A 57,671-nucleotide genomic window follows, 5' to 3' on the forward strand; every position below is an offset into this window, starting at 1 on the left:
ATTATATATAAATCTTGGCCTATAATTTCAAAGTCAATGATAGGATTAAATCTCCCAATGCTATTAATTTTTTGTATTCTACTTCCTTTGAGATTATAAATTTCATTGTTGGTACCCAAATAAATTTGATTATTAAATATTTTAATATGACTAAAAATTATTTTTTGATTTATGAAATTAAAAAGCTTATCCTTATTATAAAACAATTTGCCATTATTTGTTATTCCCCATAATGTATCATTTTGATTGACAATTTTTTTAGCAAATACATTTTGATTATGATGTTGAATTTGTGAAATGGTATTTTCTTTATCTATGCTAAATAATCCTTTGTTTGATGCAATATAAAGTGTTTCTTTTGATGCAGAATAAACACAAGATTTTGCACGTAAATTAGTAATGATATTCTTCTTTAGTATTTCTTCATTTGCAATAGAATGTATATCCATTTTTCCTGCATAACCTGTTGCAGCAATCCCTAGAGTAGTATCATTAATTTTTGTAATTTCTTTTACAGAAGTGTAATTTCTATTAACTTTATTTTCTTTTATATTTTGTGCATAAAATCCATTACCAGTAAAAAAAATCCAATCTTTAAAAGTTTTAAAGTCGAGATATAAGATGTGATTATTTTCGCCCGTATCAAAAAATAATTCTGTTTTTAAATCGAGAGAATGTGCATATATTTTTCCACTATTTGTACCAGTATATATTTTTTTGTCTTTATTAGAAATACTTGAAAATTCGTCATTTTCTAAATAAAATTCGTGACTTGACAAGTCCTTTATTACATACATGCCATTAGTAGGTGATCCTATCCAAATAAAATTATTTGAATCATTAGTATAACTTGAAACATTTTTTCCTTCTAAAAAATGGGAATTTTGTAATGGTTTCATTTGATAATCAAATCGGTAAATTCCATTTTTTGTAAAACACCAAATTTCATTAGGAAGTAAATACACATTTTGTAAAGTTTCTGGTAAATCCAAAAAGGATTGGGTATGTATTCCTAAATTATCTAAAATTATAAATGGCGTTTTTGGCGTACTACGATCTGCAAATGCAATATAACGATCATTTGAAAATGTAATTAAGGATTTAAAATTTCTGTTGAGATTGCAAACCTTTTCTATTTTTTTTTGAGTAAGATGGTAACGGTAAACCACTTGGTTTCCATAATACAACCATTCGTCTATAAGGTGACAAAAAACAAAATTATTTCCTTTTATAAGGAGATTTTGCTTTAATGAAGTTAAATCAATTTGAACTATACCGTTATCAATTACTCTAAAAAGGAACTTAGAATTCAAACTGTACGATTTAAAACCAGAACTTTCCTTCGAATGTAATTGTTTTAAGCTGTCATTTTCAACATAAAAAAAATATCCATCAAAAGATTGATACCATATTCTCCCCAACTTATCTTCTTTAATGTAAGAACCAGACTTTGAAAGATTAGAAGAATTATCAAAGACTTGAAATGATTTACCATTAAAGCGTAATAAACCTATTTCTGAAGTACTCCAAATATATCCTTTTGAATCTTTATAAATGTCGTATATGTTTTCGGAAGGTAAGCCATATTGATGGTTTATATTTTCAAAAAAAACTCCTTGTGCATACATAGTGGCACCAAGCAATAAATTGATAAAATTGAAAATAAACCTTTTCATATATATGATTTATGCAAATGTAATTCATAAAGTTAATTTTAAAAGTGAATTTCACAAACTGAAATTCACCTTTCACCTTATTTACAACATGTTTTTTTCTGATAAACTAACAATTTTGCTCCATTAAGTAATATAAAGTAAATTAAATATGAACGTAAAAGCATTTTTAGCCTTTGTGCTATTAGGAAGTTGTTTGCAAACAAATGCTCAATTGGGTGATTTTGTAAAAAATAAAATAAGCAAAAAAAAGGATAAAACAGAGAATTCTTCTGATTCTAAAGAATCTAAATCCGATTCTAAAATTAAAAAAAGCAAAAGTCCTTTAACGGTTCAAGTTCAAGAAGCGTTAGAGAATTTTAATTACGACGGAACTTTAACGGTAAAAAATGAAGATTGGACCAAGAATGAAGAAGTAAAAGATGCTAAAAAGATTTCAGGATATTACTATATATATTCACCAGTTTTTAATACGGTTGAAAAAGTATTTGTTCGTTGGAACGATTACACATACAAAAGTGAATCAAGGACCTTTCCTGGTATGAATGTGGTAACTTCTATTTGGACAAAAGAAAGCGCGGATAAATCATATATGCGTTACGATTTGTATCCTTACGAAAATAACTTATTAAGTGCTCACGGATTATTGTATCAAATAACACCAGGAAAAATTTTAAGTCCAGAACAAGATATGTTTGTTTTGAATTATCCAAGAAATATGCGCGATGATAAAGGTTGGATTAAAGATAATTATGATTTAAACACGCAAGAACCTTATCCTGATAGTAGAGTATCGAATAGTTATGATATATCTAATGAAGTAAATGGGTTTTTAAAAGAGCCTAAAAAAACATTATTGATTTTAGTTAAAGATATAAAACAATTAGAAGGTTTAACAGGTAAAAAGTTGATAGAAACAATTGAGAAAAAATACATTCCAAAAGAATATTTTTCTATGGCTGCTGCTGCAAGAGCTGGTAATCAAGCGAAACCAAAAGGAACAACTTCTGGTGAATTTTTTACTTCTAAGGAATGGTATACTACTGCTAAATCTGGAATGACAAATGATTTATCAGCTGGAAAAACAATTAAATATGGTTATGCTCCAAATGCAGGTTGGTTTACAACCGTTCATGCCATTACAGGAGTGCCTTTGTATCAATCAGCTACCTATTGGTTTGTGGTAGAGCGTTCTCCAGAAGCTATGAAAAAGGATGTAAGAGGAAAGTATTATTTAATAGGAGCTAATTTAAGAAGAAAATATAATGGTTCAGGGTATGATAAGCCTTATTACAATGGATTTTCTTTTGCAGATCAAGATTTAACCGATGCAGAATTTGCAGAATTTAAAAAAATAGCTGTGAAATAAGTTTTAAGTGTTAATCGAAAAAGCCTGTAATTTTTTACAGGTTTTTTTGTTTCACAAACTCAAAAGAGGGTTTCACCTTATTCAAAATAAAATACAAATATGAATAGGAGAAATTTGTACTCAAAATAAGAATATTATGAAGAAAATTTTACTTTTTTTAGTGTTGACTAGCTTAAATGTAGTAGCACAAACGCCTATTTATCAATACTCATTCAACGGTACTTTAAATGAAGCAACAAACATTACTGGAGCCGAATTTTATTCGCAAAATTCAACAATAGGAGCAACTTATCTTACCGATCGTCATGGTACAGCAAATGGTGCGCTTGCAAAAGTAGGTAATACGCATAATTATAGAGCTACCTTGCCTGCATTACCAGTAGGAACTTCTCCCAGAACAGTTTCTGTATGGGTAAAATACAACCACATTATCTCTACTAATCATACTTTTGGATTGTTTTTTTATGGAACTGAGAATCCAGGAAGAGGATTTGGTTTGCAACAAAGAAAAAATTATATGATTTCTTATTCATACGGTTATGACTATTCATCAGCGACCAATGAAAGAAATTATATTAAATTGTCTACAGATCCACTAGACGGGTGGTATCATTATGTAATGACATTTGATGGAACTACTGTTAAAACGTATAGAAATGGTAAATTAGTAATTGATACCGTTACTTCAGGTTGGACGACACTGTCAAATCTTTTTTATTTAGGAAAGCATTGTGCAAGTATGAATCAATATGATACTTATTTGTTTGATGATTTGAAAATATATGATGTAGCTTTAACTGAAACACAAGTATTAAACAATTATATTCAGGAAAGTCCTTTAAATACTAATGATTTAGTGGCTTATTTTCCTTTTGAATCATCATTAAATTCACACGATAATGCACATAGTTTTACAAATATTCCTAGTATTCCTATTGGTGGAGATTATAATGGTGGTTATAGAGGGTCTGCACTTACATTAACTGGTGGTTTTGTAAACCAAACCTTAGATCAAGTAATTAATGATGATAATTTTACGGTTGCATTTTGGCAAAAAAGGGATGTTACCTTAACTAATTCTTATGAAACAAGTATCGAGTTGTTTAATTCTATGTATGTAAGACAGCGTTTTTATGGCGGTACACCAAAAGACAATTTTGGGTTGTTTTATAATTTTGGAAGCTCTAGCGGAGGTTCAGATTTAGAGGATTATGCTTTTTATGCTCAAGAAGACGGTTGGAATCATCATGCATTGGTTTTTAAAAATGTAGGAGGAACAAGAAGATTAACGTATTATATTAATGGCGATTATGCAGGAATACTTTATTTAGGTGCTGGTGATGTTTTGAATAAAATTTCGGATCAAATTTATTTAGGAACCGGTTTTGATAACCCTGCAAATGGTATGCCGATGTCTTCTAAAACAGCTGCAATAACTATGGACGAACTTTATTTTTTTAATAGAGCTTTAACGCAACAAGAAATTTTAGGATTGAAGTATCAAGCACCAGCTGCTTTATCTAGTGCAACATTTGAATCGGAAAATGTTATGTTGTATCCGAATCCAGTTGATAATCAATTTGATGTAAAATTAAATAATGAGCAACTTAAGAAATTAACGGTTACTGATTTAACAGGTAAAAAAGTGTTTGAATCAAATCGAGTTAACAATAATATTTCTCATTTGAATGCAGGAATGTATCTTGTAATTATAGAAACTGCATCTGGAAAAATTACGACAAGTAAGTTGTTGAAAAAATAAGAATAGTAATCTAAAATAGAAAGGCGATTAAATATAATTTAGTCGCCTTTTTTAATTTTAAACAATTATTTATTTTGTTTCTTAGACTCATCTAAAGAAGTAATGCTTTCTTCTTTTTGAATGTCTATAGGGTTAACTACATTTCCAATAAAACTAGCCGTGTGATAACCTTTTGAATCTGTATAAACTACTTCAATCGAAAAAACACCTAAAGCTGTTGGTTCTACAATTAATAAATTTTCATCATTTTTTCCAATTATTTTCAAACTTCCTAAATTCTTCTTGTTTTTAATTTGAGTTAGATTGGTATTCACACTCCATTCATAAGTATCTAATTTTTCAAAAGTATTTACTGAAAACGTTGTGGGTTGTCCTAAAATAACTGTAAAATAGCCATTAATACTTCCATTATTTGATTGAGAAAATCCTGCTAGACAGAATCCAATTACTAAGGACATAGAAAAGATTAGTTTTTTCATATTTTGAGGCTTTGTTTGTTCCATTAAGGTCTTGAACATTTATGCGACCTAATGCATTTTTAATAATTATTTTTATTGTTTTTTAACATTAAAATTGCATTTTGTTTTATAAATGTAATAATATATTTTTGATTTTTTAACATATTTTTTTATTTTAATAAGATTAAGTGTTGTTTTTTGACGACAAATGGTTGTTTATAACTCGCTTAGGCATTGTTTTTTCTGCGCTTCTTATGTGAATAAAAAAAAACGACCTCTAAAAAATCAGAGGTCGTTCAATACAAGAAAATTATTTATAGTTGTTTGTTAAGTTGATGCGTTTTTTATTTTAATTTCTTTTTTTCTTTTACTAAAGTTATTTGGTTTTGATTAGAAATCATTTCTGTAGGACTAACCACATTTCCCATAAATGTAGCCGTATGATACCCTTTTTCATCTATATAGGCTAAATGTATTGAAAATGAACCAACGGCTGTGGGCTCTATAGTTAGTGTTTTTTGTGTATCTGTTCCAATAATTTTTAAGCTACCTATGGTCTGATTTTCAGTGGAAGTTAAATGATTGTTTATATCCCAATCATAACAATTTTCACATTGTGCATTTGGCGTGGCTGTAAAAGTGGTAGGTTGTCCTAAGATAATTGTAAAATACCCAGTAATCGTTCCGTCATTACATTGAGAGTAACCATAAAAGCAAAATCCAATTGCTAAAAAGAATGATAAAGTAAAGTTTTTCATAGTTTGGGTTGTTTCTGTTCCATAGGTCTTGAACGTTAAATTGACCTCATATTGTAAAGTGTATGAACACTATTAATTAGAATATGTAATCATTTTTTAATTAATAAAGTAAAAATAAAAACTATGATTAAAAAAAGTTTACAAGATTTTTGCCGATTTTGTTAAACTTTGTTTTGGGTGTTATCTTTATACATGTAATGTTTTAAAAAGCTTTTTTTGTAGTTATTTCCTAGTTAAAATGGAATAAAAATAATTTGCTAATGACTTTAAATGTTTTAAATCGAATAAGAGGTAATTTATTATTCTTATATGTTTTCTTGATTGTATTATCTTTGTAATAATGTTTTAATTATGACTAAAGTTTATTTTGATAATGCGGCTACAACAGCATTAAGAGAAGAAGTAATACATGAAATGGTTTCTGTATTAAATGAAAATTTTGGCAATCCATCTTCAACTCATAGTTTTGGTAGGAGTGCAAAAAGTGTTCTAGAATCATCTAGAAAAATAATAGCTAAGCAAATGAATGCTACAGCTTCAGAAATTATTTTTACTTCTGGTGCAACAGAAGCTACCAACTGGATTTTAAGAAGTGCAGTAAAAGATTTAGGTATAAAACAAATTATTACTTCTAAAATAGAACATCATGCTACTTTATATACGATTTTAGCCTTAGAAAAAGAATATGGTATTAAAATTAATTATTTGCCAATTTTAGATGATGGAAGTATTGATCTATCTATATTAAATGAGTCGATTGAATATGGAAGTCAAACCCTTGTTTCTTTGGTGCATGTAAATAACGAAACAGGTGAGATTTTATCTATTGACGAGGTGGGTAAAATTTGTAAAGAAAAGAAAGCTTATTTTCATTGTGATGCTGTGCAATCTATAGGTAAGTTTGTATTAGATATGAATTTATTAAATATCGATTTTATGGTAGCTACTGCGCATAAATTTCATGGGCCGAAAGGAGTAGGGTTTGCTTACATCAAAAAAAATACCATTTTGCAACCTATGATATATGGAGGTGAGCAAGAAAAAGGTTTTAGAGCGGGTACTGAAGCAGTACATCAAATTGTAGCTATGGCAAAGGCACTTGAATTGGCTTATTTGAATTTAGAAAAGGAGCAAAACTATATTGAAAATTTAAAAAAATATTGTTCCGAAACCTTAAAAGAAACATTCCCAGGTATAAAAATTATTGGTAATCACACTTTTTATAATATAATAAATGTTGTATTACCATTTGATTCTTCGAAAACCTCAATGTTACTTTTTTTATTAGATATGAAAGGAATAGCAGTTTCTAGAGGAAGTGCTTGTCAAAGTGGTAGTAATAAGCCTTCTCATGTTTTAGCTGAATTTCTAAGTTCAGAAGATCAATTAAAACCTAACATACGAATTTCTTTTAGCCATTTTAATACTAAAGAGGAAATAGATTATCTAGTTAGTGTATTGAAAGAAATTTGATTAAAAAAGAAGCTGTCCAAAAAGTCTTATTTTTGTCATTCTGAATTTATTTAACTCCGTTGAATCCTCGATTTCGGAAACTAAAAATGGTAATAATCAGTGTTTTAAAGAAGCTGAAACAAGTTCAGCTTGACAAGATTGTATTTTTATGGACAGCCTCTTTTTTGAATTTTAATATAAGCTTGGATATTTATTAGGGTTAGCTTCGTTCATAATAGCATATATCTTTTCATAAATATCTTCCGCACTTGGTTTCGAAAAATAATCACCATCAGTACCATATGCAGGTCTGTGAGCTTGAGCAGAAAGTGTTTGAGGCTGGCTGTCTAAATGATAGAACCCTTTTTGAGTTTCAAGTATTTCTTGCAAAATGTAAGCGCTAGCTCCACCAGGTACATCTTCGTCAACTACTAATAATCTATTTGTTTTTGCTACACTTTTCACAATGTCATGATGAATGTCAAATGGAAGTAAAGATTGTATATCTATAATTTCGACATCAATACCTACTTCGAATAGTTCTTTAGCTGCTTGTTCTACTAGGCGTAATGTGGAACCATAAGAAACTACAGTAATATCTTTACCTTCTTTAATTGTTTCAGTTACACCTATAGGTGTTTTAAATTCTCCAATATTAGTTGGTTTTTTTTCTTTTAAACGGTAACCATTTAGACATTCAATTAATAATGCCGGTTCATCTGTTTCTAATAAAGTGTTGTAAAATCCAGCTGCTTTAGTCATGTTTCTAGGAACTAAAACATGCATTCCTCTAACAGCATTAATAATCATTCCCATTGGAGAACCAGCATGCCAAATACCTTCTAAACGATGACCACGAGTTCTAACGATTAATGGTGCTTTTTGTTTGCCGTGTGTTCTGTATTGAAGTGTAGCCAAATCATCACTCATGATTTGTAATGCATATAATAAATAGTCTAAATACTGAATCTCTGCAATAGGACGCAAACCTCTCATGGCTAAACCAATACCTTGGCCTAAAATGGTAGCTTCTCTAATTCCTGTATCAGAAACTCTTAATTCACCATATTTTTCCTGCATGCCTTCTAAACCTTGATTTACGTCACCAATATTACCCGAATCTTCTCCAAAGATTAATGTTTCAGGGTATTTAGAAAAAATATAATCAAAATTGTCTCTTAAAATTAAACGCGCATCTACTTCTTCACTTGTTTCATCATAAGTAGGCAACACTTCTTTAACATTATGAACATTATAGGAAGATTGCGAATATAAATGAGAGCTGAATTTGGGTTGAATAACTTTTAAATATTCTGAAATCCAGTTTCCAAGGATACTCTTTGTTTGTTCCGAATTAATTAGACGAAGTACTTTTCTAGCTGTTGTTAAAATATCTTTTCTAATGGGTTCTTTAATAGAAGCTAAATCATTAGCATGTTTTTCAATAAAAACTTTATTTACGCTTGTTTTAGCAATTTTTTGGATAATTTCAACTAATTCCTGTAACTCTTTTTTGATGGGGTCATTATAGGCTGCCCAAGCCGCCTTTTTGCCTTCTAGAACTTCTCTTTTACAAGCCGAATTGATATCATTTATTTCTTCTTCTGTAGCAATATTATTGCTAATCATCCAAAGTTTCATTTGTTCGATACAATCAAATTCTTTTTCCCAATCTAAACGTTCTTTATTTTTGTATCTTTCATGACTTCCAGAGGTAGAATGCCCTTGAGGTTGTGTTAATTCATCTACATGTATTAAAACAGGTACGTGCTCCTCTCTTGCAATTTTTGCAGCTTTTTCATAAATGTCTATTAATGCAGGATAATCCCAACCTTTTACACGCAAAATTTCGTATCCCTTATTTTCGTCATCTCTTTGAAATCCTTTCAGAATTTCAGAAATATTTTCTTTTGTAGTTTGATGTTTCGCATGAACCGAAATTCCGTATTCATCATCCCAAACACTCATTACCATGGGTACTTGTAATACTCCAGCGGCATTTATAGTTTCAAAAAATAAACCTTCAGAGGTTGATGCGTTTCCTATAGTTCCCCATGCTATTTCATTTCCATTTATAGAAAATTGATTATGATTTTCTAACTCTTTTACATTTCTAAAAATTTTAGATGCTTGAGCTAGTCCTAATAAACGAGGCATTTGACCAGCAGTTGGAGAAATATCGGCACTAGAATTTTTTTGTTGTGTAAGGTTTTTCCAATTTCCATTATCATCTACACTATGGGTAGCAAAATGCCCACCCATTTGTCGTCCTGCACTCATTGGGTCAAAACGGATATCGGTATGCCCATATAATCCAGCAAAAAACTGTTCAATAGTTAATTCATTAATAGCCATCATAAAAGTCTGATCACGATAATATCCTGATCTAAAGTCGCCATTCTTAAAAGATTTAGCCATAGCTAATTGTGGAACTTCTTTTCCATCTCCAAAGATACCAAACTTGGCTTTCCCAGTAAGAACTTCTCTTCTCCCTAATAAACTACATTCTCTACTTATAACAGCCGTTTTGTAGTCTCTAAGTACTTCAGTTTTAAAATCTTGAAATGATAAAGTTTCTTTTATGACAGAATTACTCATAATATTAATTTAGATGTTGCCACAAATATAGTTAAACACGACGTAAAAAGCAATAGTGTTAAATTTAAAATATTAATAATTATTATAAATACATGTAAATTAATATAAATACTATATTTATTTGTTGATATATTGTTGTTTTGTTGAAAAAAGTTTAAAAAAATAAGAAAATAGCATTAAAACCATTTTCTAGTAAACAAAGAAACTAATGTTCTTGGACTAATAGTGATAATAAATCTAATTTTTTGCTGATAATTTTTATCATTTAGTTCAAAACCATTCGAAGATTGAACAGGTAGAAACAACTCAAAATAATCAGGTACAAGATTTAAATGGATTCCAGAATCATAGCGAAATTTTGTAGGTTCAAAATGATTTTTCAATAATCCGGCATCACCATATACTTGTATCCAATTCCAAACATTTAGTGAAGCATTAAGGGTTGTCATCCAATTATTTGCATATCGCGTATCTAATTTTGACTTAAATCCTCCTTCTGAATATACGAATTGTTGACTAAAAAGGCCAGTAGATTCACTCCTTCCTAATAAATTCGTTTGAAACGTTAGATCTACGGGTTTATCTAAACCAAAACTGTATGAATTTGTATCATTTTTATTAGAATAAATAAATTTACCTGCAAATAAGCGCAAACTAATTTGTCGATTATTTTCAAATAATTTTCTATAATTTATAACTGAAGTAACATTTCCAAAAGAGTTTGAAATTTGTACTTGATTCGATAGGTTAAACACTTTAGTAATTTCTGATTGTGAATTTGTATAAGAAGCACTAAAGACAGCAAATCGAGAAGCTTCTGTATTTACTTTTAATCCTTGAGTTGCTTCTTTATCTATAAATAATTCTCTAATTGTTATGTTTTCGGATTTATTGGTTCTTAGATTTTTGTCTCTAAAAATAAATTGAACTGTTGGAGATATTCGGGTATATTTAGCATCTGGGGCATAATGAGATTGATTGCCACTAATTCCATACAAAATTCGATATAATTTACTATCATCTCTTACATAGTCATCTACAGCTACTGAAAAGTTACCTATAATTTTTCCTGTATTGGTAGAATAAAAAGGAGCTACACTAAAAGTAAAAGGTTTGTTGAGTATCGATTTATTATTAAAACGGATACCAAAAGCAACACCATCGTATAAATTAAATTCAAATTCAGGTACATAGAACAACTGATTATAATTTGGCTCTTCAAGATCTTTATAAAAATTAAATTTTAAAGGTCTGTGATTAAAAAAGAATCCTTTTAATGATTTCCAATTGTTTCTTAAATTATATTCAGGAACTTCATTAAAATAGTTTAAGACTAATTTTGTAGCATCATTTCTTTTAATAGTAAAAGTGCTATCCGTTTTGATATTTTCTATCCAATTTTTTTCTATTATTGAATCATTTTTTAATTTATATAAGGAAATAGGAACATCAGTATGCGTTTTATTTTTAATTGTTAAAGTAATGATTTCATCATCTTTAGAAATTTTAGTAATCTTAAAATCGATTAAATCTCTACTTTTTATTATAGAATTAAAAAACCAATTAATATCCTTTTTTGTATTATTTTTTAAGATTATTTCAAAGTCAAGCGCGCTGGTTTCAATAAGTTGATTTAAAGTGATAAATTCTTTAATTGAATTTTCAACAATGTGATTGCCTAAATACTCATTTAAGTAATTTATACTTAAGCCTGCTTTGTATTTGTTAGCTATTTGCTCATTAAATTTAATCAATTCATCTTTAGATTCATTTAGAGGTTGGTCTAGATTTTTTCTAGCCATAAGCATATACAAATAATTATACTGTTGATTAAAATCTAAATTTATAAAGTGATATGATTTTAAGAGTTTTATTTTGGCTAAATTACCTGTCATTTTTGTATCAGGGTGAAATTCTTCGATGTATTTCATCATGATAAAAACTTGAAAAGCATCTAAAACCCATTGATCTTTCCTTGGATTTATTAATAAATTATCTTTTAAAAATGCATTAGTATATGTTTTAAGAAACATGAGTTCAAACATAAACTCGTTTGAAAAAGGACTTAAAAATGAAGGCAATTGATTCAAACCATAAAAAGGTTGACGGCTGTAGTCTTCTTTAGAAACCAAGAGTTTTTTTGTAGCAGTGCTACCTGTCTTTTCTGTTACGAAATGAGTAATTTTATCAATCAATAATGCTTTTCTGACGTCATCAATTTTTGTTTCAATATTAGTAACTACTTCTGTTAAATCGTTTTTGTAATATGTAAACTCATTTATTGGATTGATGCTTATGGTAAAATCGGTTTTATTGTGTCCGTAAAAAGTATGACTATCTAATTCATTAGTAACACTCGCAGTTTTTTCGAGAATTAGATCTGAAACAATAAACACATTTTTAGTAGCTTCTAATGTAACTTTATAATCTGTAGGAGCATTTGAAATGTCGTCTAAATTTTCATTACTATAAATAATAAATTGTCTGTTTTCAAATCGAGCAGGAGATAGAAACCAATTTTTTAAATAGATATTTCCATCATTATCATACCCATATTTTGTAAACTTTTCATGAGGAATTTTTACTTTATAGAATAAGGAAAGTTTTACAGAAGTATTAGGCTTTAAAGGCTCGTTTAATTCCAAAAGGATTACATCAAGATTATTTTTAGCTCTTGTCCAATTTATATTTTTAAATTCTGAATCTTTTGCATTGATAATTTGGGTATAACCTCTCTCATTTTCTTTTGCTAAATGAAATGCTCTGGTATATTCATCAGAAAAACGTTTGCCTAAGGGAGAATTTTTATCTGAAAAGGCATTGTTCCAATCATTAAGAGCAATTGTATTAAGAATGGTGTTACTTGTATTGTTATAAATTAATTCATGTTGCACCAAAATGGTTTTGTCTTCATGATTCAATCTTGCTGTAATAACAGAATTATGCTGTGAAAAGCATAAATAGGGAAACAAAAAAAATAATAAATTCTTAATTTTCAAGTTTGTTTTTAATTAAAAGATTACAATTTTACTAAAAAGTTGCGTCATTTTGTAGGTTTTACCCTTAAAATCGCTTTATATTTTCATTAAAGTAGTTTAATGTTAATAAAATCAACGCTTTATCATAAAGGAAGTAAATCTTAATACCTACATTTGTAAAAAAAAAAGAAAATATGATGCCCCAAAAATTACATCTATTACTAGCTCTTTTTTGTATTTCATTTTGTTCTTCACAAATTGTTATCAATGAAATTGATGCAGATAATCCTGGTTCTGACCAATTAGAATTTGTTGAATTAAAATCAAGTTCACCAAACTTTTCTTTAGACGGTTATGTTTTAGTTTTTTTTAATGAAACCAATTCTTCGAGTTATTTTACTATTGATTTAGATGGTTACACTACCGATATTAACGGAATAGTTCATTTTGGGAATAGTGCTGTTAATCCTGCACCAATGGGTGTTTTCTATAATGGAGCGATTCAAAATGGTCCAGATGTAGTAGCTCTTTATCAAGCTGATGCTTCCGATTTTCCTTTTGATGCTGCTACATCGACAGGAACTTTGGCTACGACAACGAATCTGATAGATGGGTTAGCTTACACCAATTCAACGAGTCAACCGGTTAACTTAATGTCAATTCTTGGAATCACATTATGCACAAGAGAATCTACATCTACTTCAGTACAACGAAAAAACGATGGTACTTATGAAGCAAAACCTCCTACACCAGGTGTGAATAATGATGGTACTGGTGTGGTAATAAATTATGTTACTGTTTCCATTCCTCAAACTTCTTATATTGAAGGAGAAAGTTTTATAATTACTTTTTCGACAGACACACCCGTTCAAGACCAACAATTAGTCTTTAATTACACTTTAGTAAATGGTAATTTTATGGTTAATGATTATACGTCAGTTAATCAGACAGTTTCTATTCCTGTAGGAGAAACATCTGCACAACGTTCTGTAACAATATACGATGATATAACGGACGAAGGGGATGAGGAAATGTTAATTCAAGTACAGTCACTTCCTTTTGGTTACGCTTCAGCTAATAATAATGTTATTGTAAGGGTTTATGATAATGATTATGTAATACAAACTTATGGAACACCATTAAATCCAACTTATGGTTTTGTAACTCCTACCACTCCGGCAGGTTATTATGACAACTTAGAAGGGGTTTCAGGAGCAAATTTAAAACAAGCATTGCAAAATATAATAGCGAACTATAGTGTAGTACATGCTCATAATTACGGTGATATTGAATATATTTTAAAAGAAGCCGATAAAAATCCTTTAAACTCTAACCAAGTTTGGCAAATGTATGTTGAAAGTCCGAGAGCTATTCTGGATTATCAAACGGGATCAAGTAATATTGGTGTTTGGAATAGAGAACATATTTTTCCACAGTCAAGAGGAGGATTTTCAGATGGGACTTCCTCTTCAGCAGATGGAATAAATGTTTGGTTACCTACTAATGCCAATGATATTTTAGCAGGACATGGTGATGCACATCATATAAGAGCAGAAGACGGTGCGGAAAATTCAACCAGAAGTAATAGAGATTATGGAGTAGATTATAATGGTCCATCAGGAAACCAAGGAAGTTGGCATGGAGATGTGGCTAGAGCTTTATTTTATATGGCAGTTCGTTATAACGGATTAAACTTAGTGAATGGTAATCCAGCTGATAATATTGTAGGACAAATGGGCGATTTAGCTACTTTATTAACTTGGAATTCACAAGATCCACCTGATGATTTTGAAATGCATCGAAACAATTACATCTACACTTGGCAATTGAATAGAAATCCGTTTATCGACTATCCTCAGTTGGCCAATTATATATTTGGTGCTAATTTTGGACAACCATGGTCTTTTACCTTGTCTAATGAAAATTTTGAAACGAATCAAGTTAAAGTGTATCCTAATCCAACAACTAATTATTTGATTTTTTCGGGTGTAAAAGGTCAAGCAATTGCTGAAATAATCAATTTATCAGGTCAAGTGGTTGTTAAACATCAATTCGACAAAGAATCACGTTTGGAAATTGATTTGCCATCTGGTATATACTTAGTTACAGTATCGGATCAAGATTCTAAAGTACACAAGAAAATTGTGGTAAGATAAAACTACTCTTCTTTTAAAAATACAAAGAGGCAGCCCAAAAAGTCAACAAAGGTGTTATTCTGAATTTATTTTAGAATTTTAAAATATTGATTATTTTTTAATTTAGAATCTGAAACAAGTTCATATTGACAAAAATCATTACTTTTTGTACAGCTTCTTTGTTACAAAACTTTATCTGTGTCGTCTAGCTTTTTATAATAACAATAAAACCAGATAATTATGAAAAATTTGTTTTGCACGTTAGTCTTGTTATGTAGTGTTAATTTATTTTTTGGTCAGTCCTTTAAAAAATTTGAAAACAATAAAGAGGTGTCTTCTTTTGTAATCAACAAAGATTTATTTTCGGACTTAGAAATAAACACCAATGGAAAAGATCAAGAAGATAAGAAAATTATCGATTTTTTGAAAAAAATTGAATTTGTAAAAGTCTTTTCAACTTCAAACGATGAGCTTAGAGGTGATATGAAAGCAGTTGCTAAAAAATATAAAAAGAATAAGAGTTTGGAACAATTAATGAAATATTCAGCTAATGGTAAAGAAGCTAGTTTTTTAATGAAAACCAACAAAAAAGATGAATTAGAAGAATTAATGATTTTTGTGGAAGGCTCGGGTAAAAATGATAGTGTTCTAATTCTCTTTTCATTAAGTTAAATAGAGTAGTAAAGAGTTAGTTTTAAGAACCTGTTTCGAAAGTAGAAACAGGTTTTTTCTTTAAATAGGAAATGCTTACTATTTAAATTTAGTAATCCTTTATACAATGCCCGTTTTGTTCTTAAAAAATGTGTACTTTAGTATGCTTATAAACAATAAGCATGATACGCATAAAAAAAATAGCTATTTTTTTAATTGGTGGTATTCTGTTCCTTGGAATACTCAATTTCGGTCTTAATCTATGGATTGAACTTAAATTGCCTAAACTAATCGCTGATAAAAATAATTCTGCTTACAACATAGCGTATAAAGATATAGATATTTCACTTTGGAATACAACATTAAAAGTATTTGATGTTTCGGTCGCTCCTAAAACAGAAATTGAAAATACCAATAAAAAAATTGGAATATATGCTAAAGTACCCCAAATAAAAGTAGCTCATTTTAGCATCTTGAGTATTTTGTTTGGAGATAAAATTAAAGCAGATCAACTCGTTATTGTAGCACCAGAAATTATACTGCATAAAAACAACGATGAGGTGCTGTCCCATGCTAAAAGTATTCAGTCTAAAATAATCGAACCTTTTGAAAAAATTATTGTGGTGAATGCTATTTATTTAAGAGAAGGGAACGTACAAATTGTAAAAGCCGAAAACGACCAACTTTTAGCTTCTTTAAAACAGCTTAATTTAAAAGTTGAAGGTTTAGTATTAAACGAAAAGACTTTGCAAAATAAAATTCCTTTTACTTATAAAAATTACAGTATTAATTGTACCCATCTTTTGTATCAGGTTAACGAATTTTACACTTTGAAGGTTTCAAAATTCAATACAACAAATACCGCTTTGCAAATGGATGATCTTGAGCTAAAACCAACCTATTCAAGAAAAGTTTTTGTCCAAAAAATACCGAAAGAAAGAGATTTGTATAACCTTAGGATGAAGCAAATTTCCTTGAAAGAAATGCATTGGGGTTTCCATGAAGATGTTTTCTTTTGTAAAATTCCAGAAATAGTGTTTGACCAATTGGAAGCCACTATTTATAGAGGCAAAATGCCAGAAGACGATTTAAGTAAGAAGAAACTATATAACAAATTATTGCGTAATCTTCCTTTTGATTTACAAGTTGATATGTTAAAAATAGCACAATCTAAAATAGTATATGAAGAAGAAAAAACCTTTGAAGAAGGTCCAGGAAAATTAATTTTTGATGCTTTTAACCTAAAAGCAACCTCTATACAAAGTGGTGTTCATAAAACAAAAGTACCTGATACAAAAATAAGTGTTCAGTCCCGATTTATGGAAGAGTCTATTTTAGATGTAGATTGGTCTTTTAATGTGTTAGATAGTACAGATGGTTTTAAGATTAAAGGAAAAATAAATCATTTTAATGCCGAAAAATTAGTCTATTTTACAAAACCCTATCTCAATGTTGTTGTGAAAGGCGATTTAGAGAAAGTGTATTTTAATTTCAGTGGAAATAATGAGATGAGCCAAGGAGATTTTGCATTAAAATATGATGACTTAAAAGTTGAAATCTATCAAAATAATAAACGCTACAAAAAGAACGGTCTTTTAACAGCAATAGGAAATTTATTCGTAAAAGATGATTCTGGAGAAGAGTTAAAAGCAGTATCAGTTAAAGTAGAACGCGTTCCTGAAAAATCCTTCTACAATTTGTTATGGATAAGTGTTGCCGATGGTTTAAAGCAAGTTTTATTATAATACAATAGAATGAGAATAAGAAAGCCTGCTTTAATTAATTAAAACAGGCTTTCTTAATTTAGAATGAAGTATTAATTTTTTTCTTCATTGTTTAATTTGTCATCCCAATCGGGTTGTTCACCAATAAATTTTTGAGTATCCACATCATAGTTTTCATCATTCGTTAATACATCATCATGATTTCTATATTGATGTTTTCTAGTATCACTACGATGATCGGCTCCATTTTTGTTTACGCGTTGCGAATTTTGATTTTGTGCTTTCATGTTCTATGTTTTTTAGTTTACTCAAAATTACTTTTTGTAGAGAGAAAAGGAGTTATAAAATTTGTATCAATAGTTATAAAATTATGAGTAAATTCAATTGGAAAATCATTGAAAATGGTATGTAACAGATAGCTATGTTTATCTTAAAATTTGATTAAGACTTTACGTATAGAACCAAAATACTTGAATTAAGTACTGATTTTTTTTAAATTTAAACTACAGTTTAAATCTTTGCAAATGAGAAAATTTTTATTTCTATTCGTGTTTTTGTGTTCCCAATGGGGAAATACACAAGTACAAAGTACTTTTGCTGAGTCTACAGGTGATGCTTTATTATATGCACTTCCAATTTCTACTATAGCAACCACTATATTTATTAAAGATTACAAAGGGGTGAAGCAATTTTCAAAAGGTTTCTTAGTAAATGCAGTTACAACCGAAGCTTTAAAATTAATCATTAAAAAAGAACGACCCAATCAAGCGAATTTTAAATCATTCCCTTCCGGACATACTTCTATAACCTTTCAAAGTGCTGCTTTTATTCAAAAAAGATACGGTTGGGAATACGGTATTCCAGTCTATGCCTTAGCCGCTTTTACAGGTTATTCGAGAATAGAATCTAAAAATCATTATTTTATCGATGTAGTAGCAGGAGCTGCTATTGGCATTTCGAGTTCGTACTTATTTACTACCAAATATGAAAGAAACATTGATGTAAGTCTAGCAATTGACAGTTATGGATCTTCAATCATTTTTGTCTATCAGTTTTAAAGAATAAAAGTTGTACAATAAAAAACCCTGTAAAATAAGTGTTTTACAGGGTTTTTTGTGGAGTCGGAGAGAATCGAACTCTCGTCCAAACAAGCAATCGAAGAGCTTTCTACACGTTTAGTTTCTGTTTGAATTTTCGACAAAAAGCAAGACCAGAAACAGCCACTCTTTGCTTAGCTTTGTTAGTTGTCAGAAAGGATTTAAAGCTTTACCTTTCCTAGGTTTACTTTTACGGTTCACCTGAATCAAACTCCATAAACCAAGGATGTTGAGGTGAATCTAGCTTTCCAACCTTGTTGGAACTAGGCAAATCGTACTAAACTTCGGATTAAGCAGCTAAAGCGTAATTATTTTCGCCGTTTAATGTTTGTATAGCAGATATTTACGAGCCTACCATACTTGGCTCGACGTGCTTACTAATCAATTCCACTCGCTGTCAAAACCAGTCGACCCCAAATGAAATAAGAATTTAGAAACTAGAATTTAGAAATGAAATCCTTTTCCTATTCTAAATTAATAGTGCTTCTAAAAGTGTGACAAAATTACATTATTTTTTCCATTAAAAAAAAATTGTTTTTAGAAATCTATAAAGTTATATTTGTAACATTATTGATAAAACTTAACTTAAAACTAACAAATGAAATTCGGAATAATAAAGGAACGTAAAAACCCTCCAGATAGACGTGTGGTTTTTTCACCAAATGAATTACTTAATTTTAAAAATGAATTTCCACAAGCTACTATAAAAGTTGAATCTTCAGATATAAGAATTTTTTCAGATCAAGAATACATAGAGAAAGGTTTTGAAGTGACTAACAATATGGAAGACTGTGATATTTTATTAGGAGTAAAAGAAGTTCCAATCAATGATTTAATTCCCGAAAAAAAATACTTCTTTTTCTCACATACAATTAAAAAACAACCCTACAATAGAAAATTGCTAAAAGCAGTTTTAGATAAAAACATAGTTTTATATGATCATGAAACTATAGTAGATAATAATAATGGGCGATTAATAGGTTTTGGTAAGTATGCAGGAATAGTGGGTGCTTATAATGGGATAAGAGCTTTTGGTATTAAATATGACTTATTTAATCTAGCCAAGGCTGAAACATTGCCAGATCAAAAAGCATTAATAGAAAGATTAAAAAGACACCCATTACCTTATATAAAGATTGTTTTGACCGGAAGTGGTAAAGTGGCACACGGAGCAAAAGAGATGTTAGATGCCATGAAAATTAAACAAGTTTCGGTAGAAAATTACCTGACAAAAAAATACACTGAACCTGTTTACACGATGATAGATGTTCTGGATTATAATAAGAGAAAAGATGGACAAGTATTAGATAAGCATGATTTTTATAATAATCCTGAGGAATATGTTTCCGATTTTGAAAGATTTGCGGAAGTTTCAGACCTGTTTATAGCAGGACATTTCCATGGAAATAATGCACCTATCATACTTTCTAAAGAAATGTTGCAATCGCCTAAATGTAGTTTAAAAGTTGTGGCAGATATTTCTTGCGATATCGATGGTCCAGTTGCTTGCACATTAAGAGCAAGTACCATAGCAGACCCTGTATATGGTTATTTGCCTAAAGAGCATAAAGAAGTCTCTTTAAATCATCCATCTGCGATATGGGTAATGGCAGTAGATAATTTACCTTGTGAATTACCTAAAGACGCTAGTGAAGGTTTTGGTAAAATGTTTTTAAATAGTGTTATTCCTGCTTTTTATAATGGTGATGCTGATGGTGTTTTAGAAAGAGCAAAAATTACTGAAAAGGGTAAATTAACTCCACGTTTTTCTTATTTACAAGATTATGTGGATGAAAAAGAGTAATTTTAAATATATTTTAATTTCAAAAAATCCTAAATCACATTAGGATTTTTTCATTTATAAGAACTTATGTTATATTTGATTAGAAAAAAATAGTTAATGAAAACACTAAGTCTTTATATCATTCTCATCTTTTTTTGCACTTTAAAAATAAGTAGCCAAGGAATTTTACCTTTTGTAAACAATTTCTCCAAACAAGATTACAATGGTGATAATCAGATTTGGAGTCTTACGCAAGGGGAAGACAACGCTATGTATTTTGCAAATAATAGTTTTTTAATTCGCTTTGATGGAGTAAAATGGGAAAAGTATACTTTACCAAATAAATCAATTATACGTTCGGTCTTTTCTTTTGAAAAAAGAATATATACAGGTTCTTATAACGAATTTGGATATTGGGAAAGAATAGAAGGAAAAATGCATTATATTTCTCTTTCTGAACCCAATAATTTTTTTGATAATAATTCGAAAAGCGAAGAAATTTGGAAAATTTTTGAATTAAATTCTAAAATTTATTTTCAAAGTTTTAACGAACTTTTTATTTACGATCAAAAAACGATTCAAAAAAAAGAATTTCCTTTTCAGATATCGTATTGTTTTGTCGTAGATAATCAAATTTTTGCTGCTACGGTAAGAAAAGGGATTTATAATTTCGATGGAGTTAATTTTGAAAAAGAAGAAACGTATAATGTTATTGATAATAATATTATTTACGGGATTGAAAAGGATGAAAATCAATATTATTTTTTCACTCAGAAAAGTGGCGTTTTTGTAAAAAAAAATGAAAAAGCATTAATGCCTTGGAAGCATGCTTTAAATGAAAAATTAAAAACTCAAATAATCATTTCTGCTAAAATTTTTGAAAATAAAATGCTTATAGGAACAGCTTTCAATGGCCTATATGTTGTTGATTTAAAAACAGACGAATATTATAATGTAAACAGAAATAATTCATTGAGAAATAATTCGGTGTTAAATATTTATGTAGATAAAGAAAAGAATTTTTGGTTGGGTCTTGATAATGGTATATCGCATGTTGTACAAAATTCGCCATATAAAATTTTTCTAGATAATAGTGGGCATCTAGGAACGGTATATAGTATAGCTAAATACAATGATGGATATTTATTAGGGTCTAACCATGGTGTTTTTAAAGCCTTAAAAAATCAGTTAGAATTAATACCTAATTCGCAAGGACAAGTTTGGAATATTTCTGCAATAAACAATAAATTTATAATTGGGCATAATGAAGGTACTTTTAAATTTTCTGCTAATAATCAGTATGAGAAGGTGAGTAATTTAGTTGGAGGATGGAATTTAAAAGAAAATAAATTTAGTGATGGATATATTCAATCAAACTATATTGGATTATATAAATTCTATGATTCCGATTTTAAAGTTTCAAAAAAATTGAACGAAAAAATGAAGCCAGTTAGCGATTTCGTTCAATTATCTGCATCTAAAATTTTATTTACTGATGGGTATAGAGGGTTATATAAATTAGAGTTAAATTCTGATGATACATTTAAAAAAATAACAAATCTTACCGAAAAAAATAATATTAAAAATGATTACGGAATTATGCTTTTCGAATATAAAGGAACCGAATTATTTTACATTAATAATCAATGGTTTTTTTTAGATCAAGTAGAGGAGAAATTAAAATTACATGAAGCATTCAACCAGCAATTTAAAGATATTCAGGAAATTATTCCCATCAATGAAAACGCTTTTATGATTAATAGAGAAGGGACATTATACATTATCAATCAATACAAAGATATGTTTAATTGGACACCTATTCCAACACAATATTATAAGGGTAAATTGATAAATAATAAAACTAAAGTTTTTGCAATAGATGGGAAATATTTAGTAAATATGGATGATGGATTTTTACAAATTGATTCCTTAAATTATAATTTTCAAAATCAAAAGATAAAAATTGAAGCATACGATTCTAACAATAAGTTAGTGCATAAAGAGGAAGCAATTCCTTTTAAAGAACAATTGTCGTTTTATGTTATTTCCGAATATTTTGGAAGTAAAAAGGCTATATTATACTATAGCTTAGATGATGAGAAAATAATAGAAATGACAACCGGATTAATTGAATTTAAAAATTTATCAAGTGGGTTACATAAGGTGAAAATTTTTACTATTGAAAAAGGCAATTATATTGAAATTGAAGGCTTTAATTTTAGTGTTTTGAATCCTTGGTATTTATCCGTTTGGATGAAAGTATTATATGTATTACTTTTTGGATTTATTCTGTTTTTATATTATAAATGGAATAAAATAAAATATGTTCAAAAACTTAAATTAAAAGAAGAAGAACTTAGACACAAAAACGAGATTAGTAAATTAGAAATACAAGCTGAAAATAAATTGAAAATTCAGGAATATGAAAAACATATTCTGGAAAATCAAGTTAAAAGTAAAGCTAATGAATTAGCTAGCAAATCATTATCTATTGTTAAACAATCAGAATTAATTGAAAGTATTCAAAAAATATTAGATTCAGAAACCTCTTCGGCAAATTTAAAATCGAAAATTAATAAGGCAATTAAAATCAATAGTATTAACAAAAACGAATGGAAATCATTTGAAAATAATTTATTGAAAAGTAATGAAGATTTTGTGAAGAAATTATCACATCAATATCATAATCTTACTTCTAAAGATATTAAACTATGCATTTACTTAAAAATGAATTTATCTTCCAAAGAAATAGCGCCTTTAATGAATATTGGTTATAGAGGAGTAGAATTGCATAGATATCGTCTTAGAAAAAAAATGAATTTAGATCCTTCAGAAAATCTAAATGTGTTTATGAATAATATATTATAATTATCTGTTTTTTATTAAAATCATATTTTTTTATTCAAAAATATATTATATTCTAATACATCATTTATACATCTTAATTACTTCTTTTTGATGTGTTTTTTGATATTAATTTTAAATTTATTTATTTAATAATCAGTATTTTAATTTTTTTTTCCACTTTTTTGATGTAGTAGTGTAGTGCTTAATTTTTTGCTAATTATAACGTTGTAGCTGTAAATTTGATAAATCAACCTTAACAAAAATTTAATAATTAAAAATGAGAAAAATTTATCTATTGTTAATTACAATGATTTGTTCTACTATTTCTTTCTCACAAGAGATCAGTGGTACAATCGTAGATGAGTTTGGAAACTCTTTACCAGGAGTAAATGTCCAAACTTTAAAATCCAAGAAGTTTGCAACTTCAAATTTTGATGGTAGCTTTTCTATTGAAGGTATAATAGGAGAAGAGATTAAATTTACTATGGTAGGCATGGAAGAATTAATTTTAATAGCTTCTAAAGGTATGAAAGTTACTATGTTACAGAGTGTAACTGAACTTGAAACAGTGGTTATGATTGGTTATGGAACAGCAAAGAAACGTGATCTTACAGGTTCAATTGTAAGTATTAAAGGTGAAGAAATTGCAGATAAACCCAATAATAATATTTTAAATTCTTTACAAGGTAAAGTAGCTGGATTAAGTGTAGTAAATTCTGGGCAACCGGGTGTTGAACCTGATGTACGTATAAGAGGAACTATAAGTCTTTATCAGTCAAAACCCTTATATGTTATTGATGGTATTTTTTCTGAAACTATGGATTTTGTGAATTCGAATGATGTAAAATCAATTGAAGTTTTAAAAGATCCATCTTCTTTATCCGTATTTGGTGCTCGAGGTGCAAATGGAGTTATTTTAGTTACAACTAAGAGAGCTAAAAGTGGAGAAACACAAATTTCCTACAACTCTACAATTGGAATAAAAAATATTACAGGCAAGCCCAATATGACTAATGGGGAAGAATTTAAATATTTATATGATATGCAACGTGCAAATCAAGGTGCTTCTCCATACCCATATTATAATTTATATAATGCTAATACCGATTGGGTAGATGAAATTTCTAATGATAATGCATTGTTTACAAATCATAATTTATCTTTTTCAAATGCCACTGATAATAATAATTTTTATGCTGGTTTTGGTTATTCAAATGAAGAGGGATTAATTAAAAATGAATTATATAAAAAGTTTACTGTTAATTTGAACGATGAATTAAAGGTATCCAAATATTTAAAGATGGGTATCAACGCAAACTTTTTAGACGCTCGTTTGCCTAGGTTAGGAGGGTTTACTACAGCTTTAAATACAACCCCATTAGCTACTCCTTATAATTATGAATTAGGAGTTTATAATCAATTGCCTACAGATATGGGAGCAGCTCAATTAGGAAATGCGCTATTAGAAGTAGAGGGTAAAAGTGGTACACAATTAAATAGAGATACAAAAATCGTAGGAAATATTTACGGTGAATTAACTTTTCTTAAAAACTTTAAATTTAGAGGTGCTTATATGGCAAGCCTTGATTTTTATAAAGGTAGAGGTTATTTACCTGTATTTAATGTTTATGCAGCTGAAACAGATAATTTGACACCTTATTCAGGTAATGTATTAACTAAAGTGAATCAATTCAATAACTATAAGCAAAATTTACAACAAGATTATACATTAACGTATCAAAATACATTTGGTAAGCATGATGTTACTTTACTTGTTGGAAATACAAGATACGAAGAATATTTTTCAGCAATGAATGGTACAGTATCTCAATATGCACCAAGCTATAATAGTGATGGTGTAGATACAAATCAAATTCCAAATGACCCAAGATGGTGGTATTTAAATGTTTTCCCTTATGGAGATCCAGAAACTCGTTTTTCTAATTCTGATCAATGGGATAGAGCAACTCTATCTTATTTAGGACGTGTTTTGTATAATTATGATGGTAAATATATGCTGAATGCTTCTTTTAGAAACGATGAATCTTCTGAAGTTAGAACATCACAAAACTTTTGGGCTGTTGGGGCTGCTTGGGAAGTTTCAAAAGAAAAATTCTTCGAAAATAAATATGTTAATTATCTAAAATTAAAAGGTTCAATGGGAGAGCAAGGTAATCAATATACTTCATTGCATTATCCTACTTATCCATTATATGTTCCTGGGCAAAGTGCTGTTTTTGGAGAAGAATTGGTTCCGGCTTATATACTTGCTTTTAGAACTAATCGTGATTTAAAATGGGAAACGGTATTATCTAAAGAAATAGGTGTAGAAGTGGGTGCATTTGACAATAAATTATCTTTTGAAGCAAACTATTATGATAAAACAACAAAAGGATTATTAGCCTTTATTAGCGGAACGGATAATTTTTATGGGAATGTAGGTGAGGTTAATAATCACGGATTTGAATTGGTAGCTACCTGGAAAAATACAGTTAAAGAAGGATTTGATTATACAGTATCTGCCAATTTAACAACCATCAAAAATAAAGTAGTTAGCCTATACCAAGATGGGTTCGAATATTTTTCTGACCCTACGAGAACTTATGCAGGACAACCCATTAGTTATTTTTATGGATATGAAGTTGAAGGTGTTTATCAAACCTATGCAGATATTCTAAATTCTCCTATAAGTACACTAGGTGATTATACAGTGGGTGATTTAAAATACAAAGATGTAAATGGTGATGGACAAATTACTCCAGATGATAGAACAAATATTGGTAATCCAACACCCGATTTTACCTACGGTTTTTCTGCAAGTATAAATTATAATAGATGGAATTTAGGACTAGACTTCCAAGGTGTATATGGAAATGAAATTTTTAGATCTTGGGGAAATGGTTCTTCATTCGCGCAATTTAATTATAGAACGGATAGATTAGGTGCATGGACAGGAGAAGGAACATCTAATTGGGAACCAAGAGTAAATGATGGCTCTGGATATAATAGGCTTAATTCTTCTTATATGATTGAAGATGGTAGCTATTTACGATTAAGAAATATTCAATTGGGTTATAATTTTAACACAGCATTTTTGAATAAATTGAGTATAAAAAGTTTAAAAATGTTTATCAATGCACAGAATATGATTACATGGAAAAATAATTCCGGATTTACTCCAGAATTTGGCGGTAGTCCTACAAGATTTGGTGTAGATAGTGGTTCTTATCCTGTTCCAGTAATTACTACATTCGGTTTAAATGTTACATTTTAAAAAAAAACTTGTCATGAAAAAAATAAAGAGTATAAAATTATTATCAATCGCATCCTTATTATTTCTAGGAATTATTTCTTGTGATGACGATTTTTTAGATAAAAAACCATTAGGAGTAGCAGCAGAAGGCGATTTAGGAGCAGGAGGTTTTGAAGAATCTGCTTTTGGTTTATATGGAAAATTAAGAACTGAAGGAGGTATTACTGATTTTTCAAAAGTGTGGTTTCAAAGTATTCGTTCAGATGATGCAGCTAAAGGAAGTACCGTTACCGATGCCGCTTCATTAGGCAATATTTTTGATTCATTCAATTATGATGCAGCGGAAGGTTGGATTACCAAAGGAAATTGGCAAGGGCATTATCGTTTAATTTATGCTTGTAATGATTTAGTTGATGCTATTGAGAATTCAGGATTAACCGATGAAGGTACGATGATTAATAAGGCCGAAGCTTTGGCTATTAGAGCTTTTGCCTATTTTGATTTAAGAAGAGATTTTGGAGAAGTACCTATTATTTTAAATAAAGTGCAAACACCAGCAGATGAAATTGCACCTAAATCTACTGTAGCTCAGGTAGATGCTCAAATTGTAGCCGATTTAACTTTTGCTAAACAATATTTACCAACTACTTGGCCAAGTTACCCAGGTAGAGCTACAAAAGGTTTCGCTCAAACTTTATTAGGAAAATTGTATTTGTATCAAGAAAATTGGTCTGCAGCGGCTAATGAATTTTCTGAAGTGATGTCTTATGGATATAATTTACATAATGATTTTAGTACTTTATTTCTTCAAGAAGGAGATAATTCAATCGAGTCAATTTTTGAAGTTCAATTTTTACGTTTGGCTGGCGTAAATTATTCTAATAATTATTGGGAAACTCAAGGAGTTAGAGGATCAGGAACTTGGGATTTAGGTTGGGGTTTTAACGTACCTACACAAAGCTTAGTAGATGCATTTGAATCTGGAGATCCTAGAAAGGAAGCAACAATTTTATACTCAGGTCAAAATGATGGTTATGGTTTAACAGTACCAAGTAGCCCACCATTAGCACAGCCTTACTGGAATAAAAAAGCATATACATTACCTGCAGAAAGAACAGAATATTCTGAGAATAAAAATCATTGGGCAAATATTAAAGTTTTACGATATGCAGATGTGGTATTAATGTATGCAGAAGCATTAAATGAACAAGGACAATCTTCAACTGCAGTTGATTATATCAATTTGGTAAGAGCAAGAGCCAGAAATGGAAATAATAGTGTATTACCAGATGTTGTTGCTACTGATCAAATTGCTGTAAGAAACGCAATTAAACAAGAAAGAAGAGTAGAATTTGCTATGGAAGGCGAACGTTTCTATGATCTAGTACGCTGGGGAGATGCAATAACTGTTTTGGGACCATTAGGTTATCAATCTAGAAATGCATGGTATCCAATCCCTCAATTTGCTATCGATCAATCAGGGGGAGTTTTAGTTCAAAACCCAAACTATTAACAGATAAATTGTTTCAATTAAACTTTATAAGATGAAAAAAATATTTAAAAACTATACTGTATTTTCCTTGCTTTTAGGTAGCTTATTATTTGTAGGTTGTCAAAATATGGATGAACCAGCTTTAGGAGATTACCCAAAAGACGAAAATCCTGCTGGAGGCCCTTTAAAATTTTATGTTCCATTTGATTTTCAAAATGAGAGTAATTTGTTTAATGCGGTAGATATGATTAGAGCTAAATTTCCAACGGATAACGGATTTAATCAAATTGATGGCGTTTCAGGAAAAGCCTTTCATGGTGTAACGGATGCTAAAATTCAATATGCGAAACCAAACGATTGGGCATCTACAGTTAGTAGTTTTACAGTTGCTTTTTGGGAAAAACATGATGGTCAAACAAGAAATGGTTCAAATCCTGGAGCAGAACATATTTTTAGTATTCCTTCAACTAACGGGCATTGGTCTAATTCAACTATGTTCTTATTATTTGATTCTTATTCGGGTTCTGCAACAGCAGCAGCTATTAAATTTGTAATGATTGATGCCGATATGTCAGATACTTGGATGACTTGGGAAGGAGCTAATTCAATTGAAGGTTTATTAGATAATCAATGGCATCATTTTGCTTTTAGTTATGATGGCACTACATCAACTATGACTTTATATATTGATGGGCAAGTTTATGGAACTAAAACATGGGGAACTCATGGAGGTTTAACACTTGATAATTCTAAAATCTCGTCTTTCAGAATAGGAAATGGACCACAATCACAAAATTCAAATGGAGATAATTGGTTGTACTCTAATTGGAAAGGTGGTTTAGATCAATTTAGATTATATAATATTGCTTTAACAGCAACAGATGTACAAGAACTCTATACTAATAACCAATAAACTTTCACTATCAGGCTATGTTTTTAAATCATAGTCTGATGGTTTTTTTATCATGAAATTAATTCCACTTATATTTATTTTTACCCTATTTTCTTCAGCAAGTTGCACGGATAATTCGACATCGAATGTTGAAAATGAAACACCTACATTTACTGACGAACAGTTAATGGATCAAGTACAACAAGATGCTTTTAAGTATTTTTGGGATTGGGCTAATCCAAATTCTAAACTAGCACGTGAAAGGTATTTAGTTGACAATCCAAGCTTTGAAGCAAATGTAGTCACAACTGGAGGTTCAGGTTTTGGTTTAATGACAATTTTAGTAGGAATAGAAAGAGGTTTTGTTTCTCGACCAGAAGCTGTTTCTAGATTATCCATTGCGTTAAATTTTTTAGCATCTGCAGATAGATTTCACGGAGCTTGGCCACATTGGTTAAACGGATCTACTGGTCAAGTTATCCCTTTCGGTACTGTGGATAATGGAGGTGATTTAGTAGAAACTGCTTTTTTATGTGAAGGACTAATTACTGTTAGAGAGTATTTTAAGAATGGAAACGCTTCTGAACAAGCTTTAGCTCAAAAGGCAGATGATTTATGGAAAGGGGTAGAATGGAATTGGTACACTAAAGGTGAAAATGTACTTTATTGGCATTGGTCTCCTAATTATGAATGGCAACTAAATCATAAAATTCAAGGGTATGACGAATGTTTAATTACATACCTTATGGCAGCAGCTTCTCCTACACATGCAATAATACCTCAAGTATATCAACAAGGTTGGGCAAGAAATGGAGCTATAGTAAGTAGTGGATCAAAGTACGATATTCCATTAGTCTTTAATCATAATGGCGCTTCAGGAAATGTAGGCCCTATGTTTTGGGCACATTATTCTTACTTAGGATTAGATCCAAGAGGTCTAAGTGATCAATATGCAAATTATTGGGATTTAACCAAAAATCATGCTGATATAATGTACAATTATTGTGTGAATAACCCACAAGGTTGGCAAGGATATAGTGATAAATGTTGGGGCTTAACGGCTAGTTACACAAGAAACTCAGATGGGTCTACTGGATATTCTGCTCACCAACCCAATAACGATAAAGGGGTTATTTCTCCAACTGCAGCTTTGTCTTCGTTTCCTTATAAACCTGATGCTGCCATGCGATTTTTACGTTATTTATATCAAGAAAAGAAAAATCAATATGTTGGATTTGCAGGACCTTATGATGCATTTTCACCTCAATATAATTGGGTAACCCAAAGATATTTGGCGATAGACCAAGGAACGATTGCACCAATGATTGAAAATCATAGAACAGGTTTACTATGGAATTTATTCATGCAAGCTCCTGAAATACAAAATGGATTACAAAATTTAGGATTTTCATCATCTCAACACGGTTTTTAATGAAAAATATATTTTATTTGATATTGTTTGTTTTTTGTCAACAAAATGTTGGACAAACTAGTAATAAAAGTTTTAAAACGGATATTAAAACCTCTTATCAATATCTATACGCATTGCACAAACCAAAAGGAGAAGAAAAGAAACCATTGCTTATTTTTCTTCATGGTTCTGGAGAAAAGGGTACAGATATTGAATTAGTAAAGGTTCACGGGCCATTTAAATATTTAAAGAATCATGAATTAGATGCTTATGTTTTAGCTCCTCAATGTCCCAAAGAGACCTATTGGGAATCCGAATCTTTATATCAATTGATTCAAAAAATCATTAAAGAAAATAAGAATATAGACAAAAGTAGAATTTACTTAACAGGCTTAAGTATGGGTGCATGGGGCGCTTGGAATTTAGCTTTCGCTCACCCAGAAATGTTTGCTGCTTTAGTCCCTATTGCAGGTTTTGTAGATCGTGTACCCATGCTAGAAAATTGTAAAATTAAAGATATTCCTACACGCATTTTTCATGGTTTACTAGACGATGTGGTTGATGTTCGTTATTCAATTGAAATTTATAAAAAATTAAAAAATTGCAGTACAGATATAGCGTTAACCATTTTTGATGACGCAAACCATGATAGCTGGTCTAGAGTATATGATAATGATGTTATTTATGAATGGATATTGCAACAAAAAAAGCCCAATTAATACAATAAATTAATCTAAAATGAAATTAAGATACTTTATAACAATATTAGTTATAAATATATTTACAAGTTGTGCCCAAAAAAAGCAACTGATTACTGAAAATTTTAAGTCCAAAGAACAATTCATTAACGAATTGTTAGCAAAAATGACTCTTGAAGAGAAAGTAGGGCAATTAAACTTACCAAGCGCAGGAGATTTTACTACAGGACAAGCTACCAATTCTAACATTGGAAAAAAAATAGAGGAAGGATTAGTAGGCGGACTTTTTAATATAAAATCAGTGGCTAAAATAAAGGATGTTCAACGTGTTGCAGTCGAAAAAAGCCGTCTAAAAATCCCCTTACTTTTCGGTATGGATGTGATTCATGGCTACGAAACTACTTTTCCTATTCCTTTAGGTAGTTCTTGTACGTGGAATATGGAATTAACTCAAAAAATGGCTCAAATTGCAGCTAAAGAAGCAAGTGCAGATGGAATCTGTTGGACTTTTTCACCTATGGTTGATTTATCTAGAGATCCAAGATGGGGTAGAGTAGCTGAAGGTGGAGGTGAAGATCCTTATTTAGGTGGTGAAATAGCTAAAGCCATGGTAAAAGGGTATCAAGGAGATGATTTAAAAAATGCTCAAACTATTATGTCATGTGTAAAGCATTTTGCATTATATGGCGCTCCAGAAGCTGGAAGAGATTATAACACGGTAGATATGAGTCGTACCAGTATGTATAATTATTATTTCAAACCGTACCAAGCTGCAATTGAAGCAGGAGTAGGTTCAGTAATGGCTTCATTTAATGAGGTTGATGGTGTTCCCGCAACGGGTAATAAATGGTTGATGACCGAAGTTTTACGTAACCAATGGAGTTTCAATGGTTTTGTTGTTACCGATTATACAGGTGTTAATGAAATGATTGATCATGGTATGGGTGATTTAACAACAGTTTCTGCATTGGCGATAAATGCTGGTATAGACATGGATATGGTGGGAGAAGGGTTTTTAAAAACACTTAAAAAATCTGTAGAAGAGGGAAAAGTGAGTATGCATCAACTAGATGCAGCCGTAAAACGAATTCTAGAAGCCAAATATGAATTAGGATTGTTTGAAAATCCATATAAATATTGTGATGAAAATAGAGCGAAGACTGAAATTTTTACCAAAGAACATAGAGCATTTGCACAACAAGTTGCCACAGAATCTTTTGTGTTATTAAAAAATGAAAATCAAGTGTTGCCTTTACAAGCTAATCAAAAAGTGGCACTTGTAGGTCCTTTAGCCGATGCGAAAGAAAACATGCCAGGAACCTGGAGTGTGGCTACCAAATTTGAAAACGCAATTGCTTTAAAAACCAGCCTTTCTGAAAAATTAGGAACTAATTTAGTATATGCTAAAGGATGTAATTTAGATTATGATTTAGAATTTGAAAAAAGAGTGGGTGTCTTTGGAAAAGCAATTCAACGTGACGGTCGTTCTGATCAAGAATTGCATCAAGAAGCTATGGATGTGGCTAAAAAAGCAGATGTAATAGTATTTGCTATTGGGGAAGCTGCTGAAATGAGTGGAGAATGTAGTAGTCGTTCTGATATTACAATTCCACAAGCACAGAAAGATTTATTAAAAAAATTAAGCACTTTAAATAAACCCATTGTTCTTGTATTGTTTACGGGAAGACCTTTAGCCATTACTGAAGAATCAGATATAGCAAATGCGATTTTAAATGTATGGTTTCCAGGTACAGAAGCTGGTCCAGCTATAACAGAAGTATTATATGGAGATGTTAATCCTTCTGGAAAATTATCCATGACATTTCCTAGAAATTTAGGGCAAGTACCTATTTATTACAATCATAAGAATACAGGTAGGCCTTTAAGTCCTGAGAAAATAGAAAAAGGTGAGTTTGAAAAGTTTAAATCCAATTATTTAGATGTTGCCAATACCCCTTTATATCCTTTCGGTTTTGGGCTTAGTTATACCCGTTTTGAATATTCTCCTGTAACACTTTCTAGTAATAAAATAGCAAAAGGAAGCATCATCAAAGCTAGTGTAAAAGTTACGAATACTGGTAAATATGATGGGAAAGAAGTAGTGCAATTGTATATCAGAGATTTGGTTGGTTCTACAACTCGACCGGTAAAAGAACTAAAAGGCTTCCAAAAAATATTTCTTAAAAAAGGAGAAACAAAAGAGGTAACCTTTACAATTACAGAAGAGGACTTGAAGTTTTATGATTTCGATTTGAATTTTGTAGCTGAACCAGGACAATTCGAGGTTTTTATTGGGACCAATTCTGATACCAAAAATAAGATGTTGTTTGAGTTAGTTAATTAACTGCTTTTATTTTTATGGATACCCTCAAACGATTTTTGAGGGTATTTTTTTAATTTTATACTATGATAAATAAATTTTTTAATACATTACTTTTCTTTTTAATAGTTACAAATGTTTTTTCTCAACAGAAAACTTTTTGTAATCCTATAAACATAGATTACGGGTATACACCTATACCTAATTTATACGCTCAAGGAAAACATAGAGCTACAGCAGATCCCGTAATTGTAAATTTTAAAGGGAAATATTTTTTATTTTCAACCAATCAATGGGGGTATTGGTGGAGTACCGATATGCTACACTGGAATTTTGTTTCTCGAAAATTTTTAAAAGCAGATTCCAAAGTGTATGACGAATTATGCGCTCCAGCAGCTTTTGTAATGAAAGATGAAATGTATTTAATTGGTTCCACTCATAAACCTTATTTTTCTTTGTTTAAAACCAAAGATGGTACTACTGATGACTGGGAAGTAGCAGTAGAAGATTTTAAAGTAGGCGCTTGGGATCCAGGCTTTTTATATGATGAAGAGAAAGATAAATTGTATTTGTATTGGGGTTCGAGTAATGAATTTCCAATTTTAGGAACAGAAATCAATACAAAGACTTTGCAATCTGAAGGATTTGTAAAACCCATGATATCCTTACATCCTGAAGATCATGGTTGGGAACGTTTTGGAGAATATAACGACAATACTTTTTTACAACCTTTTATGGAAGGTGCTTGGATGACAAAATATAATGGGAAATATTATTTACAATATGGAGCTCCAGCTACCGAGTTTAGTGGTTATGCTGACGGTGTTTTTACCAGTAAAGATCCATTAGATGCTTTTGCTTATCAATCGCATAATCCTTTTTCGTATAAACCAGGTGGTTTTGCACGTGGTGCGGGTCATGGTGCTACGTATCAAGATAATTTTGGGAATTGGTGGCATATTTCAACTCTAATTTTAGGACAAAAAAATAACTTTGAAAGACGTATCGGAATATGGCCTTCAGGTTTTGATCAAGATGATGTGATGTACTGTAACACAGCTTATGGAGACTATCCTACATTCTTACCAGAATTTGCTCAAGGAAAAGACTTTACTAAAGGATTATTTAGTGGTTGGATGTTGCTAAACTATAATAAACCGGTCCAAGTTTCCTCAACTTTAGGTGGCTACCAACCGAATTTTGCAGTTGATGAAGACATGAAAACCTATTGGAGCGCTAAATCAGGAAATAAAGGAGAATGGTTTCAAACCGATTTAGGGGAAACAGCAACCATAAACGCTATTCAGATTAATTACGCAGATCAAGATGCCACTTTTACAGGTAAAAGTTTAGGTGTTTTTCATCAATACAAAATTTATGGTTCTTTAGATGGAAAGAAATGGAAAGTAATTGTTGATAAAAGTAATAATACAACCGATGTTCCTCATGATTATGTAGAATTGGTGCAACCTGCAACAGCACGCTACCTTAAATTAGAAAACATAAAAATGCCTACCGGAAAATTTGCGTTAAGTGGTTTTCGAATTTTTGGTAAAGGAAATGGAGTAGCTCCTAAAAAAGTAGAAAACTTTATGGTACTTCGAGCAGATAAAAATAAATTTGGAGAAAGAAGAAGTTCGTGGATTCGTTGGCAACAAAATGAAGGCGCTGATGGTTATGTTATTTATTTTGGTAAAAGTCCAGATAAATTATATGGAAGTATTATGGTTTATGGAAAAAACGATTATTTCTTTACAGGAATGGATCGAACCGACACCTATTATTTCCAAATTGAAGCCTTTAATGCAAATGGAATTAGTGAAAGAACAGAAATTATAAAAGTAGAATAAATGAAATTTTTTGTAGCGCTTTTTGTAACATTAGTAAGCCATTGTATTTTGGCACAAACTGAAATGAATGTAATGAGTTATAATATTCGTTTGGGTTCTGCTCAAGATGGAGAAAATAATTGGGAAAACAGAAAAGAGAAACTAGTAGCTTTATTAGACTATTATGAAGCAGATTTCATTGGTTTACAAGAAGTTCAAAAATTTCAATTGGATTACATAACCACTTATTTGACTAATTATAAAGTTATTGGTTTGCCAAGAGAAGAGGGAGAATGGGCTGAATATTCCTGTGTTTTATACAATGAAAAACGCTTTACAGTGGAAGAGCAACATACGCTTTGGTTATCCGAAACCCCAAATAAAATGTCTAAAGGTTGGGATGCAGCTTGCCATCGTATTGTAACTTATGGAAGGTTTAAAGATAAAAAAGACAAGAAAGAATATTGGATAGCCAATACGCATTTGGATCATCAAGGGTTGCAAGCAAGAGAAAAATCAGCTGAAATGATAGTTAGTCTTAGCAATGAGTTACATCAACAAAAAGCAATCCCTTTTATTTTAACGGGAGATTTTAATGCTCCTAAAGAAGAAAAAACGATTGCTATTTTAAAAGAAAATTTGTGGGATACTTATGAAAAAACAGTAAAAAAACCATACGGACCTAAAGGTACGTGGAATGCGTTTCGTTTTCAAGAGGAAGTTAAAAATAGAATCGATTATATTTTTTCTACGAAAGAAAGTAAGTTACAAGTAAAAAAAATAGCCATAATTGATGATTTTTATGATTTTAAATACCCAAGTGATCATTTGCCTGTGTTAGTATCATTTGAAAGTAAAAAATAAATAAAATAATGAAAAAGAATTAAAGGGATAAAAAAAGTCAGTGTAAATAGAGACACTGACTTTTTTGTTGAACTGTATTTCCAGTTCGATATAATTTTTGAATGCTAATTTTTCAACTGAAAATTAAAATTGCTCTCTTCCTGCAAAGTGGAAAGCACCTTCAATAGCTGCATTTTCATCAGAATCTGAACCGTGAACTGCATTTTCACCAATTGAAGTAGCATATTTTTTACGAATAGTTCCTTCAGCTGCATCTGCTGGATTTGTAGCTCCAATTAATGTTCTGAAATCTTCTACTGCATTTTCTTTTTCTAAAATAGCCGCTACGATAGGACCTCTTGTCATGAATTCAACTAATTCACCAAAAAATGGTCTTTCACTGTGCACCGCATAAAATTTTTGAGCATCTGCAACAGTTAATTGTGTTAATTTCATTGCTACAATTCTGAAACCACCTTCAGTAATCATGTTTAAAATACCACCAATATGTCCGTTTTCAACAGCATCTGGTTTAATCATTGTAAAAGTTCTATTCGTTGCCATAACGTTTCTTCTGTTTTTTTAAAATTTGGTGCAAAAGTAGTCTTTTTGTTTGGAGTTTAAAAACTATTCGATAGGATTTTTGAATTCTTCTTTTAGTTGATTTGGCATTGGAGTAAATTCAATTGCATTTAAATCATTTTTTAAACTTAAAAGAGTTTCAATCATAAATTGATCTAAATCATCAGGGATTTGCATTTTGCTGTCATGGAATTGTTTTATAAGAAACAATAAATACTCAGAAATAGTCTTTTTACCATCAGCATCTAAAAACATTTCTTGGAACCAAAAGTCCATTGTAGTTGTTTTAATAGAACCTTTTTCGTCTTTATGAACCAAAGCGATTTCTTCTTTTGTAATCCACATCCATTGTTTTGTACGAACAAAATAAAAGTCTTTTTCAGAAAATATATTTATAAATTCGAATTCAGGAATTACAGATTTTTTTTGAAGAATGAAAACATAAAAATAAAATTGATAAAAATTAAAGATATTAATATTAATATATTAAATAGTGTTCTTGTAATATTTATTTTAATTAACGAACAAGGCTTTATTTTATGAAAGAGATTAATTTTCAAATTGTGAATATCTATTTTGAAAATTAACAACCTATTTTTTGATTAAAAAGTATCTTTGGCCTCCTTAAAAAATAAAGAATATGAGTGCAACTTGGTATGAATGTAAAGTAAAGTATAGAAAAATAGATGAAAACGGAGTGCAGAAAGTAGTAACTGAACCTTATTTGGTCGATGCGATTTCTTATACTGAAGCGGAAAGAAGAATCAATGAAGAAATGGCAGCGTATGTGAGCGAAGAATTTAAGATTACCAATATAAAATTTGCTAATTATGCTGAAATTCATCCATTTGAAAAAGCGGATCGATGGTTCAAATCTAAAGTTGCTTTAGTGGCTTATGATGAAGAAAGTGGAAAAGAACGCAAAACAAATATCTATTTATTGGTACAAGCCAATGATGTAAAAGAAGCCTACGATAATACGCTTCATGCAATGCAAAATACCATGGGTGATTATACCATTCCTGCAATTGCAGAATCTCCAATCATGGATGTTTTTCCTTATTTTAGTGGAGAAGAAGGCGATTTAGAAGCCTTAGAAAAATTTAACGCTGTAAAAGCTTCAAAGTTAGAAATACAAGAAATGGAAGATCCATTGGATTTTGAAGAAACAGTGGACGAATTTGTAATTGAAGAAGATATAGAGTCTTAAGAAAATATAAAAAACCTGATTTGTCGTTGTTTAAATCAGGTTTTTTTTAAGCAAGCCTAATTATTTATTATTTGACCATTTTTTTATTGCGTTAAGTGCTGTTTCGTCCATGTTATATAAAGAGTCTCCAATAACAGCATTTTTATCGGTCAACCAATGATTGAGATCTTTAAAAATTTGAATCTCAATATTTTGATTATTAAATTTTCGAAGTAAATCTATTTCTTTCTCATAGTCTATAATTTTATTTTTTGTACCGGTTAAATAAAGTACAGGAATTGAGATAGTTTCTACTACACTTTCTAAATTAGTAGTTAACATTTCAACTAAAAGATCATCTTGAATAATTGCTGAACATTTTTTGTTAAACCCTTTTTCTTTTATATATTTTTTTATATTACTTTGGTTAAATAATTCATTGTTTGAAATAATTTTGAATAGGCCATCAAGAAATACTAAAGTTTCTTCTTTAGATTTATCCTTTCTCATAATTTCAGGAATTATTTTCTCGTAATCCATTTTTATTTGATTCGTAACAAAAGCACCATTTTTTATTACTGGAGTTTCAATTAAAATAATGAAATCAGGAATTGATTTATTTTGAATAATATCTAAAGTTGCGATTCCTCCAAGACTATGACCTATTATACCTATTTTCATATTTTTATAGGAATCTTTTAAATATTTAAAGACAAAGTTTAAATCTTCTGATAAATCTTTTGCCAATTCAGAATATTTGCCTCCCGATTTGCCAATACCTCTTTCATCAAATCGATATACTGCTATTCCTTCTTTTAATAAACTAGCTGCCAATTTGAAATGGGAATGTCTTGTGTCTTTCCCACTTCCTGGAACTATAATTACTATTTTATTGAATTCTTTTTTAGGTTGTAGGAGCGTACCAGAGAGTATTATTTTTTTAATTGTATTATCAATATTGATTTCTGTGGAAATATAATTTTCAATGGAATCAACTTCTTTTTCATAAGTAAAGATATTTTGAGAATTTGCAACAATGGAAAAGAATAGAAGAAAAAGAATTTTTTTAGAGATAAACATTTTTTTAAATATGATTTTTTATTTTTTTGATATAACAAATTTTATAAAAATATTTTGATATGTTTCTATAGGAATTAATTAGAAATATGAAAAACAACTTATTCCTCGGTCACAATTTCTTTTCCATTTCTCGACCATTCACTCCAAGAGCCTACATACAAACTAGGCATCGGTAAGCTAGCACTTGCAATAGCTAATAGGGTATGACAAGCCGTAACTCCAGAACCGCAATGTACTATTTGATTTTCAACGGGAATATTTCCTAAAATAGCTTGGTATTTTTCTTTCAATAGTGAAGGAGACAAAAACAACCCGTTTTCATCCAAATTAGTCGAAAAAGGAACATTCACAGCATTCGGAATATGACCCGCAATTAAATCTAAAGGTTCTACATGGCCTTTATAGCGAGCCGTTTCTCTTACGTCAATTATAATTGCATCAGGATTTGTGGTCGCTTTTTCTACGTCATTCAATGTAACTTGTGGTAATTGCCAATTGCTGAAAGGGTAATTACTTACTGGTGTTGCTTTTTTATTGCCTTTCTCCATGGGAAAACCTATCTTTTCCGCTGCTTGTCTGCCACCATTTAAAACCTGAATTTTTTCATGACCAACTGCTTTTAGCATCCACCAAAAACGAGCCGCTGCATTCGCTCCGTTTTTGTCATCATACACCACCACATGACTTTCTGGAGTAATGCCTAATGTACCAACAACTTTTGAAAATTGCTCCAAAGTAGGTAAGGGGTGACGACCACCTTCAGCAGCATCTTCTTTAATAGCTGCCAATTGTGTATTCAAATCGACAAATAAAGCACCTTGTAAATGACTTTCTAAATAGTTGTCATAAGCGTTATTACCGTTACTAGCGTCGATGAGTATTAGATTTTTAGTTTCTAGTAAAGCGAGAAGTTCGGTTGAATTGATGATTGGATTCATAGTTTTAAAATTTTCTTAGAAAGAAGTTGATTAATTATCTCTTCAGCTAACCATAATTCCATAGATTCATTTGGTGTCCATCCTAATTTTAGTAATCCATTGCCTAATATGTAAGAAAAATTAGAGGACCAAAATGATTTGAAAATTTCATCAAGGTCTTCAAAATCTTCAAAATCTTTATCTTTGAAAAAAGGGATTGCTTTTTTAGAGATTCTAAACGATTCTGCTTCACCTGATCCACCACCAACGAGTATGTCTCCTTTCATTCCATCAAAACGGTATTCATCAAATGGTATATCTTGTTCTAATTGATAAATTGCAATCTGTCTAGTAGTATTACCATTTATTAAATTGTAATCACTTGGGCAAATGAAAAAATCTAATAATTTATGTTTATATTGATCTATTGTTGCCATTTTATACGATTTTTAAACACTAACTGTATATCATAAATATTAAATATTAATAAGTTGTCAATTGCTTTCTTGTAATATTGTATTGTAATCTTCAATTGTTCCAAAATGATTAAACCCTTCCATGGAATCAATAAACCATTTATTGTCAACTTTTTTAGCAGTCATTTTGTATTTATGAGAACGTTCTCTATCCCAAGTCCAACAAAAGCTAGCGAAATTATCACTGATTTTTAAATCATCAATCATCAATAAATTCCAGTAATCGTCTGGATAATCTTGACAACCACACCAATCATCAGCACCTGTTGACCATAAAGGAATTCCATTGTTTATATTTCTCCATTTTATATCCGCTTTTTTTATTGACGTGTCAATCGTATTTGCAATGTTTTGGTGAGAAATAAAAAACGTATTTGTAAAATAATTAATCTTTTTTAATTTGGTAATGTTCTCATTATAAGTATCCCAATTAATTCCTGTAAATATAGTGTCTAATGCATTTCCATATTCATAAGGGAAATCATCTAGATTCTCTTCTAAGTGAAATTTATAGACATTCTTTACCAATGTGGAAAGTTCAATACTATCTTTTTGATTAGTATTTTCTGTTATTTCACTTTCTGTTAAAGATATTTCATCATTAATAGTTGTTTTTTCCTTTTTTGAATCATTGCAACTCACTAGTAATGCAAAAACGACAGTAAAAAAAGATTTTATAAGGATTTGTTTTTGCTTCATTTTACATTTTAGTTAGAATAAAATTGATTTCGTTATAGTTACAAAACAACAACTTTAAACTCTTGTTTCAAAGGGTTCAACTCTTCCAAAAGTGTTTCAATTAATTTAGGACCAAAAGCTTCATAAAAAGCAGCAAAATTTACTTTTCGTTCTTGTAAACTTTGGCCAGGAAATAATTCATTTTGTAAGAGTGTGATGCGTTCTAATTGATCTGCTAAAACACGCTTTTCGGCTTTTAATAAGCGTTTTTCTAAATTGTCTAATCCTTTCAATTGCTTTTTTTCTTGTGCTTCCACAGCTCCAATAAAGGATTTATCCGTTTGTTTTGCCATCTCTTTTAACCCAACAAATTGTTGTTTCAGATGTTCTTTTTGCTCTGAAAAATCAATCGTAAATTGCGACAATTGTCTGGTTTTATCCGTTAAAAGTACCTGCTGTTTTTGAAATAAATCAGACCAATTTAAATCCAATTTAGATGCTTTTTGGGCTTGTTTCTCGGTTGCCAAAAGCACCGAATTGCGTAACAAAAGAATAGGAAAAGGAACTTTATTTGCCTTAAAATTAGATTGTAATTGTAACCAATACGCCAATTCGCCGCCACCACCAATGTAGCATAAATTCGGTAAAATAACTTCTTGATACAAAGGCCTTAAAATCACATTCGGACTAAATTTTTCGGGATGATTTTCTAATTCGGCAAGTATTTCTTTTTCTGAAAAAGTCATTTTAGTATTCAAAACGCTGTATTGGCCGTTTTCGAAAACAATGCGTTCTCTCAAATGATCCTCAATGTAAAACAAGTTAATTTCCCTAGGATTTACCTGAATTTTATAGTCACGCAATGCTTCATTCGTTTGTAAAACTTCTGTACTTGAGGTTTGATGCAACAATTCTTCTTTTGCATAGGGAACGAAGAGTTGTTTCAAGTTTTTATCATCACCATCCACAATAACTAAGCCTTCCTCTTTAAACAACTCGTTTGCCAAAAAACGAGTTGCATCAGCTAAATTAGAATGCTCTAAATAGGCTTTTTGAAACACTTTTTTCAAGTAATGGGCATGGTCACTAATCCCAATGGCTTTTGAAAATTCCTCAAAAACAACGTCTAAACCTTCCGTTGACAAGCGACCAACAGGCCCAAAGCTGTCTTTTTTCCATTGTATTTTCTTCCCATTTAGGTTAAAATAATTGATTTCTTCAAAATCATGATCCTCAGTTGCCATCCAATAAATAGGTACAAAATTATTTTCTGGATATTTTTTTTGTAATTCTTTACATAAATTAATAGTAGAAATAATTTTATATAAAAAATACAACGGACCTGTAAATAAATTCAATTGATGACCGGTTGTAATGGTAAAAGTAGTCGTATTTTTTAAAAGCTGAATGTTTTTTAAAGTAAACTCAGAAACTTCAAAATTTGAATATTGTTTTTCTAATGAAGTAGCTAAAATAATTCTATTTTCTAGAGTAAAACTATCTTGTTTTTCAAGGAGTTGGTCTTTAAAATTTTCTAACTTAGGAAAGCGATGGTACAGCGGCCTCAATGCGTCTTTTTCATTTAAATAATCTATCATTAAATCTGAAAAATATCCTGAATTTTGGTAGCTGATACAGTCGGTTGGCATAGGTTAAAATTTTTGTAAAAATAGAGAAATTAAAACAAGATGTTAAACGCTTTAACATTCACTTAATATAGTTTTTCTACTACAAAAAAAATTTTTTTTAAAAATAAATTTGGAAATGTGAAAAATAATTACAAAAATTTGTCCCAGAAAAAAATAACATTAAAAACGAAGAAAAAATGACATTATTCAATTTATACTTTCAAAGCAACCCATCAGTAAGTACTGGTGCCGCTTTTCTTCGTGGTTTATTTCATTCCTAAAATCAGAATCAAAGATATGAAAAAGCCCGAAGCTATTTAGATTCGGGCTTTTTTAATTCTAGACCCTTCAAAAATTCCCGAAATACACGAACTTTTACATTATCATTTTGATAATGCGGTTTTACCTAATTCATTGTGCTGTATTCAAAACCGTCAATTCGAGTGCTTTTTCAAAGAAAAAGTGTATCGAGAATAGGTTTTGAATCACTTAAATGCTTTTTTTAAAGCTATTTAGCTTAATGGTTGCTACACTTTTGCGAAGACATTTAAGAATAGAATAATTATTGGGTAATTAATTTTAACATTATTGAAAATTTCATGGGAAATAAATTATCAGGAAAAGACCTAATCAAATTAGGCTTTCCAAAGAATAACGCCATCAATATTGCTTTAGGGCAAATTAATAGATACAGAAAAAGAGAAAAAAAGGAAAGTATTTTAAATGAAGCCAAAGAGGTTTTATTGCATCCAGAAAAGTTTAAAATGCATGGTACTTGGGGAAAAGTAGCAGAAGGGTTGGTAAATCCGGTTCAAGTGAAATTCAACCAATTAAAAAATACAAGAGCACCTTTTTCCATTTTTGGAGAAAATGAAATCGATGAACAAGCAAAGTTTCAATTGTACGATGCTTTAAAATTACCCGTAGCAGTTAAAGGTGCTTTAATGCCCGATGCACACTCTGGTTATGGTTTGCCAATTGGAGGTGTTTTGGCAACTGAAAATGCAGTGATCCCTTATGGCGTAGGTGTCGATATTGGTTGTAGAATGAGTTTGTCCATTTTTGATTTACCAGCTTCTTTTTTAAAAGGAAAAGACCATCAATTGGAAGCGATTTTAAAAGACCATACCCAATTTGGTATGTATGAAACACACAAAATCAAAGCCGATCATGAGGTGTTTTATCGCAACGAGTTTGATACAATTCCTTTACTGAAAAAGTTAAAAGATAAAGCGTATAAACAATTGGGTACATCTGGTGGAGGGAATCATTTTGTGGAATTTGGTATTGTAAAATTAGAGCAACCCTTACCCGAATGGAAATTAGAACCTAAAGAATATTTAGCGGTATTATCACATAGTGGTTCAAGAGGTTTGGGAGCAAATATTGCGAAGCATTATACGTATTTGGCAACCAAACAATGTCCGTTGCCTAAAAATGTACAGTATTTAGCTTGGCTCGATTTGAATACACATGATGGTCAGGAATATTGGTTGGCGATGAATTTAGCAGGTGATTATGCCAAAGCGTGTCACGATGATATTCACAGAAGAATAGCCAAAGCTTTAGGAAAACGAGTAGTGGTTACGATAGAAAACCATCACAATTTTGCTTGGAAAGAAACGGTTGATGGTAACGAATGCATTGTGCATCGAAAAGGAGCAACCCCAGCGCAAAAAGGAGTTTTAGGCATTATTCCTGGTTCCATGACTGCACCTGGGTTTATCGTTATGGGAAAAGGAAATGAAGCCAGTTTAGATTCTGCTTCTCACGGAGCTGGGCGTTTGTTTTCAAGAGCCAAATGCAAAGCAAATTTTACGCAAAGTCAGATTAAAAAAGAATTGGCCGCACAAGATGTGAAATTAATAGGAGGCAATGTAGACGAAGCTCCAATGGCGTATAAAGACATACACAAAGTAATGGCTTTACAATCGGAATTAGTGGAGGTTTTAGGCACATTTACCCCTAAAATAGTACGAATGGATCGCTAATTTTTTTGTAGGAGCGAATGGTTTGGGCATTTTTGGCTCACCATTTTCCCGCTTTTCGAAGTAGTCCCGAAATATCGGGAGCTACTTCCTACAATCGGGGCTAAACAGGAAGCCAATCGAATTTTTGGAAAGAGAGATGAAGTAGTTAACTCTAGTTACTCGTCAGTTCGAGTGTTTTTGTGTAGTGAAACGAAACAAAAAAGTATCGAGAACATTCTTATAAGGAATGAATTTTTAAATGAAGCATGTTTTAATAGTGACATGTTTATAATAAATAATAAGTATGGGAGCACCACATAATAAAAACAGATATGGTGAACTATGGAATCAAAATAGAATCGATGAAAGTTTAAAAATCTTACATCTTTTAAAAGAGTACATCGTTCTCTCAGGAGGTTGGGCCTGGCATTTTATGAGCATACCCAATCATATAGAGTATAAACACGCTCACGATCATAAAGATATCGACATTTTTGTACATCCTAAAAATGTAGCAAAAGTGATGGAAGTGTTATTAGGAAACAGTTTTGAAAAAGTTTGGACAAGATATGATTATTTGTATAGTGCAGAAAACTTTAGAAGATATGAAAAAGTAATTGCAATAACTAATGAAAAAGCATTTCGAATTACAATTGATTTTTTTGAAAGAGCTGATTTACAAACGGAAATATGCAATGGTTTTACAGTGGTATCTCCAGAAATGTTATTGCGTTTTTATTCTAATATACATTCCAGCGATAAATGTTGGGCGGTAATTAAAGCAAAGGAATTTTTAGAGAAAGGAATCAATCCAATAGGAAGAAAAGAACTCTCTGAAATACCAAAATAGTAAAATTATGAACAATAATAATAAGAAGTCACTTTCTTCCTCTCCGTTGGAGAGGATTGAGGTGAGGCTAATACAAATCACCTCAGGAAGAGGTCCAGCAGAATGTACTTGGGTAGTAGCTCAGGTTGTAAAAAAAGTGTTGGAAGAAGCTCATGAAAAACAGCTAAAAGCAACAGTTGTGCAACGCGAAGCTGGTCAGGAAAACGGAACGGTTGAAACAGCTATTATTCAACTGGAAGGTAAAAATGCAAGCACTTTTGTTGCTTCTTGGGTAGGCGCCATTCAATGGATTGGTAAGAGTACGTTTCGAAAGTTTCACCAACGTAAGAATTGGTTTGTAGGTATTTTTGAAATTGAACAATCAAAAGATACTGCATTTCATGAAAAAGACGTGCAATACCAAGCCATGAGAAGTTCTGGTGCAGGTGGCCAACATGTAAATAAAGTGAGTTCTGCCATTAGAGCGACACACATTCCTACAGGTATTGCTGTAGTTGCTATGGATTCGAGATCACAACATCAAAATAAGAAGTTAGCTACGGAACGCTTAAAACAGAAGATTGAAGAAAACAATTGGAACCAATTTAAAAATCAGGAGCAACATACTTGGTCGAATCAAATGCAAATAGAACGCGGTAATCCTGTTCGGGTTTTTGAAGGTTCCGATTTTAAGAAGCAAAAAGAGGATAAAAGTTATAAAAAAGAGCGATTGAAATTGAAACGACAAGATTATAAGGAATAGCACTTTTTTGCGTGAAGGATTGCAGCGAAAAGCCCACAATGAGGAACGAATGAGGACTTGTAGCGCAAAGCCTGACCTGAAAGGGCACGCCCAAGACAGAGGAAAGAGGAAAGAGGAAAGAGGAAAGAGGAAAGAGTATACGTTACTAACCACTAATTACTAAAAACTAATTACTAGATATGAAATCAATAGATAAATATTTGTTTCAAGCGATGGATAATTATCCGTATTGTTTGGAAGAAACCATAGAGTCTTTAGATTATGCCTTATCTTATGACGATAAGAATACAACCGCTTTATGTTTGTATGCGCGAATACAAGCCGAGCAATTGTTTCATTATGAGGAAGCGAAAAATTATTATGAACAAGCCTTAGGTATAAATATTAATGCGATTGAAGTGTATCCTTTTTACATTCAAACCTTATTGTGGAATGAAGATTTTGAGGAAGCCGCTACGTTGATTGACTTTGCTTTAACGGTAAAAGGAATCAATAAAGTTGAGATTTTGATGAAGAAAATTCAATTTTTAGAGATAAAAAAAGAGTTTAAAGCAGCCAAAAAAATCTTGAAAGAGTTGCAGTTACTAGTCGTTTCAAATGAATATACGTATTATTTGGAAGAAACTAAGAAAAGAATCAATGAGAAACTAGCACTCCTAAAACCTAAAAAGAAAAAAAGTAAGAAATCTAAAAAAGACAAAAAGAAAAAATAAAAAAAACGGTGTTTTTTGGTAAAATTACAATAAAAATGTATGTTTTTTAACACAAATAATAATTTTAAGGTATGTTTTTTTGTTAATTTTGTAATGAAAGGAAAGGAAATTTAATGTTAAAAATGAAGCATTCAAATATTTCAAACTATAAATTTTAAAATTATGTTAAAAAAAGTTTTCAATCAAACGGGAATTAAAGTACTAAGTAATGAAGAAAAAAAGAACATTAATGGAGGATTAGCTTGTAGGCCAGATGGGTCTTGTCCAAGAGGGAGTTACTGTGTAACTTCTGGAACATTTGAAGGATTGTGTAGGCCTTTATAGAATTTAGGATATATTTTTAAATTTAACATGGCACATTAAAAATCAAAATAGTATTGTAAATGGAATAATTTATTATTAAATTCATCTAATTTGGTTTTTAAAATAAATAAAAGCAGTAAAAAGGAATTTCATCTTGTATGAAATTCTTTTTTTTATATAGAAAATCAAGTATTTTTGAGAATAACAATCGTGCAAATGGATGAGATTATACTTTCAAATTTTTGGAGAAGAACCTTGCAAAATGACCCTAATCAAACGACAACTTGGGACGAAGAAACGGGTTATTTGTATCGTTTAGGAATTAGTATGGAACTTACTTTGCAATATATATATGAAACAAAACCTAATTTAGAAGATTTTAAACAATGGATTACTACAAATAGTAAGGCATTTGATTCTGAAAAGTATGAAGAAAATGTACTTACAGCTGAAGATTTGCAATTTTGGGAAACCAATGGTTATGTGATTGTAAAAAATGCTATTCCAATTCAGGATTGCTTAGAGACACAACAGGTCATTTGGGATTTTTTAGAGAAAAATCCTGAGGATAATACTACTTGGTATACGTTTCACGAAGCGCAAAAAGGACTCATGGTGCATTTTTTTAATCATCCCATTTTAGAAAAAAACAGAGCGTCTTTAAAAATTAAAAAAGCATACGAACAGTTATACGGCACGGATGCAATTTTTAAAACAATAGATAAAGTAAGTTTTAACCCTCCTATTACAGACAAGTATAATTTTTTAGGCAGTAATCTGCATTGGGATGTGAGCCTAAAACAACCGATCCCTTTTCGTTTGCAAGGGTTGTTGTATTTATCAGACTGCGGTGTAAATGATGGTGCTTTTCATTGTGTTCCTGGTTTTCATCATAAAATTGAAAATTGGATGCAATCTTTAGGACCTAATGACAATCCTAGACAAATAGCATTAGAAACTTTAAAACCAAAACCTATTATAGGAAATGCAGGTGATTTTATTATATGGCATCAGGCTTTACCACATTGTGCTACTCCTAATAGAGGTAGTAAACCGAGACTGGTACAGTATTTAACCTATTTTACTGAAAATTATAAAGAAGCAGAAGAATGGATATAGTTATAATCACTAAGAATTTGTGATGATTATTATTTATAAATTTATTAACGAAAAGTTAAACTTATTAACAAATTTTCTTAATAAAAAAATAAACCTAATTGTTTTTTCGTTATAATTAAAAGATATTTTTGGTATCGCAAACAAAACACAATTATAAACTATAAAAAAGCAATTATGAAAAAAATGAAATTAAGTCTTATCATGACTTGTATTGTCACGTCATGCATATTCGCTCAGGAAACAACTACTAGTAATGAAGTTAAAGGAGTTACAAATTCTAAAGATGTAGTTTTTTTTCAAAATGATTATAACGAAGGAGGCGGAAAGGATAAAGATAAAAAGAACGCTAAAAAAGAAGACAAAACAATTGGGGTTTATCCTAATCCAGCTAAAGATTTAGTTACCTTACAAGGTGTTAAACTAGATGATCAGATTGTAATTATTGATGAAAAGGGAAAAAATAGATTGCAAATTAAAGCGAAAGCGGAAGTAGAAATCATACCTATCGATTTTTTAGAATCAGGAATATATACCCTATTAATTAATAACGAAAAAAGAAAATTAATAGTAGAGTAGTAATTAATTTTGATAAAAAAAGAAGGCTGTAAATAACTATTTACAGCCTTCTTTTTTATCTCTTTAAAGTCAGTTAATCTAAAGTAAGTGCATAAAATTTAACAAAAGTAGTATTATCTAAAACAGATAAAGTAATTTTGTCCTCATTTTAATTTACAATGAAAGACATTCTATTAATCACTCCACCTTTTACCCAACTGAATACTCCGTATCCAGCCACGGCATATTTAAAAGGTTTTTTGAATACCAAAAATATTTCTTCTTTTCAAATGGATTTAGGAATAGAAGTGATTTTAGAATTATTTTCTAAATCTGGATTAACCAATATTTTTCAATATGCTTCCAAACAATCTAAAAAAGATTGGTCAGAGAACGCGCAACGTATTTTTGCACTCCAACAAGAATATGGTAAAACAATTGAAGCTACAATTGCTTTTTTACAAGGAAAAAATGCCTCTCTAGCAAGGCAAATTTGTAGTGGTAATTTCTTACCCGAAGCTTCACGATTTAACGCTTTTAATGAAGATGAAGAGGGTTTTACTTGGGCTTTTGGAGCCATGGGAATGCAAGATAAAGCCAAACATTTGGCCACATTATATTTAGAAGATATTTCTGATTTTATAGTGGAATGTGTCGATGCTAATTTTGGTTTTAGTCGCTATGCAGAACGATTAGGACGAAGTGCCAATTCTTTTGATGAATTATACAACGAATTACAAAAAGAACTTACTTACATCGATACTATAACTTTAAAACTTTTAAAGGAAATAGTAGTAGCTGTGGAACCAAAATTAGTCTTATTTTCTGTTCCTTTTCCTGGTAATTTGTATAGCGCTTTTCGATGTGCACAATGGATTAAAGAAAATATTCCTGCTGTTAAAATTGCAATGGGTGGAGGTTTTCCAAATACCGAATTAAGAGATTTGAAAGACAAACGCGTGTTTGAGTTTTTTGATTTCATTACATTAGATGATGGAGAGCTACCAGTAGAATTGTTATATACTTTAGTCAGTTCGAGCGGAGTCGAGAACCAATTGAAACGCACCTTTCTTCTGGAAAATAAGGAAGTTGTCTATAAGAATAATTCCTTACAAAAAGATTATAAGCAGAGTGAAATAGGTACACCAGATTATACTGATTTAGTTTTGGATAAATATATTTCAGTGATTGAAATAGCCAACCCTATGCATAGCTTGTGGAGTGATGGTAGATGGAATAAACTAACCATGGCTCATGGATGTTATTGGGGAAAATGTACGTTTTGTGATATTTCATTAGACTATATTAAGGTGTACGAACCTATTGCCGCAAAGCTTTTAGTGGATCGAATGGAAGAATTAATTGCACAAACGGGAGAAACTGGTTTTCATTTTGTAGATGAAGCGGCTCCACCAGCCTTAATGCGAGAAGTAGCACTCGAAATTTTGAGAAGAGATTTAGTTGTTACTTGGTGGACTAATATCCGCTTTGAAAAAAGTTTTACTTCCGATTTGTGTTATTTATTAAAAACTTCTGGTTGTATTGCTGTTTCGGGTGGTTTAGAAGTCGCTTCCGATCGCTTGTTAGAATTAATAAAGAAAGGAGTAACTGTTGAACAGGTAGCCCAAGTTACCCAAAATTTCACCGTGAATGGAATTATGGTACATGCTTATTTAATGTATGGTTACCCAACGCAAACCGTTCAAGAAACGGTGGATAGTTTGGAAATGGTAAGACAATTATTCGAATTAGGTATTATTCAATCAGGTTTTTGGCACCAATTTGCCATGACAGCTCATAGTCCTGTTGGGCTTGATCCAGATGCCTTTGGTGTTATTCCGCAACAAAATGGTACGAGCTTTAGCGAATTGGCGAAGCAAATTACTTTTGCAAACAACGACATCGCATTTAAAGATAAAACAGGTATTAATCATGACAAATTTAGTTTTGGATTAAAGAAGTCATTGTTCAATTATATGCACGGTGTTTGTTTTGATTATGAGTTACAAGATTGGTTTGATTTTAAAATTCCTAAGACAAAAATTCAACCCGATTTTATTGCAACTTGTTTAGAAAAAGAAGCGGTTTTTACAATAAAAGCAAATATAAAAGTGATTTGGTTAGGTGGAAAACCAACGCAAGAAAGAATAATAAAGACTAAAAAAGGTAAATCTTGGGAAATGCTCCAACTTACTTTTTACGATAAAATCAATACTTTTTCAATAGCTTTAGACCAAGAAAAAGGGGAATGGCTGTGTGGCTTTCTAGAAATTTTAGCACTTCAAAATAAACTAATAACAACATTAGGCCAAATGAAATTGGATTTTGAAACTTACTTTGATGATTTTGAATTATTTTGGTTTTCCAAGCCTATGGAAATCTTAAAAAGTAATGGTTTGCTAACTTTGTAAATAAAATTTTATAAAAATTATTACAAAATCCTTAATTATCTTTGTAATAATTATTTTTTTAACTAAGTTTATTGTATCAAACTTAAATTATGTCATTTGCAACTGCTAGAAAAAACCTAAGAGTTACCACTTATTCTAAAGTAGTTTTCTTATTACTAGTAGTTTCTATTGGATTTATACTTTTATTTACAGCTTTATTTTATTTTAATCAGAAACAAGAAAAAGAGTTTTATACAACATCTTCCTTAGGTCTCGAGAGAGAAATTAATGGTTTGATGGAACTTAATTCGGAATCTTATATCTCTTTAATTAACGAGATAACCTATTGGGATGATTTAGTTAATTTTGTTGAAAATAAAAATATAGATTGGTTTGATAATTCTGTAGTTTACTTAATAGATTCATATAAAGTCGATTATATTGATGTTTATACGATGCATGAAGAATTTATTTGTAAGGCTTCAACTACTAAGATAAATTCTAAAAATTTTATTCCTAAAGAAGTTTTTCCTAAATTAAAAAATGATAAACTAATTAAATTTTATACAAAAACACCCGAAGGTATTGTTGTTGTATATGGAGCAACTATTCATTCTTCTTTAGATCCTTTTAAAAATAAAACAGCTCCTAAAGGCTATTTTTTTCTAGCCAAACTATTGGATAAAAAATATTTTTCAAATATTGAGAATGTTAGTAGTGCGTCTGTAGAATTTTATAATCCAAATAAAATTTTAGATAAAAAAAACATCCATTATATAAAAAAAATAAAGAATATAAAAGGACAAGATATTGGGGCATTATTATTCCAAAGAGTAGCCAAAGTCGATTTTTCGGGAACAAGAAGAATTTTATATATCATGTCTATTGCATTTTGTTTATCAATTTTAATTTTCTTGTACTATGCAAAAAAGTGGGCACAAAAGCCTATTCGGTTAATTAAAGAAGTATTAGAAAAAGGAAATATGTCTGCGATAGACTCATTGAAAAGGATAAGAGGAGAATTTAGATATATTGGAAAGTTATTTGAGCAAAATTACAACCAAAAAATTCAATTAGAAAGAACTAAAAAGAAAGCAGAAGAAAGTGATAAACTCAAATCGGCCTTCTTAATGAATCTCTCACACGAAATTAGAACTCCTATGAATGCTATTATGGGTTTTTCCGATTTATTGCTGAAAAAAGATTTGAAAGAATCGGAAAAAGAAGAATACTTAAAAATCATCCAAAAAAGTGGGAAAAGTTTAATCGATATTATTGATGATTTAGTAGAAATGTCTAAAATTGATTCTGATTTAATAGAACCTAAAAACAGCAGTATCAATTTGAAAAATATGGTTCAAGCTACGTTTGAATCGATAAAAGTTACTCAGCCAAACTATAAAAATATTGATTTTAAACTCATTAGTCCTAAAATAGAGGCACAACAAAACATAATTACTGATGCTGTAAAATTGAATCAGGTTTTGACTAATTTATTAACTAATGCAATTAAGTTTACAGAAGAAGGATTTATCGTTTTAGATTACAACTTTGATTTAAAAAATAGACTCATTCATTTTTCAGTGAGAGATTCAGGAAGAGGCATTCCAGATGAATTACAGGAGAAAATTTTCTCTCGTTTCAATAAGATTGATTTTTTAACCGATGAAGATAATAAAGGATTAGGACTGGGGTTAGCAATATCAAAAGCTTATATTGAGATGCTTGGAGGAACTATATCCTTAAAATCTGAAGTTGGTTTAGGTTCCACTTTTTCTTTTACTATTCCTTTAGTATTCGATATAAATACTACTGAGGAAAAAGAAGTAGTTTTAGATAAAATAGAATTAGGTGAAGAAGAAATTATATTAGTTGCTGAAGATGATAATATTAATTATCTATTAATTCAAAAGTTGCTTAAAATTTTTAATTTTAAAGTTCTTAGAGCTAATAATGGAAAAGAGGCAATTGAAATTTGCAAAGAGAATAATGAAATAGATTTAATTCTAATGGACATTAAGATGCCAATTATTGATGGCTACGAAGCGTATAAAAAGATTAGAGAATTCAATAAAAATATTCCAATTATAGCTCAAACTTCCTATTCTTTTCAAGAAGAAATTGAAAAAATTAATGTTACAGGATTTAATGATTTTATATCTAAACCTATTGATAAAGAGAAACTTTATATATTAATTAGAAAATACCTCAAAAAAGAATAACAAAAACATAAAGGTATTTTTTTTCTTTTTTTATAATAGGATTCCTAAATTTGTAAAAATACCTTTCAATGAAATACAATAGATGCGGAAAAAGTGGTTTGTTATTGCCACAAATTTCTCTTGGATTATGGCATAATTTTGGTTCTGTAGACAGTTTTGAAAATGCTCAAAGTATAGCTTTGAAAGCTTTTGATCAAGGAATAACTCATTTTGATTTAGCAAACAATTATGGGCCTGTTCCAGGTTCGGCTGAAGAAAACTTTGGAAAAATTATACAAAATAATTTCAAAGGCTTTCTAAGAGATGAGTTAGTAATTACTACCAAAGCTGGATTTAAAATGTGGGAAGGTCCATACGGAGAATGGGGATCAAGAAAATATTTGATTTCAAGTTTAAATCAAAGCTTAAAACGAATGAACTTGGAATATGTAGATATATTTTATTCCCATCGCCCTGATCCCAATACGCCTATTGAAGAAACAATGTCGGCTTTAGATTATGCAGTACGTTCGGGTAAAGCAATGTATGCTGGAATAAGTAATTATAGCGCAGAAGAAACAGAGAAAGCAATTGCAATATTAAAAGAACTAGGCACGCCCTGTATAGTACACCAAGCTAAATATTCTATGTTTGAACGTTGGGTAGAAGAAAGATTATTAGATGTCTTACAAACAAATGGATTAGGATGTGTTGCTTTTTCTCCTTTAGCACAAGGTTTATTAACCACTAAATATTTAAAAGGTATTCCTGAAAACTCAAGAGCAGCTAACCCAAATGGATATTTACAATCTTCTGAAATAACTGAAGATAAACTTCAGAAAATTAGCGCACTAAATAATTTAGCTTTAGAAAGAAGCCAAACGTTAGCTCAAATGGCAATAGCTTGGTTACTTAAGAAAGAAATAATAACCACAGTTCTCGTAGGAGCAAGTTCTGTTAATCAATTATTAGACAGTATAGGTAGTCTGAAAAAATTAGAATTTTCTTCAAATGAATTGCAACAAATTGAAGATATCTTAAAATAATTTACTATTTTACCCGTTTAAAAAATAAACTCTATAGAAGAAATCCTTTATAATGAATAAACTGAAAATAATATCTTTTTTTATAATAGTATTTAATAATTTTAGTTTTGGTCAAAACCAAGATAAACATAAAGTTGTTTCTGGTGAAACTATTTATGCTATTGCTAGAAAATATAATACTTCGGTTGAAAATATTTATCAACTTAATCCTAGTTTAAAAGGGAAGTCATTACAGATTAATTCTATTGTAAATATTCCAAAGAATACGATACAAATTGTAGAAAATCAAAATAAACCAAAGTCGCATAAAGTAACTAAAGGTGAATCTCTATATAGTATTTCCAAAAAATATGATTTAGCTATTGAAGATTTACAAGCATTGAATCCTTCGGTTAATCCAAAGAAAATTAAACCAGGAATGCTACTCACTATCCAACCAGAAAGTAATGTGTCTCTTTCTAATCAACAAGATCAAACTGTAGCTATCGTATCAGAAGCAAAGGAAGAAAAAAATGAAAAAGAGAAAAATACTATAGTGTTAGAAGTTAAAAATAATGATTCATTTACAATTTTTCATTCGATTAAACCTAAAGAAACAAAATATGGTATTGCAAAACTGTATGGAATTACAATTCATGAATTAGAAGTATTAAATCCTAATTTACCGTCTGATTTTCCTGTAGGTTACGAACTTGTTATAAAGAAAGATAATGAAAATATTGCTGCTACAAATTCTAATTCGGGTAATCAACTTTCCTATGAAGAAGAAGAAACTGTAGAAAAAATGTCTAGTGACTTTAATTCTAAAGCCGATTTTTTAATCGAAAAAGCGTCTCAATATATAGGAATTAAATATAAATTTGGAGGCACCACTCCAAATGGTTTTGATTGTTCGGGTTTAATGTGTACAACTTTTAAAGAAATCGATTTGAATCTGCCAAGATCTTCTGTGGACCAAGCTAAATACGGGGAAAAAATTGCACTAGATGAATCTCAAAAAGGAGATTTGATTTTCTTTGCAACGGGTAGTAAAAAACGTATTTCTCATGTAGGTTTAATTACAGAAGTTAATGAAGACGAAATTAAATTTATTCATTCTTCAACTTCTTCAGGTGTAATGATTTCATCAAGTAAAGAACCTTATTATGCTTCTAGAATTGTTCAAGTGAATAGGGTGCTGAGCGAATGATTGTTAGTAGGCAAATTTTTCTTTATTAAATTAGTTTGTCCTAATGATTTTATCTCATCAATATTTTCGTTTACAAGACAAAACAGTAATTGAAAGGCTACAAATTAAAGGCTCTTTAAAGCAAAGTCCTGTTTTTCAAAATGAAGCTTGTTTTCTTTATTTTAAAGAGGGTAGTAGTACCATTATTACAGCCACAGAGCAAATGCATATTGCTACAAAAGAAAGTGTTGTATTGAAATGTGGAACTTATTTTGCTGAGATTATAAATAAGGCAAGCTTAGCAATTTCTGAAGTTTATGTTATTCATCTCTTTCCCGAAATACTTAAAGAAATTTATAAAAACGAAATTCCCGATTTTATAAAAGTGGCAGAAAAACCTTATTTTGCTAAAAAAATTCCTCAAAAAAATCTTATCAATCAGTTTATTCAAAGTATCGAAATCTATTTTGAAAACCAACAGGTTGTTAGTGCCGAATTACTTCATTTAAAACTCAAAGAGTTAATTCTACTTTTACTTGAAACAGATAAAAAAGAAACAATTATTGGGCTTTTTGCACATTTGTTTTCTCCTAGAAAAGTAGCTCTTACAGCCCTTGTTCAAGCGCATTTGTTTACCAATTGTAATCTGCAAGAAATGGCAGTACTGGCAGGAATGAGTATGTCGACTTTTAAGAGAGAATTTAAATTGCATTTTCAAATGCCTCCTGTTCAATATATTCGAGAAAAAAGAATGAAAAAAGCAGCAGATTTACTCGTTGCTTCTCATTTTACTATTGCAGAGATTAGTTACCAACTAGGGTATGAAGATAGCTCTTATTTTACTAGAGTATTTCATCAATATTACCAAATGTCTCCTTCCTCATATAGAAACGGACATCAAATAGCCAACTGAACTTAAAATCATAGTTTTTGAACTTTTTATCCTAAAATTTCAAAAGGATGAAACATACATTTGTTCTGTTAATTTAAGCAGAATCATATGAATCCGTTATTCGTTTTAGTTATTCAGTGTACTTTTAGCATTGTAGTTTTTTTTCTTTTAGGGAAATGGTATCTCGAACCCAAAATGGGAATCTATTCGAAATATAAAATACTTCAAATTTTATTTCTTATTAATGTATTTCGCTATTTGCCACTTTCATTATATATGCCTGGTCAAGTGGCAGAAAATTTCCCTGAAAAAGTTAAAGAAATTGTTGCTCACGGTGATTTTTTAGCTGCTATTGTTGCTTTAATCACGCTATTGTTAATTAAAAATAAAAGTCGCTTTACCACTTTGTTCATAAACGTGTTTTGCATCATTAGTTGTGTTGATATGGTTTTGGCATTAGTATTTGCGATGTATGCAAAAGTATATCTTCTACCACTCGGTGTTAATTATTTTACTATTGCGTTATACGTACCATTATTAATCATCGCACAATATTATATATTTAAAATACTCACTTTAAAAAATAAATAAAATCATGTTACAAAAAGGAGATAAGGCACCTATATTTAGTGCCAATGCAATAGCAAACGCTCAACGAATCGAGTTTAAAAACAACCAATGGACCTATATTTCCTTTCATAGATTTGCCGCTTGTCCATTTTGTGTGTTACGTACTAGAGAATTGATGCATAATTATAAGTATTTTCAAGAAAAAAATATAGAAATCATTAGTATTTGGCCCTCTTCAATTCAAAATATGTTGCAATATGTAGGACAGGAAACGGCTCCTTTTCCCTTAATTGCGGATCCTCAAAAGATAATCTTTCAAAAATATCAAGTTACCCATTCTTCCTATTTAGCTGCTCTAAAATTGCTATTACATCCCATTTTAATTTACAAAGCTTTAAGAGGAAAATATAAAAATATAACGGTGGATGCTGATCCTAATTTGTTACCTGCTGAATTTTTAGTCAATCCAAGTGGAAATATTGCAATAGCTTATTATGGAAAACATTATGGAGATCATTTGCCTTTGGAACAAATTCTCAAAAGTGTTGTGTAACTTATTTGAAAGGAGTAATTTTATCT

At 30.4% G+C, this 57,671-nt stretch carries 45 protein-coding genes and 1 other RNA gene; 32 read left to right on the plus strand and 14 right to left on the minus strand.

What is annotated here, in order from left to right:
- The coding region (locus tag HALO113_RS11900; RefSeq protein WP_159779222.1) for a two-component regulator propeller domain-containing protein at positions 1-1,676 on the minus strand (1,676 nt) is incomplete at its 3' end.
- 148 nt (positions 1,677-1,824) lie between these two features.
- Here HALO113_RS11900 and HALO113_RS11905 point away from each other — a divergent pair.
- Positions 1,825-3,042: a hypothetical protein gene (locus HALO113_RS11905; RefSeq protein WP_159779223.1), complete on the plus strand. Its 1,218-nt coding sequence runs from the start codon at positions 1,825-1,827 to the stop codon at positions 3,040-3,042.
- Between the two features lie 136 nt (positions 3,043-3,178).
- Positions 3,179-4,804 (plus strand): LamG-like jellyroll fold domain-containing protein, encoded by a 1,626-nt coding sequence (locus HALO113_RS11910; protein ID WP_159779224.1) that lies wholly within the window; start codon positions 3,179-3,181, stop codon positions 4,802-4,804.
- Between the two features lie 65 nt (positions 4,805-4,869).
- Here the strand turns inward: HALO113_RS11910 and HALO113_RS11915 are convergent, their stop codons facing one another.
- Both HALO113_RS11915 and HALO113_RS11920 read right to left on the minus strand, forming a co-directional pair.
- Positions 4,870-5,283 carry a hypothetical protein gene (locus HALO113_RS11915; protein ID WP_159779225.1) on the minus strand — a complete coding sequence of 138 codons (414 nt, stop codon included), beginning with the start codon at positions 5,281-5,283 and terminating at the stop codon, positions 4,870-4,872.
- Between the two features lie 323 nt (positions 5,284-5,606).
- Entirely contained in the window at positions 5,607-6,020 is a 414-nt protein-coding gene (locus HALO113_RS11920; RefSeq protein WP_159779226.1) for a hypothetical protein, read from the minus strand.
- A 351-nt stretch (positions 6,021-6,371) separates the two neighbouring features.
- Between HALO113_RS11920 and HALO113_RS11925 the strand changes: the two genes are divergently transcribed.
- Positions 6,372-7,493 carry a cysteine desulfurase family protein gene (locus HALO113_RS11925; RefSeq protein WP_159779227.1) on the plus strand — a complete coding sequence of 374 codons (1,122 nt, stop codon included), beginning with the start codon at positions 6,372-6,374 and terminating at the stop codon, positions 7,491-7,493.
- 171 nt (positions 7,494-7,664) lie between these two features.
- Here HALO113_RS11925 and HALO113_RS11930 read toward each other — a convergent pair whose 3' ends face one another.
- Positions 7,665-10,070 carry a thiamine pyrophosphate-dependent enzyme gene (locus tag HALO113_RS11930; RefSeq protein ID WP_159779228.1) on the minus strand — a complete coding sequence of 802 codons (2,406 nt, stop codon included), beginning with the start codon at positions 10,068-10,070 and terminating at the stop codon, positions 7,665-7,667.
- Positions 10,071-10,246: 176 nt separating this feature from the next.
- On the minus strand, positions 10,247-13,069 hold the full coding sequence (locus tag HALO113_RS11935; protein WP_370519370.1) for an aminopeptidase: 2,823 nt from the start codon (positions 13,067-13,069) through the stop codon (positions 10,247-10,249).
- A gap of 173 nt (positions 13,070-13,242) precedes the next feature.
- Between HALO113_RS11935 and HALO113_RS11940 the strand changes: the two genes are divergently transcribed.
- From HALO113_RS11940 to HALO113_RS11950, 3 genes are all read left to right on the plus strand, one after another.
- Entirely contained in the window at positions 13,243-15,204 is a 1,962-nt protein-coding gene (locus tag HALO113_RS11940) for an endonuclease (RefSeq protein WP_236554671.1), read from the plus strand.
- A 219-nt stretch (positions 15,205-15,423) separates the two neighbouring features.
- Positions 15,424-15,855, plus strand: coding sequence for a DUF4252 domain-containing protein (locus HALO113_RS11945; protein ID WP_159779229.1), 432 nt, complete (start codon positions 15,424-15,426; stop codon positions 15,853-15,855).
- 161 nt (positions 15,856-16,016) lie between these two features.
- Entirely contained in the window at positions 16,017-17,579 is a 1,563-nt protein-coding gene (locus HALO113_RS11950; protein ID WP_159779230.1) for a hypothetical protein, read from the plus strand.
- Positions 17,580-17,650: 71 nt separating this feature from the next.
- Here HALO113_RS11950 and HALO113_RS11955 read toward each other — a convergent pair whose 3' ends face one another.
- Positions 17,651-17,845 (minus strand): hypothetical protein, encoded by a 195-nt coding sequence (locus tag HALO113_RS11955; RefSeq protein ID WP_159779231.1) that lies wholly within the window; start codon positions 17,843-17,845, stop codon positions 17,651-17,653.
- A 237-nt stretch (positions 17,846-18,082) separates the two neighbouring features.
- Between HALO113_RS11955 and HALO113_RS11960 the strand changes: the two genes are divergently transcribed.
- Positions 18,083-18,616: a phosphatase PAP2 family protein gene (locus HALO113_RS11960; protein ID WP_159779232.1), complete on the plus strand. Its 534-nt coding sequence runs from the start codon at positions 18,083-18,085 to the stop codon at positions 18,614-18,616.
- Between the two features lie 55 nt (positions 18,617-18,671).
- On the opposite strand, the gene ssrA is transcribed toward HALO113_RS11960, so the two are convergent.
- Positions 18,672-19,070: a transfer-messenger RNA gene (gene ssrA, locus HALO113_RS11965) on the minus strand.
- A 183-nt stretch (positions 19,071-19,253) separates the two neighbouring features.
- Between ssrA and HALO113_RS11970 the strand changes: the two genes are divergently transcribed.
- From HALO113_RS11970 to HALO113_RS12015, 10 genes are all read left to right on the plus strand, one after another.
- A complete protein-coding gene (locus HALO113_RS11970; RefSeq protein WP_159779233.1) occupies positions 19,254-20,459 on the plus strand; it encodes an NAD(P)-dependent oxidoreductase in 1,206 nt (401 codons plus the stop codon).
- 96 nt (positions 20,460-20,555) lie between these two features.
- Positions 20,556-23,306: a histidine kinase gene (locus tag HALO113_RS11975; protein ID WP_159779234.1), complete on the plus strand. Its 2,751-nt coding sequence runs from the start codon at positions 20,556-20,558 to the stop codon at positions 23,304-23,306.
- Positions 23,307-23,562: 256 nt separating this feature from the next.
- On the plus strand, positions 23,563-26,559 hold the full coding sequence (locus HALO113_RS11980) for a TonB-dependent receptor (protein ID WP_159779235.1): 2,997 nt from the start codon (positions 23,563-23,565) through the stop codon (positions 26,557-26,559).
- A gap of 13 nt (positions 26,560-26,572) precedes the next feature.
- Entirely contained in the window at positions 26,573-28,051 is a 1,479-nt protein-coding gene (locus HALO113_RS11985) for a RagB/SusD family nutrient uptake outer membrane protein (RefSeq protein WP_159779236.1), read from the plus strand.
- Between the two features lie 31 nt (positions 28,052-28,082).
- Positions 28,083-28,943 carry a LamG domain-containing protein gene (locus HALO113_RS11990; RefSeq protein ID WP_159779237.1) on the plus strand — a complete coding sequence of 287 codons (861 nt, stop codon included), beginning with the start codon at positions 28,083-28,085 and terminating at the stop codon, positions 28,941-28,943.
- Positions 28,944-28,995: 52 nt separating this feature from the next.
- Positions 28,996-30,354: a glucoamylase family protein gene (locus HALO113_RS11995; RefSeq protein ID WP_159779238.1), complete on the plus strand. Its 1,359-nt coding sequence runs from the start codon at positions 28,996-28,998 to the stop codon at positions 30,352-30,354.
- Complete coding sequence (locus HALO113_RS12000) at positions 30,354-31,052, plus strand: alpha/beta hydrolase-fold protein (protein ID WP_159779239.1); 699 nt, start codon at positions 30,354-30,356, stop codon at positions 31,050-31,052. Before HALO113_RS11995 ends, HALO113_RS12000 begins: the two co-directional genes overlap by 1 nt.
- A gap of 19 nt (positions 31,053-31,071) precedes the next feature.
- A complete protein-coding gene (gene bglX, locus HALO113_RS12005; protein ID WP_159779240.1) occupies positions 31,072-33,375 on the plus strand; it encodes a beta-glucosidase BglX in 2,304 nt (767 codons plus the stop codon).
- 62 nt (positions 33,376-33,437) lie between these two features.
- The gene (locus tag HALO113_RS12010) at positions 33,438-35,201 is read left to right on the plus strand and encodes a discoidin domain-containing protein (RefSeq protein WP_159779241.1); all 1,764 of its coding nucleotides are present in this window, start codon (positions 33,438-33,440) and stop codon (positions 35,199-35,201) included.
- Positions 35,202-36,044 carry an endonuclease/exonuclease/phosphatase family protein gene (locus HALO113_RS12015; RefSeq protein ID WP_159779242.1) on the plus strand — a complete coding sequence of 281 codons (843 nt, stop codon included), beginning with the start codon at positions 35,202-35,204 and terminating at the stop codon, positions 36,042-36,044. It abuts the gene before it with no gap.
- 123 nt (positions 36,045-36,167) lie between these two features.
- On the opposite strand, the gene HALO113_RS12020 is transcribed toward HALO113_RS12015, so the two are convergent.
- The gene (locus HALO113_RS12020; protein ID WP_159779243.1) at positions 36,168-36,587 is read right to left on the minus strand and encodes a nucleoside-diphosphate kinase; all 420 of its coding nucleotides are present in this window, start codon (positions 36,585-36,587) and stop codon (positions 36,168-36,170) included.
- A 63-nt stretch (positions 36,588-36,650) separates the two neighbouring features.
- On the minus strand, positions 36,651-36,950 hold the full coding sequence (locus HALO113_RS12025) for a hypothetical protein (RefSeq protein ID WP_159779244.1): 300 nt from the start codon (positions 36,948-36,950) through the stop codon (positions 36,651-36,653).
- A 295-nt stretch (positions 36,951-37,245) separates the two neighbouring features.
- On the opposite strand from HALO113_RS12025, the gene HALO113_RS12030 reads away from it, so the two are divergent.
- On the plus strand, positions 37,246-37,815 hold the full coding sequence (locus tag HALO113_RS12030) for a DUF4494 domain-containing protein (protein ID WP_159779245.1): 570 nt from the start codon (positions 37,246-37,248) through the stop codon (positions 37,813-37,815).
- A gap of 60 nt (positions 37,816-37,875) precedes the next feature.
- Here HALO113_RS12030 and HALO113_RS12035 read toward each other — a convergent pair whose 3' ends face one another.
- The 5 genes from HALO113_RS12035 to bshC all read right to left on the minus strand — a co-directional run bounded on the left by HALO113_RS12035 (position 37,876) and on the right by bshC (position 42,594).
- Positions 37,876-38,874, minus strand: a complete 999-nt coding sequence (locus tag HALO113_RS12035) for an alpha/beta fold hydrolase (RefSeq protein WP_159779246.1) — start codon at positions 38,872-38,874, stop codon at positions 37,876-37,878.
- 98 nt (positions 38,875-38,972) lie between these two features.
- Complete coding sequence (locus HALO113_RS12040; RefSeq protein ID WP_159779247.1) at positions 38,973-39,812, minus strand: sulfurtransferase; 840 nt, start codon at positions 39,810-39,812, stop codon at positions 38,973-38,975.
- Positions 39,809-40,228 carry a hypothetical protein gene (locus HALO113_RS12045; protein WP_159779248.1) on the minus strand — a complete coding sequence of 140 codons (420 nt, stop codon included), beginning with the start codon at positions 40,226-40,228 and terminating at the stop codon, positions 39,809-39,811. The genes HALO113_RS12040 and HALO113_RS12045 overlap by 4 nt, the downstream gene beginning before the upstream one ends.
- Before the next feature lie 57 nt (positions 40,229-40,285).
- Positions 40,286-40,966 (minus strand): hypothetical protein, encoded by a 681-nt coding sequence (locus HALO113_RS12050; protein ID WP_159779249.1) that lies wholly within the window; start codon positions 40,964-40,966, stop codon positions 40,286-40,288.
- 38 nt (positions 40,967-41,004) lie between these two features.
- On the minus strand, positions 41,005-42,594 hold the full coding sequence (bshC, locus tag HALO113_RS12055; RefSeq protein ID WP_159779250.1) for a bacillithiol biosynthesis cysteine-adding enzyme BshC: 1,590 nt from the start codon (positions 42,592-42,594) through the stop codon (positions 41,005-41,007).
- A gap of 578 nt (positions 42,595-43,172) precedes the next feature.
- On the opposite strand from bshC, the gene HALO113_RS12060 reads away from it, so the two are divergent.
- The 14 genes from HALO113_RS12060 (at position 43,173) to HALO113_RS12125 (ending at position 57,645) form a co-directional block, all read left to right on the plus strand.
- Positions 43,173-44,564, plus strand: a complete 1,392-nt coding sequence (locus HALO113_RS12060; RefSeq protein ID WP_159779251.1) for an RtcB family protein — start codon at positions 43,173-43,175, stop codon at positions 44,562-44,564.
- A gap of 283 nt (positions 44,565-44,847) precedes the next feature.
- Positions 44,848-45,393, plus strand: coding sequence for a hypothetical protein (locus HALO113_RS12065; protein WP_159779252.1), 546 nt, complete (start codon positions 44,848-44,850; stop codon positions 45,391-45,393).
- A gap of 7 nt (positions 45,394-45,400) precedes the next feature.
- The gene (gene prfH, locus HALO113_RS12070) at positions 45,401-46,135 is read left to right on the plus strand and encodes a peptide chain release factor H (protein ID WP_159779253.1); all 735 of its coding nucleotides are present in this window, start codon (positions 45,401-45,403) and stop codon (positions 46,133-46,135) included.
- 179 nt (positions 46,136-46,314) lie between these two features.
- Positions 46,315-46,848: a hypothetical protein gene (locus tag HALO113_RS12075; protein WP_159779254.1), complete on the plus strand. Its 534-nt coding sequence runs from the start codon at positions 46,315-46,317 to the stop codon at positions 46,846-46,848.
- Positions 46,849-47,010: 162 nt separating this feature from the next.
- A complete protein-coding gene (locus tag HALO113_RS12080; RefSeq protein WP_159779255.1) occupies positions 47,011-47,172 on the plus strand; it encodes a hypothetical protein in 162 nt (53 codons plus the stop codon).
- Positions 47,173-47,346: 174 nt separating this feature from the next.
- Positions 47,347-48,270 carry a phytanoyl-CoA dioxygenase family protein gene (locus HALO113_RS12085; protein WP_236554674.1) on the plus strand — a complete coding sequence of 308 codons (924 nt, stop codon included), beginning with the start codon at positions 47,347-47,349 and terminating at the stop codon, positions 48,268-48,270.
- 174 nt (positions 48,271-48,444) lie between these two features.
- A complete protein-coding gene (locus tag HALO113_RS12090) occupies positions 48,445-48,846 on the plus strand; it encodes a T9SS type A sorting domain-containing protein (RefSeq protein WP_159779256.1) in 402 nt (133 codons plus the stop codon).
- A 158-nt stretch (positions 48,847-49,004) separates the two neighbouring features.
- Positions 49,005-51,236 (plus strand): radical SAM protein, encoded by a 2,232-nt coding sequence (locus tag HALO113_RS12095; RefSeq protein ID WP_159779257.1) that lies wholly within the window; start codon positions 49,005-49,007, stop codon positions 51,234-51,236.
- An 89-nt stretch (positions 51,237-51,325) separates the two neighbouring features.
- Positions 51,326-53,437 carry a response regulator gene (locus HALO113_RS12100; RefSeq protein ID WP_159779258.1) on the plus strand — a complete coding sequence of 704 codons (2,112 nt, stop codon included), beginning with the start codon at positions 51,326-51,328 and terminating at the stop codon, positions 53,435-53,437.
- A 68-nt stretch (positions 53,438-53,505) separates the two neighbouring features.
- The gene (locus HALO113_RS12105; protein WP_159779259.1) at positions 53,506-54,462 is read left to right on the plus strand and encodes an aldo/keto reductase; all 957 of its coding nucleotides are present in this window, start codon (positions 53,506-53,508) and stop codon (positions 54,460-54,462) included.
- 52 nt (positions 54,463-54,514) lie between these two features.
- Complete coding sequence (locus tag HALO113_RS12110) at positions 54,515-55,651, plus strand: C40 family peptidase (protein WP_159779260.1); 1,137 nt, start codon at positions 54,515-54,517, stop codon at positions 55,649-55,651.
- A gap of 43 nt (positions 55,652-55,694) precedes the next feature.
- Positions 55,695-56,543, plus strand: coding sequence for a helix-turn-helix transcriptional regulator (locus HALO113_RS12115; protein WP_159779261.1), 849 nt, complete (start codon positions 55,695-55,697; stop codon positions 56,541-56,543).
- An 87-nt stretch (positions 56,544-56,630) separates the two neighbouring features.
- Positions 56,631-57,113, plus strand: coding sequence for a hypothetical protein (locus HALO113_RS12120; RefSeq protein ID WP_159779262.1), 483 nt, complete (start codon positions 56,631-56,633; stop codon positions 57,111-57,113).
- Between the two features lie 4 nt (positions 57,114-57,117).
- Positions 57,118-57,645 carry a redoxin domain-containing protein gene (locus HALO113_RS12125; RefSeq protein WP_159779263.1) on the plus strand — a complete coding sequence of 176 codons (528 nt, stop codon included), beginning with the start codon at positions 57,118-57,120 and terminating at the stop codon, positions 57,643-57,645.
- The last annotated feature ends 26 nt before the right edge of the window (positions 57,646-57,671 follow it).

The organism is Flavobacterium sp. 9AF, assembly GCF_902506265.1.
Lineage (GTDB): Bacteria > Bacteroidota > Bacteroidia > Flavobacteriales > Flavobacteriaceae > Flavobacterium.

Coding starts and splice junctions, on each gene's coding strand:
- HALO113_RS11940 (WP_236554671.1), top strand. CDS start 13,243: ATGATGCCCCAAAAATTACATCTATTACTAGCTCTTTTTTGTATTTCA.
- HALO113_RS11945 (WP_159779229.1), top strand. CDS start 15,424: ATGAAAAATTTGTTTTGCACGTTAGTCTTGTTATGTAGTGTTAATTTA.
- HALO113_RS12090 (WP_159779256.1), top strand. CDS start 48,445: ATGAAAAAAATGAAATTAAGTCTTATCATGACTTGTATTGTCACGTCA.
- HALO113_RS12115 (WP_159779261.1), top strand. CDS start 55,695: ATGATTTTATCTCATCAATATTTTCGTTTACAAGACAAAACAGTAATT.
- HALO113_RS12080 (WP_159779255.1), top strand. CDS start 47,011: ATGTTAAAAAAAGTTTTCAATCAAACGGGAATTAAAGTACTAAGTAAT.
- HALO113_RS12050 (WP_159779249.1), bottom strand. CDS start 40,966: ATGAAGCAAAAACAAATCCTTATAAAATCTTTTTTTACTGTCGTTTTT.
- prfH (WP_159779253.1), top strand. CDS start 45,401: ATGAACAATAATAATAAGAAGTCACTTTCTTCCTCTCCGTTGGAGAGG.
- HALO113_RS12110 (WP_159779260.1), top strand. CDS start 54,515: ATGAATAAACTGAAAATAATATCTTTTTTTATAATAGTATTTAATAAT.
- HALO113_RS11950 (WP_159779230.1), top strand. CDS start 16,017: ATGATACGCATAAAAAAAATAGCTATTTTTTTAATTGGTGGTATTCTG.
- HALO113_RS11910 (WP_159779224.1), top strand. CDS start 3,179: ATGAAGAAAATTTTACTTTTTTTAGTGTTGACTAGCTTAAATGTAGTA.
- HALO113_RS11980 (WP_159779235.1), top strand. CDS start 23,563: ATGAGAAAAATTTATCTATTGTTAATTACAATGATTTGTTCTACTATT.
- HALO113_RS12040 (WP_159779247.1), bottom strand. CDS start 39,812: ATGAATCCAATCATCAATTCAACCGAACTTCTCGCTTTACTAGAAACT.
- HALO113_RS12035 (WP_159779246.1), bottom strand. CDS start 38,874: ATGTTTATCTCTAAAAAAATTCTTTTTCTTCTATTCTTTTCCATTGTT.
- HALO113_RS11930 (WP_159779228.1), bottom strand. CDS start 10,070: ATGAGTAATTCTGTCATAAAAGAAACTTTATCATTTCAAGATTTTAAA.
- HALO113_RS12000 (WP_159779239.1), top strand. CDS start 30,354: ATGAAAAATATATTTTATTTGATATTGTTTGTTTTTTGTCAACAAAAT.
- HALO113_RS11975 (WP_159779234.1), top strand. CDS start 20,556: ATGAAAACACTAAGTCTTTATATCATTCTCATCTTTTTTTGCACTTTA.
- HALO113_RS12105 (WP_159779259.1), top strand. CDS start 53,506: ATGAAATACAATAGATGCGGAAAAAGTGGTTTGTTATTGCCACAAATT.
- HALO113_RS12095 (WP_159779257.1), top strand. CDS start 49,005: ATGAAAGACATTCTATTAATCACTCCACCTTTTACCCAACTGAATACT.
- HALO113_RS12030 (WP_159779245.1), top strand. CDS start 37,246: ATGAGTGCAACTTGGTATGAATGTAAAGTAAAGTATAGAAAAATAGAT.
- HALO113_RS11915 (WP_159779225.1), bottom strand. CDS start 5,283: ATGAAAAAACTAATCTTTTCTATGTCCTTAGTAATTGGATTCTGTCTA.
- HALO113_RS11985 (WP_159779236.1), top strand. CDS start 26,573: ATGAAAAAAATAAAGAGTATAAAATTATTATCAATCGCATCCTTATTA.
- HALO113_RS11955 (WP_159779231.1), bottom strand. CDS start 17,845: ATGAAAGCACAAAATCAAAATTCGCAACGCGTAAACAAAAATGGAGCC.
- HALO113_RS11925 (WP_159779227.1), top strand. CDS start 6,372: ATGACTAAAGTTTATTTTGATAATGCGGCTACAACAGCATTAAGAGAA.
- HALO113_RS12020 (WP_159779243.1), bottom strand. CDS start 36,587: ATGGCAACGAATAGAACTTTTACAATGATTAAACCAGATGCTGTTGAA.
- HALO113_RS11920 (WP_159779226.1), bottom strand. CDS start 6,020: ATGAAAAACTTTACTTTATCATTCTTTTTAGCAATTGGATTTTGCTTT.
- HALO113_RS12125 (WP_159779263.1), top strand. CDS start 57,118: ATGTTACAAAAAGGAGATAAGGCACCTATATTTAGTGCCAATGCAATA.
- bshC (WP_159779250.1), bottom strand. CDS start 42,594: ATGCCAACCGACTGTATCAGCTACCAAAATTCAGGATATTTTTCAGAT.
- HALO113_RS11990 (WP_159779237.1), top strand. CDS start 28,083: ATGAAAAAAATATTTAAAAACTATACTGTATTTTCCTTGCTTTTAGGT.
- HALO113_RS11995 (WP_159779238.1), top strand. CDS start 28,996: ATGAAATTAATTCCACTTATATTTATTTTTACCCTATTTTCTTCAGCA.
- HALO113_RS12015 (WP_159779242.1), top strand. CDS start 35,202: ATGAAATTTTTTGTAGCGCTTTTTGTAACATTAGTAAGCCATTGTATT.
- HALO113_RS11970 (WP_159779233.1), top strand. CDS start 19,254: ATGAAATTCGGAATAATAAAGGAACGTAAAAACCCTCCAGATAGACGT.
- HALO113_RS11905 (WP_159779223.1), top strand. CDS start 1,825: ATGAACGTAAAAGCATTTTTAGCCTTTGTGCTATTAGGAAGTTGTTTG.
- HALO113_RS12060 (WP_159779251.1), top strand. CDS start 43,173: ATGGGAAATAAATTATCAGGAAAAGACCTAATCAAATTAGGCTTTCCA.
- HALO113_RS12075 (WP_159779254.1), top strand. CDS start 46,315: ATGAAATCAATAGATAAATATTTGTTTCAAGCGATGGATAATTATCCG.
- bglX (WP_159779240.1), top strand. CDS start 31,072: ATGAAATTAAGATACTTTATAACAATATTAGTTATAAATATATTTACA.
- HALO113_RS12010 (WP_159779241.1), top strand. CDS start 33,438: ATGATAAATAAATTTTTTAATACATTACTTTTCTTTTTAATAGTTACA.
- HALO113_RS11960 (WP_159779232.1), top strand. CDS start 18,083: ATGAGAAAATTTTTATTTCTATTCGTGTTTTTGTGTTCCCAATGGGGA.
- HALO113_RS12025 (WP_159779244.1), bottom strand. CDS start 36,950: ATGTGGATTACAAAAGAAGAAATCGCTTTGGTTCATAAAGACGAAAAA.
- HALO113_RS12045 (WP_159779248.1), bottom strand. CDS start 40,228: ATGGCAACAATAGATCAATATAAACATAAATTATTAGATTTTTTCATT.
- HALO113_RS12100 (WP_159779258.1), top strand. CDS start 51,326: ATGTCATTTGCAACTGCTAGAAAAAACCTAAGAGTTACCACTTATTCT.
- HALO113_RS12065 (WP_159779252.1), top strand. CDS start 44,848: ATGGGAGCACCACATAATAAAAACAGATATGGTGAACTATGGAATCAA.
- HALO113_RS12120 (WP_159779262.1), top strand. CDS start 56,631: ATGAATCCGTTATTCGTTTTAGTTATTCAGTGTACTTTTAGCATTGTA.